52 protein-coding genes and 2 tRNA genes (1 of these 54 running past the window's edge) are annotated in these 57,671 nt (G+C 55.7%); 15 read left to right on the top strand and 39 right to left on the bottom strand.

The genetic code is table 11. The annotated features are described in order from the left end of the window. Window positions 1-1,609, top strand: partial view of an O-antigen ligase family protein gene (locus FEM03_RS14450; protein WP_138086988.1) — the 3' portion only. 845 nt of this gene lie to the left of the window's left edge; 1,609 of the gene's 2,454 nt are visible here — the last part of the coding sequence; its start codon lies beyond the left edge, outside the window; the stop codon is at window positions 1,607-1,609. A gap of 85 nt (window positions 1,610-1,694) precedes the next feature. Here FEM03_RS14450 and FEM03_RS14445 read toward each other — a convergent pair whose 3' ends face one another. The 8 genes from FEM03_RS14445 to FEM03_RS14410 form a co-directional block, all read right to left on the bottom strand. Then, window positions 1,695-3,293, bottom strand: a complete 1,599-nt coding sequence (locus tag FEM03_RS14445; RefSeq protein WP_138086987.1) for a fucose isomerase — start codon at window positions 3,291-3,293, stop codon at window positions 1,695-1,697. An 18-nt stretch (window positions 3,294-3,311) separates the two neighbouring features. Further along, window positions 3,312-4,247 carry a dihydrodipicolinate synthase family protein gene (locus FEM03_RS14440; protein WP_138087148.1) on the bottom strand — a complete coding sequence of 312 codons (936 nt, stop codon included), beginning with the start codon at window positions 4,245-4,247 and terminating at the stop codon, window positions 3,312-3,314. Between the two features lie 8 nt (window positions 4,248-4,255). Further along, entirely contained in the window at window positions 4,256-5,491 is a 1,236-nt protein-coding gene (locus tag FEM03_RS14435; protein ID WP_138086986.1) for an MFS transporter, read from the bottom strand. A 68-nt stretch (window positions 5,492-5,559) separates the two neighbouring features. Continuing rightward, window positions 5,560-6,420 (bottom strand): LamG-like jellyroll fold domain-containing protein, encoded by an 861-nt coding sequence (locus tag FEM03_RS14430; protein WP_138086985.1) that lies wholly within the window; start codon window positions 6,418-6,420, stop codon window positions 5,560-5,562. A gap of 27 nt (window positions 6,421-6,447) precedes the next feature. Then, on the bottom strand, window positions 6,448-6,933 hold the full coding sequence (locus FEM03_RS14425; protein WP_138086984.1) for a nuclear transport factor 2 family protein: 486 nt from the start codon (window positions 6,931-6,933) through the stop codon (window positions 6,448-6,450). Between the two features lie 46 nt (window positions 6,934-6,979). After that, window positions 6,980-8,089, bottom strand: coding sequence for a sialidase family protein (locus FEM03_RS14420; RefSeq protein ID WP_138086983.1), 1,110 nt, complete (start codon window positions 8,087-8,089; stop codon window positions 6,980-6,982). Between the two features lie 29 nt (window positions 8,090-8,118). After that, a complete protein-coding gene (locus tag FEM03_RS14415) occupies window positions 8,119-10,104 on the bottom strand; it encodes an FG-GAP repeat domain-containing protein (protein WP_206171014.1) in 1,986 nt (661 codons plus the stop codon). Window positions 10,105-10,121: 17 nt separating this feature from the next. Beyond that, a complete protein-coding gene (locus tag FEM03_RS14410; RefSeq protein ID WP_138086982.1) occupies window positions 10,122-10,910 on the bottom strand; it encodes a GntR family transcriptional regulator in 789 nt (262 codons plus the stop codon). A gap of 350 nt (window positions 10,911-11,260) precedes the next feature. Here FEM03_RS14410 and FEM03_RS14405 point away from each other — a divergent pair, with 350 nt between their 5' ends. Both FEM03_RS14405 and FEM03_RS14400 read left to right on the top strand, forming a co-directional pair. Continuing rightward, a complete protein-coding gene (locus FEM03_RS14405; protein ID WP_138086981.1) occupies window positions 11,261-12,517 on the top strand; it encodes a CNNM domain-containing protein in 1,257 nt (418 codons plus the stop codon). Further along, a complete protein-coding gene (locus FEM03_RS14400; RefSeq protein ID WP_138086980.1) occupies window positions 12,517-13,458 on the top strand; it encodes a CNNM domain-containing protein in 942 nt (313 codons plus the stop codon). The genes FEM03_RS14405 and FEM03_RS14400 overlap by 1 nt, the downstream gene beginning before the upstream one ends. Here the strand turns inward: FEM03_RS14400 and FEM03_RS25925 are convergent. The 5 genes from FEM03_RS25925 to FEM03_RS14375 form a co-directional block, all read right to left on the bottom strand. Further along, complete coding sequence (locus FEM03_RS25925; RefSeq protein WP_138086979.1) at window positions 13,453-14,991, bottom strand: thiamine pyrophosphate-binding protein; 1,539 nt, start codon at window positions 14,989-14,991, stop codon at window positions 13,453-13,455. The two genes, FEM03_RS14400 and FEM03_RS25925, sit on opposite strands and share 6 nt — an antisense overlap. A 1-nt stretch (window position 14,992) precedes the next feature. After that, a complete protein-coding gene (locus FEM03_RS14390; protein WP_138086978.1) occupies window positions 14,993-16,048 on the bottom strand; it encodes a chorismate-binding protein in 1,056 nt (351 codons plus the stop codon). 18 nt (window positions 16,049-16,066) lie between these two features. Beyond that, window positions 16,067-16,363, bottom strand: coding sequence for a hypothetical protein (locus FEM03_RS14385; protein ID WP_138086977.1), 297 nt, complete (start codon window positions 16,361-16,363; stop codon window positions 16,067-16,069). Between the two features lie 51 nt (window positions 16,364-16,414). After that, window positions 16,415-17,692, bottom strand: a complete 1,278-nt coding sequence (locus tag FEM03_RS14380) for an MFS transporter (RefSeq protein WP_138086976.1) — start codon at window positions 17,690-17,692, stop codon at window positions 16,415-16,417. Window positions 17,693-17,871: 179 nt separating this feature from the next. After that, window positions 17,872-18,717 carry a helix-turn-helix transcriptional regulator gene (locus FEM03_RS14375; protein ID WP_206171013.1) on the bottom strand — a complete coding sequence of 282 codons (846 nt, stop codon included), beginning with the start codon at window positions 18,715-18,717 and terminating at the stop codon, window positions 17,872-17,874. 169 nt (window positions 18,718-18,886) lie between these two features. Between FEM03_RS14375 and FEM03_RS14370 the strand changes: the two genes are divergently transcribed. From FEM03_RS14370 to FEM03_RS14360, 3 genes are all read left to right on the top strand, one after another. Next, window positions 18,887-20,329, top strand: a complete 1,443-nt coding sequence (locus FEM03_RS14370) for an FAD-dependent oxidoreductase (protein WP_138086975.1) — start codon at window positions 18,887-18,889, stop codon at window positions 20,327-20,329. A 419-nt stretch (window positions 20,330-20,748) separates the two neighbouring features. Further along, a complete protein-coding gene (gene tnpA / locus FEM03_RS14365; protein WP_138086974.1) occupies window positions 20,749-21,201 on the top strand; it encodes an IS200/IS605 family transposase in 453 nt (150 codons plus the stop codon). Window positions 21,202-21,390: 189 nt separating this feature from the next. Then, window positions 21,391-22,845 (top strand): FAD-dependent oxidoreductase, encoded by a 1,455-nt coding sequence (locus tag FEM03_RS14360; protein ID WP_138086973.1) that lies wholly within the window; start codon window positions 21,391-21,393, stop codon window positions 22,843-22,845. A 90-nt stretch (window positions 22,846-22,935) separates the two neighbouring features. Here FEM03_RS14360 and FEM03_RS14355 read toward each other — a convergent pair whose 3' ends face one another. After that, entirely contained in the window at window positions 22,936-23,901 is a 966-nt protein-coding gene (locus tag FEM03_RS14355; RefSeq protein WP_138086972.1) for a Tle-like phospholipase domain-containing protein, read from the bottom strand. Window positions 23,902-24,046: 145 nt separating this feature from the next. On the opposite strand from FEM03_RS14355, the gene FEM03_RS14350 reads away from it, so the two are divergent. Then, window positions 24,047-25,474, top strand: a complete 1,428-nt coding sequence (locus tag FEM03_RS14350) for an FAD-dependent oxidoreductase (RefSeq protein ID WP_138086971.1) — start codon at window positions 24,047-24,049, stop codon at window positions 25,472-25,474. A 27-nt stretch (window positions 25,475-25,501) separates the two neighbouring features. On the opposite strand, the gene FEM03_RS14345 is transcribed toward FEM03_RS14350, so the two are convergent. After that, window positions 25,502-26,302: a hypothetical protein gene (locus tag FEM03_RS14345; RefSeq protein ID WP_138086970.1), complete on the bottom strand. Its 801-nt coding sequence runs from the start codon at window positions 26,300-26,302 to the stop codon at window positions 25,502-25,504. 176 nt (window positions 26,303-26,478) lie between these two features. On the opposite strand from FEM03_RS14345, the gene FEM03_RS14340 reads away from it, so the two are divergent. Genes FEM03_RS14340 through FEM03_RS14330 form a run of 3 tightly spaced genes read left to right on the top strand, consistent with a single transcriptional unit; the run spans window position 26,479 to window position 29,354 of the window. Further along, entirely contained in the window at window positions 26,479-27,375 is an 897-nt protein-coding gene (locus FEM03_RS14340) for a glycerophosphodiester phosphodiesterase (RefSeq protein ID WP_138086969.1), read from the top strand. 9 nt (window positions 27,376-27,384) lie between these two features. Continuing rightward, window positions 27,385-28,071, top strand: a complete 687-nt coding sequence (locus FEM03_RS14335; RefSeq protein WP_138086968.1) for a bifunctional 4-hydroxy-2-oxoglutarate aldolase/2-dehydro-3-deoxy-phosphogluconate aldolase — start codon at window positions 27,385-27,387, stop codon at window positions 28,069-28,071. Next, window positions 28,062-29,354: a hypothetical protein gene (locus tag FEM03_RS14330; protein ID WP_138086967.1), complete on the top strand. Its 1,293-nt coding sequence runs from the start codon at window positions 28,062-28,064 to the stop codon at window positions 29,352-29,354. The genes FEM03_RS14335 and FEM03_RS14330 overlap by 10 nt, the downstream gene beginning before the upstream one ends. Before the next feature lie 3 nt (window positions 29,355-29,357). On the opposite strand, the gene FEM03_RS14325 is transcribed toward FEM03_RS14330, so the two are convergent. Beyond that, entirely contained in the window at window positions 29,358-29,885 is a 528-nt protein-coding gene (locus tag FEM03_RS14325; RefSeq protein WP_206171012.1) for a C40 family peptidase, read from the bottom strand. Window positions 29,886-30,039: 154 nt separating this feature from the next. On the opposite strand from FEM03_RS14325, the gene FEM03_RS14320 reads away from it, so the two are divergent. Both FEM03_RS14320 and FEM03_RS14315 read left to right on the top strand, forming a co-directional pair. Beyond that, the gene (locus FEM03_RS14320; RefSeq protein WP_138086966.1) at window positions 30,040-31,260 is read left to right on the top strand and encodes an aspartate kinase; all 1,221 of its coding nucleotides are present in this window, start codon (window positions 30,040-30,042) and stop codon (window positions 31,258-31,260) included. Between the two features lie 174 nt (window positions 31,261-31,434). After that, window positions 31,435-32,388, top strand: a complete 954-nt coding sequence (locus FEM03_RS14315; RefSeq protein WP_138086965.1) for a ThuA domain-containing protein — start codon at window positions 31,435-31,437, stop codon at window positions 32,386-32,388. Between the two features lie 106 nt (window positions 32,389-32,494). On the opposite strand, the gene FEM03_RS14310 is transcribed toward FEM03_RS14315, so the two are convergent. Continuing rightward, a complete protein-coding gene (locus tag FEM03_RS14310; protein ID WP_166442866.1) occupies window positions 32,495-33,961 on the bottom strand; it encodes a PEP-CTERM sorting domain-containing protein in 1,467 nt (488 codons plus the stop codon). 85 nt (window positions 33,962-34,046) lie between these two features. On the opposite strand from FEM03_RS14310, the gene FEM03_RS24455 reads away from it, so the two are divergent. Beyond that, a complete protein-coding gene (locus FEM03_RS24455; protein WP_166442865.1) occupies window positions 34,047-34,436 on the top strand; it encodes a hypothetical protein in 390 nt (129 codons plus the stop codon). 72 nt (window positions 34,437-34,508) lie between these two features. Here the strand turns inward: FEM03_RS24455 and FEM03_RS14305 are convergent, their stop codons facing one another. The 18 genes from FEM03_RS14305 to FEM03_RS24445 all read right to left on the bottom strand — a co-directional run bounded on the left by FEM03_RS14305 (window position 34,509) and on the right by FEM03_RS24445 (window position 52,863). Beyond that, window positions 34,509-36,014: a sulfatase gene (locus FEM03_RS14305; protein WP_240772788.1), complete on the bottom strand. Its 1,506-nt coding sequence runs from the start codon at window positions 36,012-36,014 to the stop codon at window positions 34,509-34,511. A 37-nt stretch (window positions 36,015-36,051) separates the two neighbouring features. After that, window positions 36,052-38,070, bottom strand: coding sequence for an alginate lyase family protein (locus FEM03_RS14300; protein WP_138086962.1), 2,019 nt, complete (start codon window positions 38,068-38,070; stop codon window positions 36,052-36,054). A gap of 126 nt (window positions 38,071-38,196) precedes the next feature. After that, window positions 38,197-39,645, bottom strand: coding sequence for a FecR domain-containing protein (locus FEM03_RS14295; protein ID WP_138086961.1), 1,449 nt, complete (start codon window positions 39,643-39,645; stop codon window positions 38,197-38,199). After that, a complete protein-coding gene (locus FEM03_RS14290; protein ID WP_240772787.1) occupies window positions 39,642-40,202 on the bottom strand; it encodes a sigma-70 family RNA polymerase sigma factor in 561 nt (186 codons plus the stop codon). The genes FEM03_RS14295 and FEM03_RS14290 overlap by 4 nt, the downstream gene beginning before the upstream one ends. Before the next feature lie 187 nt (window positions 40,203-40,389). Further along, window positions 40,390-42,069, bottom strand: coding sequence for an ABC1 kinase family protein (locus FEM03_RS14285; protein WP_138086959.1), 1,680 nt, complete (start codon window positions 42,067-42,069; stop codon window positions 40,390-40,392). Window positions 42,070-42,093: 24 nt separating this feature from the next. Next, the gene (locus FEM03_RS14280) at window positions 42,094-42,513 is read right to left on the bottom strand and encodes a phasin family protein (protein ID WP_138086958.1); all 420 of its coding nucleotides are present in this window, start codon (window positions 42,511-42,513) and stop codon (window positions 42,094-42,096) included. A gap of 119 nt (window positions 42,514-42,632) precedes the next feature. Beyond that, window positions 42,633-42,708 (bottom strand) — tRNA-Ala (locus FEM03_RS14275). Window positions 42,709-42,808: 100 nt separating this feature from the next. Further along, window positions 42,809-44,110: a sulfatase family protein gene (locus FEM03_RS14270; RefSeq protein WP_166442864.1), complete on the bottom strand. Its 1,302-nt coding sequence runs from the start codon at window positions 44,108-44,110 to the stop codon at window positions 42,809-42,811. Window positions 44,111-44,301: 191 nt separating this feature from the next. Continuing rightward, a complete protein-coding gene (locus tag FEM03_RS14265) occupies window positions 44,302-44,787 on the bottom strand; it encodes an RNA methyltransferase (protein ID WP_206171011.1) in 486 nt (161 codons plus the stop codon). Beyond that, the gene (locus tag FEM03_RS14260; RefSeq protein WP_138086955.1) at window positions 44,774-46,099 is read right to left on the bottom strand and encodes a (Fe-S)-binding protein; all 1,326 of its coding nucleotides are present in this window, start codon (window positions 46,097-46,099) and stop codon (window positions 44,774-44,776) included. The genes FEM03_RS14265 and FEM03_RS14260 overlap by 14 nt, the downstream gene beginning before the upstream one ends. 9 nt (window positions 46,100-46,108) lie before the next feature. After that, the gene (locus FEM03_RS14255; protein ID WP_138086954.1) at window positions 46,109-47,485 is read right to left on the bottom strand and encodes an FAD-binding oxidoreductase; all 1,377 of its coding nucleotides are present in this window, start codon (window positions 47,483-47,485) and stop codon (window positions 46,109-46,111) included. Further along, window positions 47,478-48,494 carry a carbohydrate kinase family protein gene (locus FEM03_RS14250; RefSeq protein WP_138086953.1) on the bottom strand — a complete coding sequence of 339 codons (1,017 nt, stop codon included), beginning with the start codon at window positions 48,492-48,494 and terminating at the stop codon, window positions 47,478-47,480. Before FEM03_RS14250 ends, FEM03_RS14255 begins: the two co-directional genes overlap by 8 nt. 130 nt (window positions 48,495-48,624) lie before the next feature. Beyond that, entirely contained in the window at window positions 48,625-49,437 is an 813-nt protein-coding gene (locus FEM03_RS25620; protein WP_138087145.1) for an ABC transporter ATP-binding protein, read from the bottom strand. Then, window positions 49,437-50,564, bottom strand: a complete 1,128-nt coding sequence (locus FEM03_RS14240) for a Gfo/Idh/MocA family protein (RefSeq protein WP_138086952.1) — start codon at window positions 50,562-50,564, stop codon at window positions 49,437-49,439. The genes FEM03_RS25620 and FEM03_RS14240 overlap by 1 nt, the downstream gene beginning before the upstream one ends. Window positions 50,565-50,590: 26 nt before the next feature. Further along, window positions 50,591-51,421 carry a class I fructose-bisphosphate aldolase gene (locus FEM03_RS14235; RefSeq protein WP_138086951.1) on the bottom strand — a complete coding sequence of 277 codons (831 nt, stop codon included), beginning with the start codon at window positions 51,419-51,421 and terminating at the stop codon, window positions 50,591-50,593. A 48-nt stretch (window positions 51,422-51,469) separates the two neighbouring features. After that, window positions 51,470-52,513 carry a TIM barrel protein gene (locus FEM03_RS14230; RefSeq protein WP_166442863.1) on the bottom strand — a complete coding sequence of 348 codons (1,044 nt, stop codon included), beginning with the start codon at window positions 52,511-52,513 and terminating at the stop codon, window positions 51,470-51,472. Continuing rightward, window positions 52,510-52,683: a hypothetical protein gene (locus FEM03_RS24450; RefSeq protein ID WP_166442862.1), complete on the bottom strand. Its 174-nt coding sequence runs from the start codon at window positions 52,681-52,683 to the stop codon at window positions 52,510-52,512. Before FEM03_RS24450 ends, FEM03_RS14230 begins: the two co-directional genes overlap by 4 nt. A 30-nt stretch (window positions 52,684-52,713) precedes the next feature. Next, entirely contained in the window at window positions 52,714-52,863 is a 150-nt protein-coding gene (locus tag FEM03_RS24445; RefSeq protein ID WP_166442861.1) for a hypothetical protein, read from the bottom strand. A gap of 12 nt (window positions 52,864-52,875) precedes the next feature. Between FEM03_RS24445 and FEM03_RS14225 the strand changes: the two genes are divergently transcribed. Together FEM03_RS14225 and FEM03_RS14220 are read left to right on the top strand one after the other, a co-directional pair. After that, complete coding sequence (locus FEM03_RS14225; RefSeq protein WP_138086949.1) at window positions 52,876-53,619, top strand: AraC family transcriptional regulator; 744 nt, start codon at window positions 52,876-52,878, stop codon at window positions 53,617-53,619. Window positions 53,620-53,803: 184 nt separating this feature from the next. Further along, window positions 53,804-54,220 carry a hypothetical protein gene (locus tag FEM03_RS14220; protein WP_138086948.1) on the top strand — a complete coding sequence of 139 codons (417 nt, stop codon included), beginning with the start codon at window positions 53,804-53,806 and terminating at the stop codon, window positions 54,218-54,220. Window positions 54,221-54,286: 66 nt separating this feature from the next. Here the strand turns inward: FEM03_RS14220 and FEM03_RS14215 are convergent, their stop codons facing one another. The 4 genes from FEM03_RS14215 to FEM03_RS14200 form a co-directional block, all read right to left on the bottom strand. Next, window positions 54,287-54,775 (bottom strand): OsmC family protein, encoded by a 489-nt coding sequence (locus FEM03_RS14215; protein ID WP_138086947.1) that lies wholly within the window; start codon window positions 54,773-54,775, stop codon window positions 54,287-54,289. A 12-nt stretch (window positions 54,776-54,787) separates the two neighbouring features. After that, complete coding sequence (locus tag FEM03_RS14210) at window positions 54,788-56,371, bottom strand: S10 family peptidase (protein WP_138086946.1); 1,584 nt, start codon at window positions 56,369-56,371, stop codon at window positions 54,788-54,790. 372 nt (window positions 56,372-56,743) lie between these two features. Then, a complete protein-coding gene (locus FEM03_RS14205) occupies window positions 56,744-57,031 on the bottom strand; it encodes a hypothetical protein (protein ID WP_138086945.1) in 288 nt (95 codons plus the stop codon). Window positions 57,032-57,301: 270 nt separating this feature from the next. Next, window positions 57,302-57,387, bottom strand: a tRNA-Tyr gene (locus FEM03_RS14200). Window positions 57,388-57,671: the final 284 nt, after the last annotated feature.

Genomic DNA, 57,671 nt, shown 5'->3' with positions numbered 1-57,671 from the left:
CAAGATGGCCCTTTTTTCCTCGTTGTTCCTGATCGGCACCACTTTTCTTCTGATCTTTGGCCAGCGAATCATTCAACGATTTATCGGAGAAGGTGATGTCGTGGCTACCCTTGCCTCAGACGGACGCCTTTCTCTGTTTGGAAGAGTGCTCAAACTCATTCCCGAGGCACCCTGGATGGGTTGGGGGATTGGAAACTTTGATCCCATCTTCAACATGCTTGATGGTGCCCCCAATACCATCTATCGCGCCTCCCACCCTGAGAACGACCTGCTGTGGTTCGCCGCTGAAAGTGGAGTTCCAGCCGCACTCTGCATGGTGCTTGGGATCATCGTCCTTGCCATTCAATTCGGCCCATGGCGGCCTAGAAATGAAAAACACAACCGCCGTGATCGTCGACTGCGCAACGCCGCTGCCATCTCGGCATTGGCAATCGTTGCCCAGAGTCTCGTCGACATTCCGCTACACATGCTCGGATTGGCCGTGCTCTTTGCCACTCTGGCCGGGCTGGGATACAACCCGCACTCGTTGTTACCCCAGCCTTCAAGCCGACGATGGCTTCATGTCCCGGCGGCTTTGTTTTGTTTTGCCGCAGCCATCCTATGGATCAGTGTCGCCCGCCTAACACCACTCATGCCGACAGATACTTATGCCAGGCAGTTGTATCGCGGTTCAACTCAAATGATGATTGAGAATCGTAACGCCGAAGCGTTGGAGCTCATCAACGGCGCTGCGATCATCCGCCCGTTGCATTGGGAAATCTATTTTCAAAGGGCCTCAATCAAACTTGCCCTCGGTTACTCTCCACAAGAGGCATTGCCCGACTTTGCCCGGAGCCGGGCCTTGGAAAAATATTTGACCCGCTTTGTCGCAGCGGAAGCCCAGATTTGGGCAATTCATCATCCTCCCTTTGCCATGGCCGCTTATGGCGAAGCGATTCGCCGCGACAGGTCATCATCCCAAAACTACTTCTACTCCGCGATGGAGATTGCCAGGCTCCATCCTGAACTTCGATCGGATGCGCGTGCCATGGCGCTGAAAGATCCCAAGTTGCATCTCATCTTCACGCTCCTCTCTGATGGAGAAGAGTTCTCCCGCGAGCTGCAGGCCTTGCTGACCGAACATCCAGAACTGGCCATTTACAACAAGGCAGAACGACTTAGTCTGTTTCAGGCCTGGCATGCCAAGGCGGATCGATCTAAGCTGGTTCGTGCTCTGCAGGACAAACCCGCATGGCTCGCCGATGGATGGAGCGTGCTCGCCACGGATCATGCATTGCAAGGCGACTTCCAGTCGGCCTGCAAGATTGCCTTCGACCATCTGGATCCGCCATTTGCCACCTCCCCGCCCGGTAACTTGAGTGTGGATGAATTGAACCGTCTCTATCTGGGGAATCCAACCGACATCGCTCGCGGACTGCAGCTCTATGAAACCCTCAAGCTCCATGATCGAATTGATGAGGCCCTCCAAGTTCTTGAAGAGTTGGCCCTGCTTCCCTCGGTTCCCAACAAGGTCATTTATGAAAAGGCTCTGATTCTGAATCAGAAGAAGGAATATGCAAAATCTTGGGAGACGCTGCAGACCTACATGAACAAAATCAGCGCGTCCTAGCCGCCACACCAGGGAAATCATCAAGGCAATGACCGCCATCAGGGCTGTCATTGCTTTTTTTGTGCCAATTTCCGACCGACGGTAATTACCCGAGATCACCGCACACATTCACCTTCATCCCCAACGCCTGGGCAAAAGACGCCTTGGTGTAAAGGCAATGATTCGCCGCGTTTGCATCCGTCGCATAGGCCACCTGAATATGATTGGCCTGATGCTTTGCCATCAACTGATCCCTGCTCACACCGTTCAGCACCGCGTGCATGATCGGCCATTGTGGTGTCGTCATCTGCCAGCGACGCTCGGTCTCCTCGTTTGGCAACTCCACGACGTGTCCACGTCCAATGTCCAAATGCAAGCCTTCGTCCTGCACATACACCCTCGACCAGACGATCTCGCCCGGTTTTGAAACTCCGCGCAAGGTGCTGCCGCCGTTGGGGAAATACATCGCAGGTTGTCGATGCCCATCCGCCCCTTTCCAGCCATCCACAAAATGGGCTGGTGGTGCCGCACCACTAATCAACAACACCCACACATACTCATCCCCATAAACCTCACCCCAGCGAATGTCATGCAACGTGGACTCCACAGGTTGACCCAACGCACGATGCACCCGCAAGGTCATCAATCCATCCAATCCAGCGCACTCATCCACTTCATTAAAATGCACCAGTGGCTCCCCTTTGAACAACACCCGCTTGCCATCGCGACTCCTTACCGGAGGACGATCCGCATTGTTCAGCATGCCCTCCACCAAGTCACTGGCCGGCAAAAGATCCTTCAATCCTTGCTGATATTGAATGCCAATGGTGTCGCATCCAAAATCATCCGCCAGTCGCAATGCCGCCACATACATCTTGCACTGCAAAAGCACCTGAGCCCGCGTCAACAGCGTCGTATGATCGTCTCCAAAATGGAACTTCATCCCCTTCTTCATCAACCATGACAACACCACTTCCGCCTCTTCATGACGGGTCTGCGTGACTTCATGATACAGCGATGACTGGCTCATCCTCTCCTTGAACACCCCAGTCGAATGCAAAACCTGATCTGGAATGATCGCGTTAAACATGCCCATGCAACCCTCATCAAACACACCCATGATCGCCTTGTCCTCGCGCAACTGCTTCGCCAGCGATCTGCCCAGAGAACGCGCCCTGATTGGGGCGGTGCATTCGTTCAAGGCTCGCACATGACTCAAATCATGCTGCACCCTGCCCTCCTTCAACCATGCCTTAAGTTTCCTCTTGAAAAAGTCGTCAGTGAAATCCTCACTCCACAAAGTCGAATACTTCACCCCGGCCTTGGTCAATGAACCATTTAGATTCAACATGCCCACCAACCCCGGCCATTGGCCACTCCAGTTGGCCACCGTCAGAATGGGACCTCTGTGGGTCGTTAAGCCCGCAAGAACATGATGGGAGTATTGCCACACTGCCTCGGCCACGATCAAGGGCGCTTTCGGATCTAGCCTCCGAAAGACTTCCATCCCTTCCCGCTGACTTGCAATAAACCCGTGCTTCAACTTCTTGTCATAGGCATGGCCGCGAACCACTTGATAACCTTCTGACTCAACCGCTTCGACCAATAGCGCCTCCATTGCCTCCTGGGCAGCCCAACAGGTTTGATTGGCAGAAAGCCGCAGGTCACCGCTGGCGATTAGTTGGATGGTCTTCTTTGATTTCATGACGTTCCCCCTCGAAAATTAAACCGGTCCCGACGTCGCTCTGATTAAATTGATATCCAATTCATCGAGCACCTTCGCCACCCTCTGACGATGTTCGCCATCAAACTTCTCAAATGGACCCGCCATCGCGTCTTCACAAAGACCCAACAGGCTCATCGCACACTTCAAACTTTTCACGAAACTGGATCCGTAAGAGCCCGTCCTATACAGCGTTGACGCCAGATTCATCACCACCTGCTGCAACCGCTTCACTTCGGCTACATCACCGCGCTCAGCCGCTTCATACAAGTTCACGAACAAACGTGGAAACAGATTCGCTCCTCCGCACACCCCACCCTGGGCACCCATCAACACCGCCTCGCCAACCAGTTCCTCCGGGCCCATCAATAACGACCACGCGTTGCTTTCGTTTTGCAACTGCAGCAGTTGCTGGAAATACCCCATGTTCCCTGAGCTGTCTTTGAATCCCACCACATTCGGCAGCTCAAGAGCCCTGCGTGCCGTGTCAATCTCGATGCTCACTTTGGTGCAGGCGGGAATGTTATACAGATAGACCGGCAAAGGCAGTTGCGGAACCATCTTCTCGAAATATTCCAGCAGTTCCACCTGACTCAATGCAAAGTAATAGGGCGTTGATAGCACCAGTGCATGTGCTCCCTGATCCGCAGCATATCTCGCAAGCTTTAAGCTGTCTGCTGGAGAGGTGTGGGTGATCCCCACCAGAACTGTAACTCTTCCTTTAATTTCGCGGCATACATGCGTGACCACATCCCGCTTCATCTCCTCGCTCAAGCTGGCAAACTCTCCCGTCGTGCCCAACGCAAACACCCCATGCACACCACCCGACAAGAGATGTTCAATGACCTTCTCCAGTCCCCCCACATCCAGCTCGTCACGCGATTTTAACGGCGTAATGACCGGCGGAACAATGCCCTTCAGTAATGATGTTTGCATAGACATCCTTAATTTAGATTGGCCTTCGGTTTGATCAGCAACACCAGCACCGCCGACAAGACACACACACTGGCGAACGCACCGAAGATCACATTGAGAGCCACCCCGCCATCACGCATCACGCCAAAGCCCCAGTCCGCGAACCCTCCACAACTGATGCTCACCAGGTTCATGATGCCATATCCCGTCGCCCTCAACTCTGGCCGCACGATCTGACAGAGAATCGGCATGTTGTTGCAGTCAAAAAATCCCCAGCCCAGGCCAAACAATGCCAGGAAACAAATCGCGACCAACAAGGTGTTGGCATTGCCGACGCCGAACAAGGCCGGCACGAGAAAGCACATCCCGATGGCGCTGATATATATCCGACCGCGAATCGTCTTTTTCATCCACCGATCCGCTAGTATCCCACCAATTACAGCACCCGCGAGCGAGGCAATGTTGACATACAAGGTCGCCGAAACCCCCGCCTTCCCCTGACCGATATTGAACTGACTTTTCAAAATCGCGGGCATCCAATCTTTGATCACCCATCCAGCCAGCGCCGGCAGAGTAAAATAAAGCACCAGCATGATGAAATACTTGTTGGTCAGCAACTCCGTCACCGCACTACCCACCGAAGGTTTCGCCGTGGTCTCTCCAGCGACCAATGGTTTGTCCTTCAAAAGAAAGAAGAGTGGAATCGCATAAACCACTCCAACGAATCCGACCGCATCAAACGCCCAGCGCCACCCGAGACTCGGTGCATCCGCCGCGTAGCCACTAAAGCCTCCAATCATCACTCCCACATAAATCGCCATCTGATGAATCCCAATGGCCCTCGATCGCGTCGGTCCCACATGATAGTCAGCAATCAACGCCAGCGCCGCCGGGATATAACATGCCTCGCTCACCCCCATGATTGCCCGGCTCCAAATCAACTGGTCATAAGTGACCGCGTGCCCCGTCGCCCAGGTGATCGCTGACCACACAAACAAACTCACGGTAATCACCACTTTCTTGCTGAAACGGTCCGCCAGGTATCCGCCAAACGGACTCAACCCCGCATAAACCCATTTAAACACAGCTGGCAACAATCCCCATTTTGCTTCGGAGTCCAGCCCGGCGATGTCCCCCATCAATGATTCCTTCATCGCCGCCATCATCTGACGATCCATGTAGTTCAACAACGCCACCGGCCAGAGCAGAGCCAGAACGAACCAGGCATAGCGTGAAACAGAAATCGGCGGTTGGATCAGAGTCATGGGAATGAGAAGACAGGAAAGTCGGTAAATTGGAAAGACCGGCCCGCTGGTCATCCCTGCTCACCAGATCATTTTTCTTTTTGAATCGATTGCAGGGTTTTCTCGGAAATTTGCAGCAACTCCTCCGCACTCAATGCCCGGTTAAACACTGCCACGCCTGCCATCTTGCCATCAAAAAAATTTCCCCACTCCCCACCCCGGTGCACCGCGCCCACGGTAAAATCCGCTCCATCATCTCCTCCATCAAACAGGCCGTCCTCGTATGCGAACGGGTTGCGCTGCTCCCATGTGTCCAATTTGCCATTCACATAAACCCTGGATGCTTTGCCATCGTAAGTCATCGCCACGCAATACCAGTCTTCAAAACCAATCTCCGTAGCTCCACTTGAGTAAGTAATACAAAACTTCTCTCCTGGGGTTGGACCGCCTACCGCCGATACATGCCCATGAATGCGGTCCTTCACTGGATATCGTTTCATTTCATCCGCCCTGGTCGCCGTGGTTCCATACAAAAACAGACAATACTGCCGCTTTTTTCGTGTCTCGTCCCAGACTCCTGCCAGCGCCTGCCATGCCTGCTTGTCCCCGCGCTTGATCCAGGCAACCACGGTCACCTGTGCCTCCTTGCCGTGAATGTCCAACTCCCCAAGCTCTGCTCGTGGCACCATCAACCATTGCCCACGACGGATCTTCGCAGAGAACTCGCCAAACAATCCGCCTTCCACACGATCCACCTTTCCTCTTTGCTCCTTCAACCCATAAGATTGTGCCCCCCCTTTGGACACGCGCGCCTTGCCTCCCTCCTCCTGGAAATCCCAGAATGCCACCAGATTGGGCGTATCCAGCACGACAGCTCCTGGATTGCTTGAATGGACTGGAGTCACCAGCCAACCGGCCAGCAGCACGACAAAATATTGAACGCTTTTCATAATTGATCAGGGGACGCTTAAATGAAACTATGGCTTTGCTTCTAGCCCAGGCAACTTGCATGACTGCCACGCTAAAAATCGCCACTGTCCATTCTCAAGCCTCCAAACAGCAAGGTAACTCAATGTCATGTCATTAAGGCCCTTGGCATTCTTGACTTTTAGATCCACCTGTCCCGTCATCAATGCGATGCCTGGAGCGGGATAACTAAAATTCTGCGTCCTGTAGGCATAGGTTACATATTGACTCTTCTTGGATGCCAATGCTTCAACAAAGACTTTCTTGTCGTCCACCACGCCGGATGAATGGGCATAATGCAAATCGTCAGAAAGGATCGCATTCAATCGAGCTTCATCAGCCGTCAACGTCGCATCCACTCTCTCCTTGTCAGCTGTCAGCAAAGCACTGGTTAATTCGTCGACAATCGGTTCGGACTCTGCATGCAGCGTTACCAAGCCAAACCAACAAATCAAACTCAACAGAGGTGCGGTGTAAATAAATGAGTTCAGTTTCATGGACATTCAGTTTTATCAATGGTTTGTAGAAGAATCACGCCGAAATTCAGTTTGCAGTTGGCCAGTTGCCATCCACAAAATCTCGTCCGACCAATGTTGCCGGATCGACCACCACATGCTTCACCTTCTGACGTTTCCAAGTGTAGGTGATGTGGATCATTCCGTCTGATGTTTGAATCACTGTGGGATAGCTGTATTCACCCGGCTCATCCTCCAGCACCAATGCAGCCTGCCAGACTTTGCCGTCCTTGGAAACCGCCACATTGAGCGGAGTCCGTTTGCCGCCCCATTTGCCCGGAGTTCCACCAATGTGATTGTAGACAATCACATGCCGCCCATCCTTCAAGGTGGTCGCGTCCGTGCCGGAATTGTTGTTTGGCAATGAACCCAAGCCCATTTCTCCCCAAGTTTTGCCGTTGTCGTTGGATTGGACTTCGAACACCCGGTCCTGACGCGAGCGCCCGATGGCGAGCAACTTCCCGCCGCCCAGAACAAGAATGCTCGGCTGAATGGCCTGTATGGCAATCCCATCGTGCAGCGGACCAATTTTCTCCCAAGTCTTTCCCAAATCGGTCGTGCGTTCGAAATGCACATTCCATTTGGTCACCTTCTCGGCCGATTCATTGCTGGTCGGGCAAAGAATATCTCCGTTGGCTAGTTGAATCGGACGGTTCTTAATCGGTCCGAGAATGCCCTCTGGAAGACGTTGCGGATGCGACCAATTCTTTCCACCGTCGGCCGACGTGGTCAACATGCCCCACCAGGCATCCGGATTGGGTCCGGCCTTGTAGAACAACATCAATGGCCCTTCTTTTGGTTGGAACAACACCGGGTTCCAGGTCGGATGCCGGTGCACCGTTCCATCTGCATTTCGATGCTGCACCCCGTTGGCCACTTCCACACTCTCGGTCCATTTGCCATCCACCAGACGGGACACCCAGATGCCCACATCAGGATTCTTCTCATGCGTCCCGCCAAACCATGCCGCCACTAAACCATGGGGCGTTTCCTCAATGGTCGACGCGTGAATTTGCGGATAGAGGCCTGGTTCGTAGATGAACTCACTTTGGAGAATGGCAGGTTGGTCAGGGATCGATTTCAGCACTGGAGTTAATGCCAACGATGCCAGACTCACGGCAAGAAAAATTCGTTTCATGGTAGGCGCAAGATATTGAAGCGAGTCTCTTATTTGGCGCTCGGGTTACGGAGATAATAAAGATAGCCATCTTCAGCTCCTCCAAGAAAGTCTGGAACTCCGTCGCCATTAAAGTCCACCACCGTCGGACTCACATCGTGCCCCTCAATATTGGTCGGAGAAACCAATCCCATGTCCTTGAAGAACCACTTGCCATCGGCACTGCGAGTTTGTCGAACAAAGCTGGCGTTGGCGGCATTCACCAACAAATCCATCTGGCCATCCTGATCCCAATCCACTGCACACAGCTTGCGCCGACCGCTGCCTCCTGCGATTTTCTTATTCATCCAAAGTGGCTCGCCAGCTGCGGCCTGAAAGTATTTGGTGGGAGGATCCCCCTCCACGGTTGCGTCTGCCACGAAGACCCTCTGCGGATGTTTCAACTTCAGAGTCCCCTTCCCATCTTTGAACCGTTCAAAGAATGCGAGATAGCCTTGCTGGTCGAGCATCACCAAATCCACCAGACCGTCCTTGTTCCAATCCACCGCAACCGGCGTGGTGCGCCATTGAGTTAGCAGCGCCTTTCCTTCCGGCCGCAACCAGCCATAAGCCAGCACGGGCTGCTCACCATCCCACTCCACTTCAACGGACTGAGCTGCAGCCAGCTTCGGTTCCGTGCGGGTGCCGATGTTCTGATACCAATGCACTTTCCCCAGAATGGAGTTGACCATCAAATCGGGTAATCCATCGCCATCCCAGTCCGCCACCGACTGCGTGGTGTATCCCCACTTCGCTTCACACGGCCCCTGGATTGATCCATTTGCCCCCGCCATCGGGCGAATCACTTTTCCATCCGCCTCAAGAAGTTTGGGTGCCGCCCACTTCGGTGATTCCACTTTCGCACTGCTCAAGTTCTCGATGAAGGCGATATGCCCGGCGGTGTTGCCACAAATGATGTCCATGTCCCCGTCACCATCCCAATCATAACCCACCGGCGTTGCCAGTGCCCCAAATTTCACCTCGTCGGCCTCCTGCTTGAAATACACCGGCTCCTTGAACAGCGGCGCTCCATCCTTAAACTCGCCCGTGTTCTCGACAAACGCTACACGTCCATCCTCATCCCCGACAATCAGGTCCACCTTGCCATCCTTGTTCCAGTCGATGGCGGTTGGGGTGATCATTTGCAAGTCCATGGTCAGATAAGTCCCATCCGCAGCTTTGAGTCGCTTGCCCAGGGCATACTTCGGCTTGTTCCGCGTTCCGGTATTCTGGAAGTAAGTAAACCCATCAACAAACTCTCCGCAAAGAAGGTCAAGATCTCCGTCTCCATCAAAATCGATGAAATTGGGCGATGGCCATCCAAACACCTCCACCGGACGATCACCGGACATCACCTTGACGGGCTTTGCATACTCAGGCTTCTCGTTGCTGGCGGTGTTGCGAAGCCAATAAACATAACCTCGAATGGGACCATTCATCCAACGGCCATTCTCATCATACGCATTGTCCCACCCATACTCGGTCCAGTCGCCGACTCCCACAATGATATCGTTGTTTCCATCACCATCATAGTCCACCATCCTCCACATGTTGGCCCGCACCTTGTTGGGGTGGATGTTGTTCGGCAGTTCTATCTTCTGGCCTTTATCAATGCCAGTGCTCAGAAAATCGGGATAAGTCATGGCCGGGCTCATCACCACGGGTTTTCCATCGACATAACTCACCTGAACATTCTGCATGCCTTTGCTGATGCGTCGGCCTGGCTTGAACACCGGCATTGCATTCTTCGCGGTATCTCCAGTGACATTCTCAAAAAAATACACCCCATTGTAAGGCTTGTCGGGACAATTCACCACCAGGTCAAGGTCACCATCCCCATCAAAATCCATGGGCAACGGCCACGCCCAAAGTCCCACTCCAAGATCCACTTCAAGACCGGGATGGTTGTATTTGAGACGTTGCAACTCGGCACTTTCGGCGTGGGTGCCGAGAGCAAGGAGCAGCAGTGAGGCAAGCAGTGTGCGTGTTTTCATCATGATAAGTGGCAAAGTCACTAAGTTCGTGTTTTGGGTGGTCTTAAAGTCTTGTCCAGCACCTCGAGCTCGGTAGTAAACGCCTCCGGCAACCCCACCGACATGGCCTCCCGTTGAGCCAAGGCTTGTTGACGATCAAAATGCTCCAATGCCTCCCCCATGCTGGCCCGAATGTGTTGCGACATCAATCGACGTGCCGCCTCGCCATCTCCGGCCACCACCGCTTCCACAATCTCCAGGTGATAGCGCAGCGTTTGTTCGATCACCTCCAAATCATGCTCCTGTCTTGAAGTGGAAAAAATTCGAGCCAGCACTCTCCCCTCGGCCACGATCTTCATCAAACGACCGTTGCCTGCGGCACGAATCAACAAATGGTGAAAGGCCATGTCCGCTGACATCAAGCGTTTCATCATTTCGGCATCCGGCTTCGTATGGCCCTTTCGTCGCAACTCCTTCGCCACATTCTTCAATTCATCGCACAGACGACCCAACGTCTTGACATCCTCATCTTCCAACTTGCCGGCCACCTGCGCCACTGCATACGGTTCCAACGCATCGCGCAGTTCGTAGAGCTCAACCAGATCACGCCGGTCCAGTGCCTTCACCCGCGTGCCGAATCGCGGCACCTGTTCCAACACCCCCTCCTGTTCCAAATGACGAATGGCCTCGCGCACCGGCGTTCGACTGATGCCCATCTCTTGGGCCACACTTTGCTCGGAAATCACGTCACCCGCATTCCACGCCCCGGACAACAGCTTGCGCTGAATGTGCTGGTAAGCTTGGGAGCTGAGACTATTGGCAAACGACATGGAACTGAAGCGAAATTCTTGCTGGTATACCAGTGGGATTCCATCATAAACGTTTCCGCCTTTTCCTGCCTATCAGATTCTTTGAAAAAAATGATCGCGAGCTGGAATTGATCCGGTAGACACCTGTTCAAAACTACCGGTGTATCAGTTGCAGCACCCCACAGGCACAAACCATCGCGTTCATCTACTTGCGTTGACCGAAAGACTTGGCTAGAGAACAACGTCGACTCTCCCATGCCCATGTTTCGCTGCAGATCCAGGAATCTGAACCCCACCTCTGAAGTTCATCAAGAAGCACCAACCGCTCTCTCCGAAGCGGACCTCAACGACTCGTTGTCACACCCCCCAGTATGACACTGCCGTTGCTTCTGCTTATCCTCCTGCTTTTCACAGGACTCTTGATCTTTGCCGCCAACTTTTCGGCCCTTGAGACCGCCCTCTTCGTGCTGCGGGAAAAGGACCTTCTACACGACGATGTGCTCCCACGCAGTGAGAAGAGCAAAAAGCTTCTCCTCAACACCTCGACCACGTTGCAAGAGGCCATGTTGCTTGGCAGCATCAGCAACCTCACCCTCACCGCCACTGCGCTTTACCTCATTCTCCATCCCCTCACTGAAGCCGGCTTTCAACCCTGGATCAGCACCCTGGTCATCCTCAGTGCCAGTCTGATCATCGTCGAAATTCTGCCACGCACCTGCGCCCTGCGCGCACCTTCCACCGTCGCACGCTTCACCCTTCCCCTGCTCGGCATCAGCCAGCGATTTTTTCTCCCGGCCATCCGACCACTGCTCGGTTTCAGCCGCAGCATCGCCGCACGACTTACCCCACCCCGATCGCGTCCGCCGAATTTGCTCAGCACCGACGAGCTCGTCACCTTCATCGACATGAAGGAGGAACAGGGCAGCATCGACAAACAAGAAGCCGGACTGCTTCACCACGTCACCAACCTTCACCGCCTCGCCGCCCACGATCTCATGACGCCGCGGGTCGATCTCCCGCTGATGACGCATGATGCCGAGGACCAGGAGGCCGCCGCCACTCTCGAAAGTGCCCGCCATCCATTCGTCGCGGTGTATGACCGCAAACAGGACGGCGTGTCTGACCTCATCAACATTCAGCAATGGAAGCTGAAGGGCCGACCCCAGTGGCGCAGCGTCAGTCAGCCCCCCATCTTCGTTCCCGAATCTATTCCGCTCATCCGGGTGTGGACCGACTGCCTTCAATCAGATCCCGCCGCCGTGGCCGTGATCGTCGATGAATTCGGTAGTTTTCAGGGCCTCCTCACTCATAAAAACGTCGTCAATTACATCCTTTCAAAAACCGCTCCCACCTCCGACACGCAGCCCAACATCCAATCCATCGGTGCCAACCGCTACCTCATCAACGGCCAGGCCCGATTGGATGAGATCGAACACGAACTTGACGTCAATTTTGACGAAGACGACCTCGACACCATCGGCGGCCTTGCCACCAGTCTCTTCGGCGGACCTCCAAAGCCCGGTCAACAAATCACTTACAAAGGCATTGAGATAAAGATCAAACGCACCAACCGCTCACGCGTGCAACAAGTCGAACTTCAACTCCCACCCGCACCCGACCACCGCTGATGATCTGGCTGCTGCTCATCTTCTGCATCCCTCTCTGTTTCATGCTCGCCGGCACCGAAAGCGCCCTGCTTGTAGTTAGCCGCGTCCGTGTCCGCCATGCCGCCGAGGAAGGCGACAAAAAAGCCGCCAAGCTCAGCCAGTTGCTCCAACGTCGCGACGAGTTGCTGCATGTTGTTGCAGCCACCAATCACATCTGCGGACTGCTCGCCTTCGCCGCTGCCGCCCTGCTCACCGTGCGTGCCGTCGGCCCCTGGGGCTGGGCCATCAACCTCCTCATCACCCTCCCCCTGTTCCTCATCATCCTCGAACAAATCCCCAAACACCTTTTTGCACAAAAACCTTTCCGATCGCTTCGCGCCTGCACCGGCCTTCTCACGTTGATGCAGCATCTCGCCCTCCCCTGGCTCGCTCTTTCTTCCCGACTCAAATCCCGCGCCCTCGACCTGCTGCCGGTCGAAGTCTCCGACAACACCGGCCTGGACGACCTCACCAAGTCCATCAAGACCAACCAGCTTCTCCCCCCACCCTGCCTGCAACTGATCGACCATTACGCCGATTTCCAAAAGTCGCCCGTCAGCCGCTTCATGCTTCCCTTGCGCCAGTTAACCGCCATTCCCCCAGAACTCCCCCTCGCGCAATTCATCAGCGCGAACAAACAACAACTCCGTCCCTGGCACATCGTCCTCGCCGAGAACGGCAATCTTCTCGGCTGGCTCGACACCACCGCACTCCCCACCAATCCCCAGCCCGATCGCATGGTCCGCCAGTATCTGCGCCCCCTTAACCACGTTCGATCCACCGACACCGCCCTCCACTGCCTGCAATACCTGCGGAAACGCGGCGAACCTCTCACCGCCGTCCATGATGAAAATCGACACGTCGTCGGCGTCATCACCCAGCAATCCCTGCTCGCCGCCATCTTCCACCGGCCCGCCTCATGACCACGCACGCCAGAACGCTGCGCTTTCATCCGCGTCCGGCCTGATCTCCCAGATCACCGTCCCGGAGCCATCGCCATCATCGCTCAAATCCCGCCAGTCAGAAAAACAGCGGTAGCCCACTCCCCACATCGACGCCCAGGATTCAAACCCAAGCCCGTGCGCATTGGTCATCACCTTGCGAGCCGGGGGGGCCAGATCCGACAACCACCGCACCTGCGAAAAGATCTGCCCGCCTGAGTTGTTGATCACCACCAAGCGTCGTTTTCCCTCCCTCAACTGCGGCAAAATCCACAACGCATTCATGTCATAGAGCGCACTCAAATCCCCCACCACCAACCACGACTCATCCGCCCCATCCCCCACCCCCAGCCACGTCGACACCAGACCATCGATCCCATTCGCCCCGCGATTCGCAAAAACTTCCAGCCCGGCTTCACTGCGCCGAGCTGCTGCCAGATTCCACTCTCGAATCGGCAGGCTATTCCCCAGGAACAATCGCGCGTCCGCCCCCACGACGTTAGACAAATGCCGCATCCAGGCCACCTCGGAATTCGGAAATTGCTCAATCAATCCCCCCAACCCGCCATCATCATTTTCCACCGCCAATCGGGCCTCCACCGCCCCCACATCGCGAGTCAAAGCTGACCAAGGCGAACACACGACCCGCTCCTTTCGAGCCAACCCGCGAAACGACGTTTTTGAGATGCTCAACACCATCACGTCTTCCCGATCCTCCAGATCCCTCCACCAGCGCCACGAAGGCACCGCCCCAATTCGCAACACACGCCCCACTTCAAGCGACCGCAACAACTTCTCATCACCGCGAATTATCAGCTCCTGCAACTCCGGCACCCTATCAAGATTCGCCGTTGCCTCCGCCACCACTGTCGCCCCCAGCTTCGCCAAAAACGCCGACACCATTTTCACATCGTCTGGATGCAGACCTGCCACCAAAACCACCAGAGGCGCATCGCTCGACCAAAAATCTTCCCAAATTCCCGTATCCGTCAGTTCAGGACCACCATCAAACGTCACTTCCCCCGCGATCACACACCGTTCCAGTGCCCCCCCATCGAGTGCCTCCTCCTCAAGCCGCACATTGAAATGCAGCGGACCGCCCATCGTCCCGTTCGCATAGACTCCAAAAATCCCCTCCTGCTCCACCGCCTGCGGAGCCCCGCTGCCAGCATAGTGCGCCGGACGGTCCGCCGTCACCGCAACCAGTGGCAACGCCTGGTAATGCGCTTCCATCATCGCCGGCAACAATTCCGCCACCGCCGTCCCGGAAGTTGTCAAAACCGCCACTGGCTTGCGCGTCACCATCACCCGACCCAAAGCAAAAAAACCCGCCGACCGCTCGTCAAAAAAATGGCGGACCACAAAACGCTCATCCCTTTCCGCCCGTGCCGTCACCACCGCGATCAAAGCCGCATTTCGTGCCCCCGCACACACCACATATTCCCGCACTCCAAGACCATCAAGCCGGTCAAACAACGACCGAATCTCCCGCTCATTGTCCGTGCCATTTTTCATGCTAGACCCCCAGCATCCTCGACACCGTTTCCCGCTTCTGCCTCAGCTCACGCCACTCGTGATCAAACACACTTCCTCCAACGATCCCACATCCGCTCGGCATCGATACCTCATCGCCCCTCCACCCCAATCCACGAATCGCCACCACCGCATAAAAACCATCCGGCGTTTTCAAACCAAACGGTGCCCCAAAAAATCCCGGCGCATGCAACTGCTTCCGATACTCCATCAACTGCGTCAGATTCCCTTCATCACGCGGCAAACACCCCACGGCCGGCGTCGGATGCAACAACCTCACCAACGCGCCCAAATCCGGCCTCTCCTCCAATGTCACCCGCAATTGCGTTCGAAAATGGGTAAGCCCCGATGCATCACTCACCTCCCGCGGCCCACGCTCCACCACTCCCAAACCCAGTCCGCTCAAAGCCGACTCAATAAATCCCGCCACCAGTTCGTGCTCCTCGATCTCCTTCGTGTCCGAAACAAATCCCCCGCCATCCACCGGACTCGCCGTGCCCGCCAGCGCCATTGTCTCGAGTTGCCCACCCTCCACCTTTAACAACAACTCCGGTGTCGCTCCCGCAAACCCCTCATCTCCCTGCACCCTGCCGTAAGCCCACAATCCCTCAGGCGCACGCAGCGCACGCCCCAGTAGATCACTCATCCGCCCCGACTGCCGAACCCCCAATTCCGTCAATACTGGAACCATCTTCTTCAATCGCCTCGCCACCACCTCTTTGCGAATGCGCCGGAAAACCATCTCAAACCACTCCGGCTCCAGCGCCCGCCAAACCACGTTCAGTTCCTCCTCCGACTGCACCAAAAATTCATCGCCCTTCTCCAGCACCTCCATCCTCGCCGGAATCTTCCATGGCCGCCCGTCGCCAAGCTCAAAATCATTCACGTAAAACGCGGGTCCATCAGGGGCATCCGCCACTTCCGTAAACGGCCCGTATCCCACCCACACCTTGCCATCCGGCAGTCTCAAACACGCAATGTCCACCTCTTCCAATACGTCAGCGGAGACTCGCGGGACAACATGATTCAACTCAGACATGAATGCATCAAAAAAACCTCAAGCCCCCAGCACCTCAGCCGCAATCACCCGCCACTCCGATTCAATGTCCGCCGGTTTGCGCACCGGCTTCTGCGCTTTGTGAAACCAGTAGTTCGCATTGCCCTGATCGCCTTCGATCAAATGCAGCAACGCATGAATCCAAGAGCCCATTCTCGAATGAATATCCTGCGCAATCTCATGCGACTCATCCCAGTTGCCCTTCTTCGCATGCCAGAGCGCCCGCGCCTCAGCGCTCACGTCATCCGGCGGCGCATCATCGCGCAACACCGATTCAAGCAATTCTTCTACAGTCATCAGATCACTCTCCAATCAAACCATGCAACCTTCCACCTCAAAATCTCATTCTTAATCTTCAGGCATTGGACGCCCCTTGGTTTCCGGAAGAAACATCAGCGCCACCAAACCGATCAAGAAGATCACGCTCATGTAGCTCGCCGCATCACGGAACGAATCAATCTTCTCCGTCGCCGTCACCGCCCCCGTGCTCGCCCAGGTCTTGATCGACGCCGTCTGCAGAATGCCCAAAGCCGCCACAAACCGGCCCACATTGTAGCAAAAACTCGTGCCCGTGCTGCGCAAACGCGTCGGGAACAACTCCGGCAGATAAATCGCAAACCCCGCAAAAATCGCCAACTGGCAACCGCCCATCACCGCGCTCATCCAGATGTCACCGGGACCATTAAAGAATTGGAAGAAACCCACCGTCGCCAGCAAAGCCGCCACAAACGCCACTGCAAACGCCTTTTTCCGACCGATCACCTGCGCCAGTTTCGTCATCAACAACATCCCGATGAACGCACCGACATTCTGCACAATCGAATTCAGCCCAATGTAGTGGGCCTTCGCCCCGGCAATTTCCGACGCCGGCAAATTCTGCGCCTTCAACGACTCCTCAATCACCGGTCCCACCAGCTCAGGCGAGAAAAACCCGATTCCCCACAGCCCGATCACCCCGGCCACCGAAAGCATCATCCCAAACAACGCCGGTCCCCTCCAGCGCTTGTCTCCAAACAACGAAGCATACGAACCAAACTTTGCCCCACTGATCCTGCCCGCCTCACGCGCCTTCACCCACTTCTCCGGTTCCTTCAAACGCATCTGAATAAACACGCACAAAAACGCAGGAGCCGCCCCCACGATAAACATCAACTTCCACGACCAGTCCGCCGAAATCTCTCCCCTCGAAACCATGCCCCCGACCCACATGCTGATCAATCCCGCCGTCACGTTGCCCACTGCCGAGAGCGCCTGTAAAGTCCCCAATGCTCCCGCACGAGCCGAATCTGGCAGCGCATCCGCCGTCAGCGCCACCGCCAGCCCAAACACCCCACCGACTCCAAGACCGGTCAAAAAGCGATAAACTGCAAAATCCACCCACCCTTTCGACAACGCCGACAATCCGGTGAACACCGAATACATCAACACCGTGATCGTCAGCGTCTTCGCCCGACCGATCCGATCTCCCACCGATCCGAAAATCAATCCGCCCGTCGCCCACCCTGCCACAAAAATTGCCGTCGCATACGTGCCATAGGCATTCGCGTCCATGTCAGGAGGCAACAAACTCTTCATCGCCGCACCACGCGCCAGAATGAAAAGCTGCTGATCAAGGCAGTCAAACATCCATGCCAGCGAGGCCACAATAAAGACAAACCAGTGATATTTCGAGAGCTGTGTCCACCAAGGTCCCGTGGATGAGGAAGGCGCTGAGCTGGAATGCATGGGAGCGCGACTTTGGCCGCAGTTCCCTCAAGCGCAATCGAATAAGTAGACGCAATATCAAAAGGCTGGACCACGAAGTTTCACTTCACTTCAATCACCCGCCCCCGCCCCCTCCCCGGCGTCACCCCAAACACCTTGCGGTAACAACGAATAAAATAATTCGCCTCCGCAAACCCGCACGCCCGCGCCACCTGACCCACATTCATCGACGGATCCCGCAACAACCCCTGCGCCCGCTGCAACCTGGCCTTCAGCAAATACGCATTGAACGATCCGCCGCTAAACTCCGAAAACAACCGCGACACATGATTCGGATGCAGCCGCAAAAATGCCGCCACATCCGCCCGTCCAATTCCCTGCGCCAGATGCTCCTGCACATAATGACAGGCGGCACGCCAGGTGAAATGCGCCCGCCTCACGCCCGTCCCCGCCGCCGGCTCCTGATCCATCAACTCCCGTGCCTTGATCAAAACCAACTGCAGCAACCGGCACAAATAGCGGTCATCCACGTTCCGACTCCCACCCCGCTCAAGCGCCTCAAAAAAGAAACGCAACTCCTCATCCATCGTTGCCCGACTATGATGCGCCAGCAAAAACCGATGCGCCACCTTCCCCTCGCCCCGCTTCTTCCGCGCTAATAAAAACCTCGTCAACTCACCGGAGAACACCACGCCCAAAGCCAGATAATTGCCATCCGCATGCGGCTCCATCACGCAATTCGGCGCCACCACAATCGCCTCCCCGCGCCTCAACGTTACCACCGATAGCACCCCATCACGCATCACCTGATACTTCGCCTCCCCCGCCAGACACAGACTAAATCTCGGACAATCCAGAATTCCCATAATTTCACCCTCTTCCGGCACCGCCCGCTCCGACACCAGATACACCGCGCCCGGAAATCCCCGCTCGATCACCGAATCCATGATCCCAGCGAGTCTACGGACGCCGTTAGCATTCTGCATACGTTTCTTTTGTGCTACTTTTGTTAGCTTTTTCTTCTATTTTACTCAGTAACACCTCTCTAAAGTCGTTCCCGACAAGTTGCAAATATTCCATTCTTCTCATTTTCGCCACTCACTTCTACACGCCACCATGAACCATCCAAGCCACCCATTTTCCCGCCGGGACTTCCTTCAATCCGCCATCGCTGGCTCCCTTCTCGCCCCCATTTCCACCCGCGCCACCGAGCCCCCAAAATTATCCTCTGCAAACTCCCCCGCCTTCCACGAACCCGCTCGCGACCTCGCCCTCATCAATGACACCGACGTCATCGTTTGCGGTGCCGGCCCCGCCGGAGTCTCCGCCGCCATCGCCGCCGCCCGCACCGGAGCCAACGTCCGACTCTTCGATACCCACGGCTGCCTTGGCGGCGTGTGGACCGCCGGACTGCTCACCTGGATCTTCGACTTCGACAAACCGGGCCTCACCAATGAAATCCGCCAACACCTCGACGCCCGCGACGCCCGCCGCGGCACCAGCCCCAAAGTCTTCGTCTACGAACCCGACGAAATGAAACTCCTTCTCGAGGACCTCTGCACCGAATCCGGCGTCAAATTCCGTCTCCAAACCCGCGTCGTCGCTGCCTATCGTGACGGACGCCAGCTCACCACCATCATCACCGAATCACGCAGCGGCCGCGAAGCCTGGCGCGCGCCCGTCTTTATCGACTGCACCGGCGATGGCATCCTCGGTGCCCTCGCCGGTTGCGCATGGGACCTCGGCGACATGGGCAACGATGCCGCCCGCGAATGTCTCTGCCAGCCCCTCACCATGAACGCCCTCGCCGCAGTCAAGGACGTCACCCAGATGCAACCCTACATCTCCTTTTACCAAGGCGACCTTAACTGGCACGTCAAGGCCACTGAAAACTTCAAAGCCGAAATCCGCCGCGCCGGCATCGACCCCTCCTACGGCATGCCCACCATCTTCCACGTTCGCGACAACATCGTCCTCATCATGGCCAACCACGAATACGGCATCCGTCCCGATGACGCCGACGCCATGACCGCCGCCACCGTCCGCGCCCGCAAAGAAATCCACACCATCACCCGCGCCCTTCGCAAACTCGGCGGCGTCTGGGAAGGATTACAAATTGTCGCCACCGCCGAACAAATCGGCATCCGCGACGGGAAACGCATCCATGGCCGCTACATGGTCACCAAACAAGACCTCAGCACCCACGCCCGACACGACGACGCCGTCGCCCGCGTCACCTTCCCCGTCGACATCCACGCCAAAACCAAAACCGACAACGACAAACTCACCATCGAACGCGGCGGCGTCACCAAATTCACCCCCTACGACATCCCCCTCCGCGCCCTCATCGCCAAAGACGTCGACGGACTCATGATGGCCGGACGCTGCATCAGCGGCGACTTCATCTCCCACGCCAGTTACCGCGTCACCGGCAACTCCGTCGCCACCGGCGAAGCCGCCGGAGTTACTGCCGCCCTCGCCGCCCAAAGCAAACGCCAACCGCACCAAGTCAATTGGGCCGAAGCCAAAGAACTGCTCGCAAAAATCACCCGCGTGTAGCCCCAAAGCGACCACTCCATTTCCTTCACCCAGCACCTCGCGCATCGAAATCGGCGCGCTGAGTCACTCCATCGGGATATTCATTTCACTATCCCGCCGAAAAATCATCCCCAGCAGAGTTTTTCGACACCAAATCATTTGCACGCGCAGGTTGCCATTGAACATTATTGTATCTAACCACCTTTAACCGACCTCAATCGACCTCAACCGACCTCAATCGACCTCAATCGACCTCAATCGACCTCAATCGACCTCAACCGACCTCAACCGACCTCAACCGACCTCAAGCACCCCCCCTAAATCAAAACCATCGATCCGTCAATGAATCCAGCCCCAACGGGGCGACCTACGACAGCCCAGGGCAACGCCTTGGGACCTATCCCCCACCAAACCCCCGAGCCCTGAAAGGGCGCCCCAAAATGCCCCAATCCCTCGCCCGTCTCCACATCCACCTCATTTTCAGCACCAAAAACCGCGAACCTCTCCTCCACGATGGCGTCCGCCCGGCGCTCCACGCCTACATGGCCACCGTGTTACAAAACCTCGGTTGCCACCCCGTGCTCATCAATTCAGTCAACGACCACATTCACCTTCTCTTTGAACTCGCCCGCACCGTGACGATCAGCAGTGTGGTTGAAGACATCAAAAAACATTCATCCAAGTGGATCAAAACGCAGGGACCTGAATTATCCCTTTTCGCCTGGCAGGCCGGATATGGCGCATTTGCCGTGAGCCAATCCAATGTCGCCGCCGTCCGAAATTACATCGCCAACCAGAAGGAGCACCACCGAACAAAAACGTTTCAAGAGGAATATCACGCGTTTCTGAACAAGCATCGGGTGGCCTATGATGAACGATATGTGTGGGATTGAAGACTTCAGGTCGCCCCGTTGGGGCTCGAATAATTTCTGGACGCCCTCCCCAGGGCGTTGCCCCGGGCTGTCGTAGGTCGCCCCTTTGGGGCTTAAATTCGTTGTCAATCATGCGGCGGAACGCGGAGTTATGCACAGCGACACCCCGCTCCTCTGCAAGAAAACCTATCTCTACTGTTTATTGTCCCCATGCCTTCCTCCCCTTCCGCATCCAACCGCCGCCGCTTTTTGGGCAGCGCCATCGTAGGCCTTGCCACCGCCCCTCTCCTCAAAACCCATTCCGCAGAACCCTCCCGCACCTCCACGCCATCCGACGGCTTCACCATCCCCTCTGAAAACGTCCCGCTCACCAACGACGCCGATGTCATCGTCTGCGGCGCCGGTCCCGCAGGGATCGCCGCCGCCATCACCGCCGCCCGTGCCGGTGCCAAAGTCCGCCTCTTCGAATGGCGCGGCTGCCTCGGCGGCATCTGGACCGCCGGACTGCTAGGTTATTTTCTCGACTTCGACAAACCCGGCCTGTCAAAAGAACTACGCACCAAACTCGACCAACGCGGGGCCTACACCGGCCATCGTCCCGGTTCGTTCAGCTACGATCCCGAAGCACTCAAGCTGCTCCTCGAAGAACTCTGCGTGGAAGCTGGCATACAATTTCAATACCACACCCGTGTCGCCGCCGCCTTTAAAGAAGGCCGCCAGCTCACCACCATCATCACCGATTCCAAAGCCGGACGTGAAGCCTGGCGCGCCAGCGTTTTCATCGATACCACCGGCGACGGCGACCTCGCTGCCCAGGCAGGTTGCTCCTTCGATCTCGGCGATCCCGCTTACGGCGATGGCAACAGCACTGTCACCTGCCCCTGCCAGCCCATGTCGCTCAATGCCCTGCTCACGGTTCGCAACCCCGAAGCCCTTCGCGAATTCATCCGCTTCGGCAATCCGCTGGAAGGCGAAAACACCAACGACCAGAAGAAAAACCGCATCCGCGAAATCATCGAGACCACCGGTCACTTCCCCTCCTACAGCAAACCCACCCTCTGGCACGTCAAAGAAAACCTTGTGTTCGCCATGCTCAACCACGAATACGGCGTCAAACCCTTCGATGCCGCCGCTGTCACGCAAGCCACCGTCAACGCCCGCAAGGAAATGAACAAGATGGTCGACGGACTGCGCCAGCTCGGCGGACCTTGGGAGGGCATTCAACTCGTCGCCACCGCCGAACAAATCGGTGTGCGCGATGGACGTCGCATCGCAGGACGCTACACCGTCACCAAAGATGACGTCATCAATGGTTCACGTTATGACGACGGCGTTACCCGCGCCACTTTCAGCGTCGACATTCACGCCACCACCGCCGAGCACAACCAAAAATCCGCCACCCACGCCACCGGCATCAAGGTCAAACCTTACGACATCCCCCTGCGCGCCCTCATCGCCCGCGACGTCGACGGACTTATGATGGCCGGACGCTGCATCTCTGGCGACTTCATCTCACACTCCAGCTATCGCGTCACGGGCAATGCCGTGGCCATGGGCGAGGCCGCCGGTGCCACCGCCGCCATCGCCGCCAAAACCAAACGCCAGCCCCACGAAGTCCCCTGGAGCGAAGGCAAAGAGCAGCTCACCAAAATCGCAGCAGGTTAACCGAAGAATCGCGCTCTGCCGGTTCACCTCTGCCTCTCGCCCTCACCATGAACTAAAAATTCAAAGTGAGTCCCGCCTCACAGCCTGTTTTTAACGAGGAACAAGAAAGAAGCGAAACCTCTTCGACTTGGCCGGTCCACCAGATTGGTTTTCCTCTTCAATCTCTTCTTTGGCAGCAAGTTCGGTTTCAAAAATCTTGCTCACCAGCCTGGCCATGCCGTGTTTGATCAGCGCCCCACCACGGGTATGCGATTTGAATTCCACCGCACGGATGACACTGTCCTGAGGGAAGAATTTTTGGGTAAAATCGCGCAAATACTCAAGCAATTCGCCATCTTCGTGAACACGCAGCACCCGGTAGGTCGGGAACTCATCACGATACACCTCGCGAAGAAACTTGCCGCGCTGTTCTTTGCTAAGATCCTGGTAGCCCGTCACCGGCGTCGTATCAAAAACCACGGCACGATCCATGTGCGGCAATGCCGAATAATAAAAATGCTGGGCCAAACCACCTCCCAATGAGTGACCAGTGGCCGTGAAACGCGCCTTCCCTCCGGTTTGCGCCCAAAGCTTCCGGTGAAGCTCCAAGCCCACTTTGTTGACGGCGTCATATTGATCCCCCCGATCACCACGCGCCCGCCACAGTCTGAACCAGCGCATGTTTGTCCTCATGTCCGCAAAGCTGTCGGTCCCTTCAAAAGCAAACACAATCTCCTTGATCTCACCACCAACCCTCTTCTCCCACACCTCGAAATACAATTCCTCAGCCGCACGCGTGCCTTCCTCCTCCTCATCGAAAGCGTAAATTCGACGCCAGCCGTCTTTTGCCAGCCTCACCCTGCTCTCGGTCACAAACCCGCTGCGGTCGTCTGGCAGCTCCGACAGCTTCGTGCTGACCCTGCCGCCTTTCATGCTGGCAATGTTCCCATTGCCCGGCCCTTCGTAAGCAAGCAACGACAACATCGCATAGGGTGCAACCGCTTGTGACCATTGGACCTGTCGGCTCAATTCCTCCCGGTGAACCCTGATTTCGGTCGAACAAGCGGAAAACAGCATGGCAACACCACAGGCGACCGGCAGGAGAACTTGGGACTTCATCTCTTTTTTCTATCCATTGACGAATTAGAGCGCAATCTATTTTTTGATCAACTATCAATTTTCTCATCTGCAAGAATCAACCATCGATTGCGGTTATCCTTTCATGCCAATTCAGTCACCTTCATCGGCCTCCCCCAACCGCCGCCACTTCCTCGGCAGCGCCCTCGCAGGCATCACCGGCACCCCTTTGCTACTCTCTAACGCGACGGCATCCACGACGCCAATCAACTCCGGCCTGAACGAACCCACGCGCAATCTCCCCATCACGGACGACGTCGATGTCATCGTCTGCGGTTCAGGTCCTGCTGGCATCGGAGCCGCCATCACCGCCGCCCGCAGTGGAGCCAAAGTCCGCCTCTTCGAAGTTCACGGATGCCTCGGCGGCGTGTGGACCGCGGGTCTGCTCAGCTACGTGCTCGATGCCAAAAACACCGGACTCAATCAGGAAATCGTCAACGAACTCACCGCACGCTCCGGCTTTAAGGCAAACACGAAGAGCGCCTACTTCTACGATCCCGAGGAAATGAAACTCCTCCTCGAAGAAATGTGTGTCGCCGCCGGAGTTAAGATCCAGCTTTTCAGCCGCGTTGTCGCTGCTTATAAAGACGACAACAAGCGTCTCAGCACCATCGTCACCGAATCCAAATCCGGACGTCAGGCATGGAAGGCCCGTGTCTTCATCGACACCACCGGTGACGGCGACCTCGGTCACCTTGCCGGATGCGAATGGGAACTAGGCGAAAATCAGGCCTGTCCCTGCCAGCCCATGACCATGATGGCCATGGTCACCGTTCCCAACCCCGAAGCCTTGCAGCCCTTCGCCTCCCACTACGGTAGCCCCTCCTGGCGCAAGGAACCGGTCGAAAATCTCCGCGCCGAAATGGCCCGCTTTGGCCACAATCCCACTTACGGCACGCCTTCATTGTTCCACGTTCGCGACGGCCTGTTCAACCTGATGATCAATCACGAATACGCCGTGCGCGCCGATGATGCCGATGCCATCACCGCCGCCACTTTGCGTGCCCGGGCGGAGATCCACACCATCACCCGAGGCCTGCGCAAACTTGGCGGGCCATGGGATGGACTGCTGCTTGTCGCCACCGCCGAGCAAATCGGGGTTCGCGATGGACGCCGCATCAAAGGCCGCTACTTCATGACCAAGGAAGACCTCATCGAAGGCCGCCAACAGGACGACGGCGTCGTCACCGTCACCTTCAACGTCGACATTCACGCCGTCACCAAAAAGGACAACGAAACCAAGCCCTATCACAACGCCGGGGTCAAAACCAAACCGTATCACATCCCCCTCCGCGCCCTCATCGCCAAAGACGTCGACGGCCTCATGATGGCCGGACGTTGCATCAGCGGCGACTTCATCTCGCACGCCAGTTATCGCGTTACCGGGAACGCCGTTGCCATGGGCGAAGCCGCAGGAGTCACCTCCGCCATTGCCGCGCAAAGCAAACGTCAACCCCATGAAGTCGACTGGTCCGAATCTAAGGGCCAGCTCGCCAAAATCGCGCAAGCGTAATCCTCCGGCCATCCAACCCCTCCCCCCTCAAACATCCCGGCGCCTGATCCCCACCGCCAGCACCAACGCCACCATCGAAAAAACCGCTCTTGAAGGCTCAGGCACCGACGCGATCCCATCCAAGGTCGCGCTGTTCCCAGCAGAAATCGAGGTGTTGAGCCTCGTGGTGCTGAACACGAACCGGTCAAGCGTCACCCCACCTTCCCGGTTGCCAATGGAAAAGGTTACATCCACCGGCGTTGTTGCACTCGCTCCCGTAATCGTAAAGGTCAGCGGATTGGTCGAAGTGCCCGACAGCTGCGCCTCATCCCAGTAAAAAAACCGCCCATCGTTGGGATTGGGAGTTGGCGAATCCGCCGGTAAATGCCCCTGAGGAGAAAGATGCTGGGCATACCAGTCCACATCTGCTCCTCCACCGATCGCCGGAGCCAATCCAAGATCGCGTGCGATATGAAACGAATCTTCATTACCATAACCAGGAGGCGAAGGAGCGCCGGATACGATGTCATACATCGAATAGCGGGAATAGACGTAGTAAGTTCCATCAGCAATGAACTGCAGACTGTAAGTCGCAAACGAACTTGGCGATCCACCATTCCTCGAATACAAAGCATCTCCCACCGCATTCGATCCGCCTGGCAACGTCTTGGTGCCGGTGGTGGTAGTGATTCTCTCCCAACCAGTGCCGGTCAGAGTTGTGTATGACTCCGCTTCGAAAGCGAACTGACCAGAAGTCTGCTGAACCAGCACCACCGCATGAACCGATGGCATCTGCACCGCGCCCCACACGAGAGTTAGAATCCAGATCAAACCGAAACGCCTCATCATCAACATGATCAATGATGTCCCACCCCTCAGCCTCAGGTCAATCAAAAACTCCCATCGCCTCAACGTGGGCCCTGCTCACCACATTCAGTGACTCGAATCCATTCGTTGCAATCCCGCCAATTGCCCCAACACTGAGCCTGCAACACCGTCACCACCCCCAACCCTCCTGACCCCTCGTGATCACCCGACTTCTCTGTTGTCTGCTGCTGACCTCGGCGCATGCCACCGAGCCCGTCCCTTTCATCGTCCAAAGCCATCGCGGCGCCGGAGTGCTCGCCCCGGAAAATAGCGTAAAAGCCTTCGAGCTTGGCTGGGAACTCGGCGCCATTCCCGAAGCCGACATCCGCACCACTTCTGACGGACACATCGTCGTGTTTCACGACAAGAACTTCGCCCGCGTCGTTCATGATCCCTCGCCGGAATTGAAAAAACAGGGCGTGCGCGACCTCCCGCTCAGCGCCATCCGCAAACTCAAGATCGGAGCCGAAACCGGCGATCCCAACCGCACAGAACACATCCATACCCTCGACGAGATCTTCGACTTCATGCGCGGAGAACCGCACCGGCGTCTCTATCTCGACATCAAGGAAGTCGACCTCAAAGATCTCGCCAATCTGGTGAAGAAACAACAGGTCGGGAGTCAGGTCATTTTTGCTTCCACCATCATTGACGAAATCCGCGCATGGAAAGCCCTCCTGCCCGATGCCCAAACCTTGCACTGGATGGGTGGCAAAGAGGAGAAACTCCGGACCCGCATCGATCAGCTCAAAACCGAAAACTTCGGCGGCATCACTCAACTCCAGATTCATATCCGCGAACCCAAAGACGCCAACGGCATGCGCACTCTTCAACCCTCCGAGGCTTTCATTCGCGAACTCGCCGCCGAACTCAAGCCACGGGGCATCCTTTTCCAAGCCCTTCCCTGGGCCGCCTCAGAACCCGCCATCTACGAACGATTACTCAATCTCGGAGTCCAATCGTTCGCCACCGATCACCCCGATGTCGTCATCCCCATCATGCGCCGTCACCAAACCACTACCACTACCACCACAACAACATCCCCGTCCCCCTAACCCCGCTCGATGCCAACTTTCCCTGAACCCGCCTTTAGCAAACTTCGTCAATCCCGCATCATTGCCGTTGTTGTCCTCGATCATCTTCCCGATGCCGTCCCTCTTGCCACTGCCCTGCTCGAAGGCGGCATCAACTGCATCGAACTTACCTTGCGAACCCCCGGCGCACTGAAAGCTATTGAACTGATCAACGCCTACCTGCCCGACATGACCATCGGAGCTGGAACCGTCCTTACTCCATCCCAAGTCGAAGATGTTCATCGCGCTGGAGCCGACTTCGCCGTCGCCCCTGGCACCAACCCACGAACCATCGCTGCCGCGCGCGATCTCGGCCTTCCTTTTGCGCCCGGCATCTGCACCCCCACCGACATCGAAATCGCCCTCGAATCCGACTGCCAGTTGATGAAGTTTTTCCCCTGCGAAGCCAGCGGCGGACTCCCCTATCTCCGCCAAATCGCCGCCCCCTTTTCCCACCTCGGGGTGAAATTCCTCCCGCTCGGCGGCATCAACCCTACCAACGCTGAAACCTTCCTTCGCGAACCGCTCATCCACGCCATCGGCGGCTCCTGGCTTGCCCCGCGTGCCTTGGTCGCCGAACAAGACTGGTCGGGCATCACCAAACTCGCCCGCGAGGCGGGGCAGCTCATCCAAAAATCGCGGCGGCAACCTGAACCCGAATTCACTTCATGCGGTTGATCTTCCTCCTGACGATCCTCTTCAACGCGCTCGCGCTCAACCTCAGCGCCCAGGTCAGCACCTATCAACCTTGGGCGCATTCGAATGATGCCGTCGCCAAACTCTGGCAGCGCATCAGCCAGGGCCAGGTCACACTCGATTCCAGCAGCGAAAAAGCCTTCCTGCGCAGTCTCCTCGCCGCCCTGGAAGTTCCCATCGAATCGCAGACCCTTGTCTTCTCAAAAACCAGTCTGCAAAACAACCTCATTCACCCCCAACGCCCCCGCGCTCTTTACTTCAACGATCACCTCTACATCGGCTGGGTGCAGGGCGGTGTCATTGAAATCATCGCCATCGATCCCGGTCAGGAACCTCAATTCTACTCCCTCGACATTCCCGTCAACTCCCGTCAACCCCCCAATCTCGCCCCCAGCGAGCAGTGCTTCTCCTGTCACGAAACCACCCGCACCCAACGCGTCAAAGGCCTGCTCGTGCGCTCCGTCTTCACCGCCGATTCCGGCCAACCATTGCTCCGTCACGGCAGCTTTCTCACCACTCCCGACAGTCCGATTTCCGAACGCTGGGGCGGATGGTATGTCACCGGCAAACACGGCAGTGAACTCCACATGGGCAACGTCACCGCCAGCGAAAACCCTGCGGGTGACAGCGTCCATCTTCCTCGCAACAAAGGTGCCAATCTCGAATCCATCGCCCACCTCTTCGACACCGACCCCTATCTCACCACCACCAGTGACATCGTTGCCCTCATGGTGCTCGAACACCAATGCGCCATTCAAAACCTCTTCACCGCCGCCACCCGATTTACGTTGGAAGCCCTTGAACGTCAACGCGCCATGCAAGACGCCTTTGGTGATCCCATCTCCGACGAACCCCAAGGCTCCGCCCTCAGCCTCATTCAGCATCACGCCCAATCCATCGTCAAATCCCTCCTGTTCGCCGACGAACATCCCCTCCCCGAAGGCGGAATCGAAGGCAATCCGGCCTTTCAGGACGCCTTCCGCAAAAACCGCAAGGAAACCAGCGATGGCCGTTCCTTAAAAGACTTCCAGCTCCACACCCGCCTATTCAAACACCGCTGCAGCTACATGATCCACAGCGAATCATTTCTCGCTCTTCCACCTGCCCTCAAACAAGCCATTTACCAGCAACTCGAATCCGCCCTCGATCCCACACCATCCGAAGGCGGCATGCATCTCTCCGCTTCCGAACGCGAACATCTTCGCAACATCCTCACCGAGACCCATCCCGAAATCGCCAAAGCCTGGAAGATTCAAACTCCCTAAACATCACAACCCCGGCGGATGCCGCATCTGGTAACCCGACGCCAGCTTGCGCGATTTTGGCCTCCATCTCGGCCCCTCACCTCGTCCTGCTCCCCAATCGCTCGTGTCAAAACGCAGTCCGCAGATCGACATGAATACATGTCCATCCGTCACAAACAGCGTGATGAACTTCCCTGGCCCCGGACGCCCGTAGTCCTTAAACGCCTTGCTGTGCATCGGTCCACGCAGCAGGCCCGCGTGATACAGCACATAAGAAACTGATCCCGAACAATCATACCCCCGGTCATACAACTTCCGATGACCGCCCCCAAACACGTAAGGTTTTCCCTGCAAACTGTTCGCCGCCTTCACCGCATGATGCACTGCTGGCGGCACCCCGACCGGAGCCTTCGCCACTTTCCCATTGTAACTCAGAAAAGGATAAGCTCCCGACGCCTGCGCCTTGGTCAGCCACAAGCTTTGCAAAAGAAACCACACCACCACACTCGCCAAAATCCAGCGAATCGGAGAACTTGAAGACGACCGTTTCATAAAGCTTAATTATACAATAATACACATTATCCATAATTTCCATACAAAGCCAATCTTTTTGTAAAAATTCGTTTGGCCGAGCCTTCATCGTTTCCTCCTTGCACCCACTGCGAACCGTGCCAACTTCCGCCCCCCTTTCCCGCACTCCTCTTCCATGTCATTGATCGTCCAAAAATACGGTGGCACCTCGGTCGGCAATCCCGAACGTATCTGCAACGTCGCCCGCCGCATCCTCGAAAGCCAGCAAGCCGGCAACCAGATCATCGCCGTCGTCTCCGCCATGTCCGGGGTGACCGACAACCTCCTCAAACTCGCCAACGCCGTTTCCCCAGCTCCTACCGAGCGTGAACTCGACGTCCTCCTTTCCACCGGCGAACAACAAACCATCGCGCTCACCGCCATGGCCATCAACGCCCTCGGCGGCAAGGCCGTTTCCCTCACCGGCGCGCAGGCCGGCATTGAAACCGACGGCGTCCACACCAAGGCCCGCATCGCCAACATCACGCCCACCGAAGTCCACGAAATGCTTGATGAAGGCAACATCGTCATCCTCGCCGGATTCCAGGGCAAAACCAGCGACGGCCTTATCACCACCCTCGGCCGCGGGGGTTCCGACCTCACCGCGATCGCCATGGCCGCCGCCGTGAAGGCCGACCTCTGCCAGATCTTTACCGACGTCGACGGCGTCTACACTTGCGACCCGCGGGTCGTTAAGAAAGCTCAAAAAATCGAAACCATCAGTTACGACGAAATGCTGGAAATGGCCAGCAGCGGCAGCAAGGTGATGCAAAGCCGCAGCGTCGAATTCGCCAAAAAATTCGGAGTCCGATTCGAAGTCCGCAACAGCATGAACACCAACCCCGGCACCCTTGTGAAAGAAGAAACTCCAGGCATGGAATCCGTCGTCGTCCGCGGCATCAGCATCGAACGCAATCAGGCAAAAATCACCATCGATGACGTCCCCGACCAGCCCGGTGTCGCCGCCCTGATTTTCGGTGCCATCGCCAAAGCCAACATCGTCATCGACATCATCGTGCAGAACGTCAGTTATGACGGCGAAACGGATGTCAGCTTCACTCTCAGCGCCGCCGATCTCCCTAGAGCCGAAGCCGAAGTCCGCAAAGTCCTCGCCGACATCGGCCCCAACACCGATGTCCGCAGCGAAAGCGGCATCGCCAAACTCAGCATCGTCGGCATCGGCATGCGCAGCCACAGTGGCGTCGCCGCTCGTATGTTCGCCGCACTTTCCGCCGCCGAGGTCAACATTCAGATGATCTCCACCAGTGAGATCAAAACCGCCGTGACCGTCAGCGAAGCCGACATCGAAAAAGCCGCCCAAGCCGTCCACACCGCCTTTGGACTAGACGCCGAATAATAGTCATCTTCCAAAGTAGAAGGTCCGTCCCGGGCCTTTCATCTCTTCTTCGTAAAAAAGCACCGCACTCCGGTGCTTTTTTCATACCCATTCCCAACCACGCCAACTTTCCCGCCAAAACACAATTCCAGGAAAGACATCAACGCACCCATCGCGTAATGTAACCTTCTTCTTATGCGAATCCTTCGTCTTCCCACCTTCATCCTCGCGGGCATCTTTGCCTTCACCACCTTCGCCGAAGCCGCCCCCAAAAAGCTGCTCGTTGTCTCCATCACCACAGGCTTCCGCCACTCCTCCATCGAGACCGGCGAAAAAGTCCTCGCCGAATTGGCCACCAAAAGCGGAGCCTTCACCGTCGACTTCGTTCAACAGCCCGAACCCGCACCAAAAAACCCCAACAAACCCAAACGCGAAGCCAAAGATACCGACGAAACCTTCAAGGCCAAAGAAGAAGCCTACGCCGCCGCCATGGCCGAATTTCTTCCCCTCCGCAAAGCTTGGGAAGACAAAATCACTGCCTACGCCCACGGCAAGCTGGCGACTGAAAACATTCAGCAATACGACGGCTTCGTCTTCTGCAACACCACCGGCGAACTCCCCTTCCCCGACCCCCAGGCTTTCATTGACCTGATCAAAGGCGGCAAAGCTTTCATCGCGATGCACTCCGGTTCCGACACCTTCCACAAATTCCGTCCCTATGTTGACATGCTCGGCGGCGAATTCCAAACCCACAAAGCCCAAGTGGAAGTCGAGCCCATCATCCACGACAAAGCCCATCCCGCCACCCAACCCTTCCCCGGCGGCTACAAAGTCTTCGACGAAATCTACATCTTCAAATCCTACGACCCCGCGACCGTCCATGGTCTCCTCGGCCTGAATGCCCATCCAAACGACGGCACCCCTGGCTATTACCCCATCAGCTGGAACAAGGAATTCGGCAAAGGCAAAGTCTTCTACACCAGCCTCGGCCACCGCGAAGACGTTTGGGATCCCACTTGGAAAGCCGGCACCAACGAGCGCAAAAACGCCCCTGAAATCGCCCAGGTCTATCAAGACCACATCCTCGGCGGGATTCTTTGGGCCCTCGGCCTCAAAGAAGGCGACGCCACCCTGGGCAATGTGAAGTAACTCACAAAGCTCGATCGAGACCTTTTCAATGGCTGGTTGATTCGTCAACCAGCCATTCTTTTTGCCCCAACACCGACGCCCAGCGACCCCACAATCGACGGACACCTCAACTCAACTCCGTCCCCATCCGGCGTTTGCGTCTAAACATCATCGCTGCCAATCCAACCGCGCCCAACCACAATGCGGAAGGCTCCGGCACCAGCAAAGCAGTCGCAATCGTCCCGTTGGTCTGAAACTGGCCAATATCCCATCCATAACCCGATCCCGAAATATCCGGCAAATCAAAACCCAAGTTATCATCGCCGTTGCCAAGCAGCAGCCCCGCATAAGAAGCCGCATTGTAACGGCTGTTAAACGTGACGGTATCGACATTGATCCAATCAAGCAGGTTAAAAACCTGCACTGATGTCGGCACAAAACCTGCCGCCGACACCAGCAGGTCCCCATCAAACACTAACGTGCCAGCAGACAAACCATCGAAACTAAGCAAATCACCTGAGCCGCTGGGATTGAGGCCCAAACTGACACTGCTGCCGCTTTGAAAATCAAAAATGCCGCTGCCCGAAGCCGGAGTGAACTTCAGCGTTCCAAAACTTGTCGCTGCGCCATCGTCCCCCGCTTGGATCACCGCTCCCAGTTGCGCCGCAAACAGACTGCTGCGAATCGTTCCCGTGCCGCGCAATGTTCCACCATTCTGAATGGTAACTCCACCGGTTCCGGTAGACCCAACGCCTCCACTGCCTACCTGCAAAACCCCACCACTTACCGTCGTTGTGCCGGTGTAAGTGTTGTTGTTGGTCAACGCCAAAACTCCATTACCTTCCTGAACAAGACGTCCTCCTCCAGAAATAACACCCGCAAAGTTTTGCACCCCCGCCGTGGCCGACTGTGCAAAAGAGGAGTTGAACTTCAACACCGCATTGACCGAGTTTATTGAAAAATTATTGCCCATGGTTCCTGTCGCAGACCCAGTAGACGACATCACTCCACTTCCAGTCAGTTCCAGCGTTGTTGTATCCGTGCCGGCACCAACGACAAACGTGTTGATGGCACTATTCGACGCGACTCCGCCAACCTTCAAAACCCCTCCACCAGCCGTCGTCAACGACGCTGCACTACCCGAGTTGGCATTCAAATAGTTGCCCGAAGCTTCAACCGTCATCCCTGACACCACATCAATGCGGCGCGAACCACCAAAGGTGGAAAGGTTGCCGCTGATGAACAGTGAACCGGTGTTTGTGCTGCTCCCAAAAATTGCTGAGGTGCTTGCTCCCTGGCCAAAACCGATCCGCACATTGGCGTAAATATTCCTTCCCGCGGTAGAAGTGGACGACAGCATGGTGCCCCCAAAAAGATCAATGTTGCCCCCACTCGTGCCACTGGTATTGATGTCGCCGCCAAGCCTCACATCAAGCGACCGCTCATTGCCAGACACATTGGCTTGATCTCCACCAAACAACACCACGCCACCAGACGCAATCGTTCCACCATTGGTGAGAGTAAGCACATGATCATTGGCGGCAGCGTCCGACTGAATTCTCACAGTCCCACCAGTGATGTTCAAAGAGTTCATCGTGACAGGGCCACTTACCGCCACGGCCGAATTACCTGCAATCGATGCATCATTTCCATCAGCCCATATTTGATAGCCACTACCCGTGCCCCTGTCCCAACTTGCACCACCCAACCAATTGCCCGGGGCAACGCTCGTGCCTCCTCCATTGGAAACTCCATTGGCAGTCGCTGGCGTAAAATCCCAGAACAAAGTGGCCGCACCTAGTGGAGTTTGCATTGCGGCCATGGTCAACAAGCACCCCCCACACAAAAAAATGGACCTCGTAGTTTTTTGGAAACGCGGGATAGGCACATCAGGATATTCCATAGAAGATGAGATTTTGGAGATTACGGGAACGAGGGTTTCCTTCGAATCCCGCGAAGTGCGGCTGAAGGAATTCAGAGGGCGGATGTTCGACCGCCAACTTCGGTTGCAAAAAAACCAAATATTTCTCTACTGCGAAATCCAATTCGTTCCCTCACTGGTCACATGATCACGTAGCGACAATCAAAATCACAAGTTCACTCTGAAGCATGATCTGCCTATAATTTAGGATCAAGTGACACTACTGCTCCCGAATGTCGAGCAGTTCACTTTCAAGCCTGTGACGCATTTCTGTCAAGATGGAACGGTGTTGCGCTACGTTAACAAGGTTGTGCCATTCATGCGGATCAGCATGAACATGGTAAAGCTCCTCCTCCCCATTTTCATAACGAAGATAACGCCATTCCCGGGTAGACAAGGCATGATTACCCGGATCAAAAGCCGTCACAACTGCACGTCCATTGTCCTGCTCCGGATTCTTCAACAATGGCATCAAAGACCTGCCAGCCACCTCTTTCTTTTCTGCCAAACCACACACTTCAATCAGCGTCGGATACAAGTCCATTAGACTCACCGGTTCAGCACAAACCTTCCCTCGCGGCAATTGTAAATTGGCAGGTGGAACAATGATCAAAGGCATACGTGACGATGTCCTCCAACCTGTCCACTTGCCCCAATGCTGCTTTTCCCCCAACTGCCAGCCATGATCGCTAAACAAAATGATCCACGTATTCCCCGCGTGCTCGCTGTCATCCAGCTTGGTAATCAACCTCCCGATCTGACGATCCACATAACCAATGCACGCCAGATAGGCCCGCACCGCCTGTTTCCATTGCGCGTGATCAGTCACCAACTGATGGGTGCCTGCCGTAATTGGATCTAGTGCAAACCGTCTGCCTGCCTCCCCTAAGTCGTCCAAATCATCAGGGATGCATAACGGCAGTTGAATCGCCTCCACCGGCGGCAGGACATCAAAATCTTGTTGCGGCGCAAAAAGCGGAATGTGTGGCCGGTAATATCCTACTCCGAGAAAAAACGGTTTGGTCCTTTGCCCACCCAGTTTTTCCATCGCCCAGTTAGTGATGCGCGTGTCTCCCATCTCAACATCCGCAACATCGACAGCCCCCCAATCAAACGACTCCCCTTCTTTACCATCAGCATTGCGTTCACTGGGTAGTCCGTTTAGGGGCAAAATCCAGTCTTTCCCACCGGGGCCATCAACCACCAAATGCTCCGGCGAGTCACTCCCTTTACTCGGCAATTCCGCTTCCGTATATTGCGCCTGCTCTTGAGTGAATGGACTCCAGCGCTGCTCGGTATCGAAATAGTCATCAAAAAATTGCGGCGAGGCTGCGTGATAAAGTTTGCCAGCACCAAGTGTCTCATATCCCGTTGCTGAAAAGTGAAGCGGCATCTGCAATGACTTTGCAGGCATCTTTCCACGCGTCTTCCCCCAGTTACTAAAAACACCTGTCTGATCAGGATATCGACCACAAAAGATTGCCGTGCGCGAAGCCAGACAAACCGGTGCAGCACAATAAGCATTGGTGAACAACACCCCGCGTGCTGCAAGCTTGTCCATGTGCGGTGTCCTCGCCTGTGGATGCCCCTTCATGCACCCGATCCAATCGTTGAGATCGTCCACCGCGATCAACAAAACATTCGGATGATTTCGTCGATCTTCAGCTTGAACCAGGCCAGTAAAAAGCAAGCTCCACCCTATCAAAATCATCATGTTGAATGTCATAACTTGAAAACCCTGGTAGGAACGCATCGCGTAGTCATTACTTTGAGGCGTTGCCGATGAAGTCTTCCAATCGTGCCCGTTCACTACCGACTTTCACATCACTGACGAACACCGTCTTTATCTTGGATTCCGCCACTTCGGTCCTAAAATTTTCCAACTTGCGCTCAGTATTGACATGCCACTCAGGCCGGTAGATTCCAGTCTTGAAGTAAGGGGTATATTCCACGCCGATGGTGCCATACACATTTGGCCCGGCTTGATTAAACACCAATTTACCGTCCTTCCAAATCTGCAACAATCCCTCGGCACCAGGATGCCACTTGGCATGAATGATCCAAGAGACCCATTGCCCCCTCTGCACAGACTCTTCAAGCCGTTCACTGTTTCGAGACACCCCCTCTTGTGGCGAACCAAAACTCTGCCGTATATACCATCGGTCATTGCTGATGGAGATAGCCAGGTTGGGATGCGTAGGTTTCCAATTGCCAGGTATGCCATGCCACTGCAAAACGATATCCTGCGCCTTTAATGGATCAAATACCCAATCTTCAGGAATGAAAATTTTGGCCGCATACCATCGCTCCTGAAACCCCTCTTCATGAGGCAGTGAAATTTCCGACCTAAATGAGTTGGGTGCCCTTCTCACCACAAACTTCACGGCCTTGCCATCTTCACATGGTCCCGGCGCATCCACCACCTGAATGCGTTCCGAACTAGCAACCGGAAGTGAATATCGATCATCTTCCGAAATGTTCCACCTTTCAAAAGGCAAACCCTTGAAAATGTCTGCGAACATGATCCTTTGGTTTGGCTCAAAAACATCCTTGGCACGCAGTTTCTTTGGCGCAGCGGTCGCGGTCGAATGATCAAACAGCGCAGTCCACAAAAAAGGCTGCGTGATGGCGTTATTTCGCCGAATTTCGAATGCTTCTGGATCGGCATTCAAACTGCGCCACAACCGCAAATATTTGTCCTCGTGAAAGGCGATGCCTCCAAACAACAACGCCGATTGACGAACTGGCCATCCCTCCCAAGCATGAACATCGGGTTTCAAAGGCCAGGAGGATTTATCGGCAAGAAAAGGATACAAAAAGGCCATGGCTCTTCGCATGCATTTGCCGTCGCTCGTCGTAAACGTCCAAAGATTGTCCGACGAACTGGATAACAGCTGGCAAAGCGCCGTCATGTTATCCAGTTGGAAAATCGAATAGGCATACGGTTTTGTTCGCCCCAACTCCAATGGAAAGCCACCATCCACAGCCATCTGCACACCGATGAAAACCTCCTTAAATTGACGTCGGCATTCGACCAACAACGCTTCATTTTCCGTAAGCGTCGCGAATGACGCCACTTGAAGCCAGTAGGCCACGGCGTGATTGTTTATCGCTTTCGCCTCATTCTTCCCCTTGGAACTGCTAACAAGCCAGGAAGTGTAATCGGCGAACCACTGCCGCAAGCCATCAAAAACTTCCACCTTCATCGCCTTGGAATTACGCAGCGTCAGCACCGACAACGGCACTTCCACCAAATGCAAGGTATCAATCAGTCCGGTCCCCCGGTCCGGCGTCGGCTTGCCTATGATTGCCTGAGCATGATCCAGACTGGGATGCATTCGAGTCCCCTCATCAAGAAAAAACACCTTCAGCATCTCCACTGCCTTGGCGGCATAACGTTCATCTTTTGTCAGCCAATACGCTGCCGCCAAAACAGACGTGGCATCCCGCATCGCCATCAGGGTTTCCCGGTGTTGATTAAAATTCCCCGGGTTCGACTGACCATCCCTCATGATGTATGGTTTGCCGTCCGCCTTGGCAGGATCAGGCCAGTAATGATCGCTCATCGAGAAGAACTCGTCCGGCCCACCTTCGCTTAGGGGAGATCGGTCAAAAGTAATGCTGAATGGCATCTTGGCGAGCACCGCTTCAGCCGCAGTTAAGATGCGCTCACGATCCTGTTGCACCACCATTTTTGCCCCAGAAGCTGCTTCCTGACCATTCACCCCTATTGGCAAAAAAACCAGATGCAGACAGACGAGTAAAGCAGATTGGCGAACCATGAAATTGAGTCGAGTAGAATGAACACGCGGGCCCTTCAATGCGCCCGCCAATCTCCAAATGTTTCCTTCCGCCATTCGGTTGCCAAAAAAATCACGGAATCTATCCAGCGCGGATAAAAAACGCCCTCATTGGCCCTTCGTCTCCTTCACCACCGACACCTCAATATCCTCAAAAGAGAAATCCCCGCCTTCACCATTGGCGATTCTCACTCCGTCAAATCGCAAGCCAGCATCCGTCGTTCCGCGAATCAACGGCAAACCCTGTGCCCCCCATCCGCGAAACACTTCAAAAGCACCGGTGCGCTGACGGTATCGCAGCGTAAAGGTTTCCGCACTGCCTTGAATCGCAAGATCATAAGCCCTCCGTTTCTCCGCCGGACCCCGATAATTTTTACCAAAAGTCAACAGTTCCCAAGAGTAAGAATCTTCCCCTTTGTCGCCAAAAAACATCAGTTCCCCATCCCGGTCAAACAAACTGATGCCGGCAAATCCTTCGGAGTGAAACAGCGACATCGGAGACACCGATTTGAAGCTCACCATAACTACCGCATTTTCCGAAGGCTCAATGGGACGGGAAAACCGGCCCATCAAATGCGTGAAGTTCGACCTGGCCACAAACCGCCCATGACTGATCTGCGGAATACCTTCCAAAACAGTCCAACTACCCTTCAACGGTATCCGTTCCGAAAATGGCTGGTCCGACACACCCGTTAACGACTCTCGGAATACGACCTCTGCGTCATCCTTCAAGGAATCCGGGTCAACCAAAGACGCTCCCGATACCAGTTGAACCGTCTCGTGGTTGGCGCGCCGCACCAGCATCTCCCCCGCCTTTAACCGCTGGGTTCCAAGTCCGACCGTCCGTTGCCTCACCTCAACCAACCCTTGCTCGACTTGCACCTGATGTTCGAGCTCATCCACCCGCACCGTAAACACTGTGCCTAAATCAATGACCTCCATCTCCGGCAAATCCACCGCAAACCCCTTGGCCTCCGGAGGCACTCGAAACCATCCCGATCCCTGATCCAACTTCAAGCGGTTCGCACCCGTGATCGAAAACCGCGAAGGGCTTTTCAACAACGCCTCGACCCCACTTGGCAGTCGAATCGACACCGAACCGTCCTGCATCACCACGCCATCACCGAAAGGCAACGCTCCATCATCTGACGTCTTGGACGACACCCCTTCAAAAACCGATGCCGCCGAAAATTGCACACTTGGCAACCTTTCGCCAGAAACGAGTCCCGCCCCGGCATCCTGCCTCGGTTTCATCCACAACGTCAACACCAGCAACAATGCCAAACATGCCGCCGCAGCCAGCATCACCAACCGTCGTCGATCCACCCTCCGCAACTTGATCGGTGCCGTGAAAACCTCAGGCTCCTTCCGAATCCACACATGATCCTTCAACAAAGACTCCATGGACATCTTCTCGAGATACAGATTGAGCACCTTCGCATCCGCCTTCATCCATTCCTGAACTTCCAAAAGCTCCTCAGCCGACAAACTGCCATCGATCAAATGATCGAGCGCACGATTGATTTTAGCGGAGTCTTCTGGAGGAATGGGATTCATGAATGTCCTAGTCGGCGGTCGATGCAGTCCCGCAAAGCGTCTCTCAAACGGAACAACCTTGCCTTGAGGGTGCCCGACCGGGTGCCCTCCTGCTCAGCATATGTCTCCAGCGAAATAGCGGTTGCATAACGGGCGTGCAAAAGATTTTGATCCTCTGGTTTTAGCAAATTCAAACACGCCTTCAAAGCTCGATGATGCTCATCTGTCAGGCTCTCTTCCTTCTCCATCCAACGCTGGTCAATCTTCTCGATCAATTCGTCATCCAACATCACCACCGGCGAGCGCGACAATTTCCGGCGTTGATTCATCACCATAAATTTGCCGACTTGAAACGCCCAAGCCTTAAAGTTCGTCCCCTCTTCAAACGAATCGCGCTTTTCCCAAAGCTTGATCAACGTCTCTTGCGCCAAATCATCCGCCCCCTCATAACCCGGCATCAACGACCGGACATAAAGGCGGATCGAAGAAGAATGCTCCGCCAACAGACGATCAAAACCCCCAAACGACCGTGCAGTCGCTCCGAGCTCTCCCGGCGGATTGGATCGATCATTGCCCATGCACGCCGCCTCATTCATAGAGGATAATCAAATTATCAACCATGGCTTTAATCCTCCCCTGAGAAATTTCTTCATCTGACCGGCTCCGCTCGACTCATCTGGACATCATATCGTTGGACTTCACATCCCTACGCCGTGAAGCCTTTAGCCGTTAGCCGTTAGCCGTTAGCCGTTAGCCTTTAGCCTTTCAACCTCTCCCCTCCTCGTCATCGGACCCAATATCCCCCGACCTCCGGATCGCCCTGAACAACTTCCAACCAAGATACACCGCCATCGCATAACCCGCCGCTCCGAAAATCGACACCCCACCCAGCACCGGCGGTGCCTTCATGCTCCACAACAACGACGATCCCAAAAACAGTGACGCCACCACAATGCCCAACACCAGCCGGTTGATCACCGGATCAAGATGACGGTGATCCAGGTGCACCTGAAATTTGCCTGTTCGCACCCGCTGCACCATCTCGCTCAAATCATTCGGCAACGTTTGCAATAACGCATCCCAGTCGCCGACCGTGCGCTGGAAACGATTGATCCAACGACTCGGCGTCAACCTCCGACGAATTGCCCTTCGATAAAACGGCCGGATCACCGCCGCCAGACTGAACTGCGGACTCAACAACTGCGACGTCCCCTCCAGCAACACCAGTGTCCTCAACAACAACGACACGGATGGCGGCAACATCAGATGATGCCGCCGTATAATTCCCGTCAAACTCTGCAACGCCGGACTCAACTCCAGCTCGCCAATCGGCCGCGCGGTGTGATCCGCCACAAACTCCGAAAGCTCCGCCACCAATTGCTCGCGATCTCCTTCCGGCGGATGCACCGCCAGCCTGACCACCGCCCCCGCCAATGCCAAGGGATCCGACTGGCCGACGGCCATCACCAGATTCTCAATCTCCGTTCTCACCCGCTCATCCAGCCGCCCCGTCATTCCGCAATCCAACACCCCCACCACGCCGCCCGGCAACAGCATCAAGTTCCCCGGATGAGGATCCGCATGATAAAACGAATCCCTGAAAATCATCTCCAGATACATGTTGGCCCCCCGCAATGCGAAGGTGTTTAAGTCCGATCCCGACGCCTGCAGCTGCGCGTGATCATTGCCAAACACCCCCTCAAATCGCTCCATCGTCAGCACCCGCTTGCTCGAATAAGCCGCCCATGCTTTCGGGAACCTCACCGTCGGATCATTCCGAAACCGATGCGCAAACTCCTCCATGTTGCGCCGTTCATGATCAAAATCCAACTCATGTTTCAGCGAACGCTCAAACTGCCGCACCACCTCCAACGGCTGATAAACCCGCAACTGCGGCGAATGTTTTTCCGCCTGCTCCGCCAGCCAGGCCAGGATCGACAAATCCGCCTCGATCTTCTTGCGAATCCCCGGCTTCTGCACCTTCAGCACCACCGCCTCCCCACTCATTAACCGTGCCCCATGCACTTGCGCAATCGACGCCGAAGCGAAAGCCACCGGATCAAACTCCGCAAACAGCAACTCCGGTTCCGCCCCCAAATCCTCAAAGATGATCTGCCGAATTTCCTCCACCGAATCTGCCGGGGCACTCGACTGCAATTTCGCCAGTTCAAACGCTACCTCCGCACCAACCAGATCCGGTCGCGTGCTCAACAACTGACCCAACTTGGTAAACGTCGGCCCCAGTTCCGCCATCACCATCCGTAACCGCACCACCATCGGCGCATCCGCAATCTTGTCGCCCTCCCTGCTCCTGAAAAATTCCTGAATCCACGAGAACGGCAACGGCCTCATCCAGTCCGCCAACCCGTAGCGCACCAACGATTTCACAATCTCAGTCAGCCGACCGAGATCACGCTGCTGCCGTGCCAGCGGATTGAACTGCATAGGGTATTGTTAAGACCTCAGACCTCAACCCACCTGCTCGACCACCGTCGGCACACTGACCTTGCTCTCCAGCAACTCAATGCGCTGCAACAAGGATGCGATGTCCTCTTTCCTCGCCACACCCAGTCGCTCCAGCGCCGCATCCACCCGTTTGTCGACAAACTGCTGGAACGTATCTGACGTCCGGTCAGCCACCCTTTTTACCCCTGCCTTCACCAACCCCACCTGCACCAACGCCTGGTCGATGCGCTGATCGATCTGTTCGCCCAACTGCTCCTTGGACTCCTCCGCCTTCACCTCCAGTTCCTCGCGCAAACGACGCCCCTCTTCCTCCGACAACTGCGCCTCACGGCTCATGTCCGCTGCGAACTTGGCGATCTTGTCCTTGGTCAAACTGGCGAGACCAAGTCCGGTATAAACACTTTTTTTGACGATCTCAAACATGGTATTGATGAGTTAAATTCTCCGCCCTGTTGCGGCCTTCCACTAATACTTCGACCGAAAACTCCATTCCGCGCTCAACTCTTTCTGTCAAAATTGTTGATTAACCTCTCATCTCTAAATGGTGGAGCCAAGGGGAGTCGAACCCCTGACCTCGTCATTGCGAACGACGCGCTCTACCAACTGAGCTATGACCCCAAAATATTGTCCGACTCGCGACCTGGAGAAACTCAAATTGAAAATCCCCCCCGCCCATCGAACACCCATAATTATGCGGCAACGAAACTGGTTGGCAAGTTCATTTCACCTCGGGTCCTGGCCCCTTTTCTACTCGTTGATCTCCCTGCGCCGTCATCCAGGTCTCCAGTTCCGACCGCAGTTCCCGCACGCGGTCGAATTGCGCGGGATCGGCGGCAAGATTGCTCATCTCATGAGGATCGTTGACCAAATCGTAAAGCTCCATTTCAGGGCGATGACGATAACGCTGCACCTTCGCCGCGATGTCCGGACTGGACTCCGCCATTCTGACCCAGGACTCCCAGAAACCTCCCCAATAACCCGGCAACTTGCCGTGGGGAACCAGATCAATGTGTGTGGTGAACTTCGCTTCTGGAGTGAGATTCACGATCAACTTCCAATCCTTCGTCCGCACGCTCCGCATCGGGTAAACATTGATCTTCCCATCAGCGCTGTGCGTGGTGAAGATGCGTTCGCGGTGCTCCTGCTTCTGCCTCCTCAGAACCGGAGCAAATGATTGTCCGTCGATTTTCGCCGCAACCTTCCCTCCACCCATTTCCGCCAAAGTCGGCAGGATGTCCACCCAACTCACCATCGCTTCGCTGCGAGTCCCCGCCTCCACCACTCCCGGCCACGACACCATCAATGGAACCCGAATCCCCGCATCATAACAGTTCCATTTGGCGAAGGGAAACTGCGCCCCATGATCGCTCGTCATCATCAACGCCACATTGGTGCCCAACGTCTCATTCACCGCTGCCATCACCTTTCCCAGTTCATCATCCATCCGTGTCACGGCAGTCGCGTAGGCCGCGCGGGCATCCCGCGTTTCTGGGGTGTCCGCCTGCGAAGGTGGCAGCCGCATTGCTGACGGTTCAGCCCATGAAGCCCGCTCGGGCCACGGCACATGGGGCCAGTTCGATCCGATGAAGATGCACAACGGCTTGGAACTCTTCCGCTCCCTCAACCACTTCAACGCCGCCGGAACCCCGTCATGATCATGAAACTTGTCATGTGCAAAATGATCAAAGCCATAGTCGCCCGTATGCCGGTAATGCGCCACCTTGCCAAACGCCACCACCTCGTATCCCAGCTCCTGCAAATACGCAGGCAGCTTCTTGATTTCCGCCCGTGGTTTGCTGTGATTCACCTCCGCGCCATTGCGAGCCGGCATCAATCCCGTCAACAGCGCCGCCCGGCTCGGCGCACAACTCGGTGAAGCCACAAACGCATGCGTAAAAGTCATCCCCGCTGCCGCCAGCTTCGACAGGTTCGGCGTGCGCATGTCTGCCGCCCCCTCCACCTTCGAATCCAGGAAACTGTAATCATCCGCAAGAAACACCACCAGATGCGGAGGCGCCATCACCGGATTCGCGCCAAACATCCAGGTTATCGATGCGCTCCAACAAATCAGCGCAAAAATCAGTCCCCGGCACCGGCAAAATCCCTCGATCTGTGACCGCTCCACCAACTTCACTTTTCGACACTTCAACATCCACCTATTTCAAGGCAAACACCGCCTCCAAACAAGACGTTTCTCAAACACCAGCGTCCCTATCTTCGTTTGGGCAATCGCCCGCCCTTTCCTGCCACCCGATCATACGCCACCAGGCTGCCCGCCACCGCCACATTTAAACTGAAACTCCCCGGCAACGACACCACAAACTGACACGCCGACAACACACTCTCCGGCAGTCCCCGACTCTCACAGCCCAACACATAAACCGCCCGCGGCGGATGATCGAACTCCTGAATCGGAATCGCCCCCTCCGCCATTTCCACCCCCACCATCACCGTTGCAAACGGCAACTGAGCCCGAAATTCATCGAACGTTTCATAATGATAAAGAGGGATCTTGCTCCAAGCCTTCGTCACATCGCTCGACTCCTTTTTATACTTCCGTCCAATCGTAAAAATAAACGCCGCCCCCAACACATAGGCACTCCGCCACAGCGTCCCTATGTTCGTTTCATTCTCCGCGTAGTGCACGCCGATCCCGTAAAACCCCTCCGCCTCATACTGTTGCTTAAGCTTCGCCATTGACCACACCTCCGCTCCTCTCATTCCGATAAGCCTGCGCCAACAAGGTCACCGGCTGCGTCACCGACTTGCACTTATTTCCCAAGTCCGCCTTCAACTCGGCCGCAATCTGCAAATGACACCCCGGATTCGAAGTCGCCACCACAGGCACACCCGTCTCCGCAATCTTCTCCACCTTCCTCTTCAACAACTTCGCCGACTGCTCCGGCTGCGTGATGTTGTAAATCCCCGCACTCCCGCAGCACCAGTTGCTCTCCGGCAACTCCACCACCTTCAATCCCGGAATCGACCCCAGCACCAGCCTCGGAGCCGCCACCACCTTCTGTCCATGCGTCAAATGACACGACTCATGATACGTCACCTCCTCCACCCCACACCCTGCACTTGGCACCCGAAAACCGATCTCCGCCAGCCACTCATGCACATCGCGCACCTTCGAATCCCACAATCTCGCCCGCTCCGCATACCGCGCATCCTCCTTCAACAGCGGCCCATAATGTTTCAAATGAGACCCACATCCCCCCGCGTTGCTGATGATCGCATCCAACGATTCCACCTCAAACAAATCCAACTGCCGCCGAGCCAGTTCCATCGCCAGTTCCGGTGCTCCATTGTGACCATGCAACGACCCACAACAAGGCTGCACCGATGGCGTCACCACCTCACAACCATTCGCCAAAAGCACATCCGCCGTATCCCGGTTCACCTCCGCAAAAGCCAGATCCTGCACACACCCCGTCAACAACGCCACCCGATATTTCCTCACCCCCACCGGCTCTTCCACCTCCTCAATCAATCCGTTCGAAAACACCGCGGACATCACCGGCGTCTGCGGCTCCAACCTCCTCAACCCTTCCGGCAACAACCTCAACAAACCCGAGCCCCTCACCACCTTCTCCACCCCACTCCGTTGATACCACCTCAACCCCATCCCCACCGCCCGCAACAACCTCGGCCGCATGAACAGCACCTCAAGCGTCAACCAACGCCAAAACCCGCGCTGCGGGGTGTGCAAAACCCCCTTGCGCTCCACATCCGCCCGCGCCGTCTCAAACAACTCCACATAATTCACTCCCGCCGGACACGCCGTCACACAAGCCAGACAGCCAAGACAATAATACATCTCCTCGCCAAACGACTTCGTCACCTGCGTCTCCCCATCCGCAATCGACCGCATCAACGCAATCCTCCCCCGCGGACTGTTCCGCTCCCGCTTCGTCTCCACATAAGTCGGACACGTCGGCAAACACATCCCGCAATGCATGCACTGCTGCAGCACCGAATAATCCAACTGTTTTAAGGTCGTCGCCATCAGTCAGTCTCAGTCAAAAATCTTCCCCGGATTCAACAAGCCACGCGGATCCAAGGCCCGCTTCACCTCACGCATCAACTCATAACTCGCCTCCGAAAACTGCCTTTTCAAAAACACCTTCTTCGCCAGCCCCACCCCATGCTCGCCCGTCACCGTTCCCCCCACCGCCAGCGTCTCCTCCACGATCTCCTCCAACGCCAGCTCCACCCGGTGCATCTCCTCAATGTCCCGCTCATCCGTCAAAAACGTCGGATGCAAATTCCCATCCCCCATGTGCCCAAATGTGCCAATCAACAACCGATGCCGCTCCGCCGTCAGCCGGATGAACTTCACCATCCGCGCCAGTTCACTCCTCGGCACCGTCACATCCTCCAAAATCGTCGTCGGTTTCACCCGCGCCAGCGCCGAAAACGCCTGCCGCCGCGCCGAAGCCAGCCTCGCCCCCTCCGCCTCATCCACCGCCACCTTTACCTCACGCGCCCCAAACTTCAACGCAATGTCCCGCATCCGCACCGTCTCATCCTCCACCGCCACCGGATGCCCGTCGGTCTCAATCAACAACAACGCCTCCACATCCGTCGGCAACCCGATCTTCGCATAATCCTCCACACATCCCACCGTCATCCGATCGAGAAACTCCAGCGTGCAAGGAATGATCTTCGCCGCAATGATCGCACTCACCGTCTCCGCCGCCGCCTCCATCGAATCATACAACGCCAGCATCGTCCGTCGCGCCTGCGGTTTCGGCAGCAACTTCAACAACACCTCTGTAATGATTCCCAGCGTCCCTTCACTCCCGATAAACAAATCCTTCATCGAATACCCCGCCACATCCTTCACACACTTGTTGCCCAACTCCACCAGCCGCCCATCCGGCAACACCACCGTCAACCCCATCACATAATCCCGCGTCACCCCATACTTCAATCCCCTCAAACCCCCGCTGTTCTCCGCCACATTGCCACCAATCGTCGAGATCTTCATCGACCCCGGATCCGGCGGATAAAACAACCCAAACCTCCCCGCCGCATCATCCACCTCCTTGGTGATCACCCCGCACTGCGCCCGCAACGTCAGATTCCGCTCATCCACCTCAAGGATCTTGTCCAGCCTCGTCAACACCAACACCATCGACTTCTCCACCGGCACACTCCCCCCACTCAACCCCGTCCCGCTCCCCCGCGCCACCACCGGCACCGCATGCAACGCCGCCAGCTTCACACACCCCGAAACTTGCAAACTGTCCGCCGGAAACACCACACACAAGGGCCGCTGCTTCAACACCGCCGTCCCATCAAAACCATACGGCACCAAATCCTCATCCCCGGTCAGCACCTGATCAGCGCCCACCACCCCCGCAATCGAACTCAAAAAATCTTCATACATCAGCGCCATACAATTCCCCCAGTTTCAAACATTCCGCCACCGAACACAATCCTGCCGACGGCGTCGGATCCGACAAACAAGCCGCCGCCGCACAAACCGCCAACTGCAACGACCGTGCCACATCCCATCCCTCATGCCAGCCATGCAGATACCCCGCTGCAAACGCATCCCCCCCCCCCGTCGCCCCCGCCACAAACCCCTCCGGCAACTTCAACGACTTCACCCTCTCCACCGACCCCTTGTCATCCACCACCACCGCCCCTTGTGGCAAATGAATCACCACCTGCCGCCGCACTCCACACCCCATCAACTCCCGCGCCGCCTCCACACAATCATCCAAGGTCCCCCCCTGCAAATTCCGACCCGTCACCTTCCCCGCTTCCACCTCATTGATTACCAGCACATCCGTAAACGGCAACGCACTCAACGCGATCTCCCGAAACCGCCCATGCTCCGTGCTCACCATATCCACCGAAGTCGTCAACCCCGCCTCCAACGCCCTCTCCAACAAAATCGAAGCCCGCGTCCGCCCTTCCTCCTCCTCCACAAACTCATCCATCGCATCCAGCAACATCAGATACCCCAGGTGCAAATGCTTCGCCTCAGTCCGCGCAAAATCCACATGCTTCTCCGTCAGCAACGCATTCGCCCCGCGCTGATGAAAAAACGTCCTCCGCCCCGTCGCCATCACCGTCATCGCATCGGTATACGAGGTCGGAGCCTCCTCCGTGATATGCAACTGCTCCACCCCAACCCCCGCCCCAACACAATCGCGTAAAATCCACTCCCCCCGCGCATCCCCTCCAATCAACCCCGCCGCCTGCAACGGATACCCCGCCCCCATTGCCGCCAAGTCCTTCAGCACATTATAAGGCCCCCCACCATTGCTCGACCTCTCCGACCGAATCGAAGCCAGCATGTCCTGCTCCGGCCACGCATCGATCAACTTCACATCATCGACAATAAAATTGCCGACCGCCAAAATCCCATTGCGTGTCATTTCACTCATAATCTCCTCCCGTGACACAGGCTTTCAGCCTGTGGGTGAGACAGGCATTTTGCCTGTCCCGAACGTCTCCAACTCGTCGCATCATTGCAGGTCCACCCTTCATAATTCAGTATCTCAGTATCTCAGCCATTCACCTCAAAACCTCCAAAATCCTCAATCCATATCTCCCCGCAATTTCATCCACCCCCACCTCCACCCTCGCCCCATAAGCCTCCCCCAACCACTCATCCCTCAACACCTCACTCTTCCCGCCCATCGCCAGCACCTTCCCCTCCTTCAACAAAAGCACCTTCGAAAAACACGGCAAAATCTCCTCCACATGATGCGTCACAATCACCAGTGAAGGTGCCCCCTCCCTCTCCGCCATCTCACCAAGCCACCCCAAAAAATGCTCCCGCGCCACCGGATCCAATCCCGCACAAGGTTCATCCAAAATCAGCACCTCAAACTCCGCCATAAACGCCCGGCAAATCAAGATCTTCTGCCTCTCCCCCTGCGACAATACCCCCCAGCGCGACCCCACCAAATGCCCGCACCCCATCCGCTCCAGCAACCCCCGCGCCTCAACCTCCAACGCCGCATCCCTCTCCCCCACCAAATTCAGAATCGCCTCCCGACCACTCACCACCGCGTCCAACACCGGCTCATACGGCTCAAGATAAGACACCAGCGTGCTCGTCACCAGTCCCACATGCTTGCGCACCTCCCGCCAGTCCGCAAAACCAAACTGCGCCTCCCCCACCTGGATCGACCCCGCCGTCGCCATCTCATAGCCTGTCAGGCAATTGATCAACGACGTCTTCCCACACCCATTCGGCCCCAGCACCACCCAATGCTCCCCCGCCCGCACCGACCAGTCGATCCCATCAAGAATCGCCCGATCATCGCGAACATACCGCAGCCCCGAAACTCGCAGCACATCACTCATCTCGTTCAATAACATCACGCCGGGATCACCACCACCTTCTTCTCCTTCTGCGACTCCAGCGCCGCTGCAAAAATCTCCTGCGTCGCCACCGCCTCCGCCACCGTCGCACACCCAAACCGATCCCCCAGCAACCCCTCACGCTCCATCAAAAACGCCGCCCACATTTGCTGAATCACATCAGGGAACCCCGGTTCAAAAATTCCCCCCGTCACCGCTTTGAACGGCATCCCAAACCCCAAGTCCGTCTTCTTCCAAAACTGTTCCTTGCCCCCCTCAAAAACCCACAACGTCTTCGGCTCCTTCGTCGAATAGCGCACCCCGCCCTCCGTCCCCAGCACCTCAACAAACCACGAATTTGTCTCCCCCGGTGCCAGCCTTTTCATCTCCAAACGCATCGGCACCTCATGCCCTTCAATCGAAGTCCACGCATGCAACATCGCATTGTCCCAAGTATCACACTCCGCCATCCCACCGCGACCATCCGGCCGCTGCGGATACCCCTTTTGCAACTGCGCATAAACCGAACTCGGCCGCCACCCAAACCGCAACGGCAAATGACACGCATGCATCCCCAAATCCCCCAACACCCCAATCTCCCCACACGTCCGGCTAAACCGTTTCCAGTTCGCCGCCTTCGTCGCATCCAGGTCACTGCTATGGTGAAAACCCGACACCACCTCCAGCACCCGACCCAGCCTGCCTGACTTCACATAATCCACCACCCGCTGCGCCCCTGGAAAAAACGGAAACTCCGAACTGCATCGCGTAAACCTTCCCGACTTCTCCACCGCCGCCGCAATGTTTCTGGCCGATGATAAATCCATCCCAAAAGGCTTCTCCGCAAACAAATCCTTCCCCGCCTCCAGCACATCCACATAAAGCTTTTCGTGCAAGTTATGTGGCACCGCCACATACACCACCTCCACCTCCGGATTCGCCAAAAGTTCCTTGTAATCCGCCGTCAACTGCCGACACGAAGGGATCACCTTAAACCAATCGCGCACTCCCTCCACCAAATCCGCCACCGCCACCAATTCCGGCTTCACCTCCACATCCGTCAACGCGCACCAACGCGCAAAAGCCGAAGCCATCTCACGTCCCATCAACCCACCCCCAATAATGCCAACACCAATCGTTTTCATAGGTCAAAAAGTCATCCCATCAGCCATCAACCAATCATCGCCAGCGCTTCATCCACACTCACCCCATCATGCACCATCGCCATCAACGCCCGCGTGATCCCCTTCGGATTCGGATGCTGAATGATGTTCCTTCCATACACAATCCCACTCGCCCCCTGTTCCAGCAGCCCCTGCGTCCTCACCAAAATCTCCCGGTCACTCACCCGACCGCCACCACGCACCAACACCGGAATGCCACCCGCCACTTCCACCACCTGATGATACAACGATACATCATCCGTCGGATCCCCCTTGATGATGTCCGCGCCCAACTCCACCGCCTGCCTTACCAGATGGGAAATCTTCACCACATCCCCATCCACCATGTATCCGCCCGCCTTCTCGTTCGGCTGAAACACCAGCGGCTCAATCATCATCGGCATGCCGTAATAATCCGCCTGCGGTTTCAATTTCAAAATGTTCTCCACACACTGCTCATGCACCTCTGGAGCGCCCGGAATCTGAAACAAATTCACACACACACAAGCCGCATCCACGCGCACCGCCTGCAACATCGTCTCCTCAATCATCAAACTGAACCGCGCCGACGGCAGTTCCTTGCCATAAATGTTCGCCACATCCGTGCGCAACACCAATGAAGGTTTTTCCCGACCCGGCAAACTCTGCAAATGCCGCGCCTGACCCAGCGTCAACTGAATCGCATCCGGCGCCGCCTCCACCAAGGTCGCAATCACCTTCGGCATCGACTCAATCCCCTGCAAAAACCCCGGCTGGTTAAAAAAACCATGATCCACCGCCACATCAAAACACCGACCCGACTTCGCATTGAACAACCGCTTAATTCTAAAATCTTTCATAAAGGCAATCTCAAATCGTAAATCTCAAATCGTAAATCAAAAATCCATTTAACCCACCCCCATCAAATGCTTCAACACATATAGTTCCAGCGCCTCATAATCCCGCGCCTCCACACACTGACGCTCGATCTCCCGATCATAAGTCCGCACCTTTTCCACCAGATGCAAAAACAACTCCCGACTGCTCGTCAAATGCGCCGTCACCGGCGATCCCTGCTGCGTCCGCATCGCCTTCACATCAAGCCCAATGAACTCCCCTTTGCTACCATAACCACTCTCCTCCAGCACCCGAACCTGATTAAACGCCGCCCGCAAATTCGCTGACCCAAAATTTTTGTCCTGATCATACTTCAACCCGTTCTGATCATTCAAATGCACACTGCCCAGCTTGTCATGAGCCAGCGCAAACGCCATTTCATCCGACGCATCCAGTCCCGCCAGCATCGCATGCGCCGACTCAATCAACCCCTTCACCCGCTTCGGATCGCTTGACGCATACGCCAGCGCAATCGCATGACCAATCGTCGGCACATAAGCCTGATCCGTCGGCTCATTCGGCTTCGGCTCAATCCAAATTTCAATCGCCTTGTCGTAATCCAGCACCTTGTTGATCGTCTCCAAAATCCGCTCATACGCCAGCTTCGCATTCTTGCTCTCGCGGATATACGACCCCTCCCGCGCCAGCCACAGCACCACCGCCGGAGCCCCCACCTCACGTGCAATGTCCACCGTCTTCAAAGTCCGATCCAACGCATACTGACGATCACTCGCACTGTTCGAAGTATACCCGCCATCCACCGTCTGCGGCGCAAACCACAACCTCGGTGCCACAAACTCTGCAAACAGACCCTGATTCCCCAACATCCCCTTCACCTCACCTGCCTTGCGCGAGATCTGCTCCGGCGAAAGATCATCCATCCCGGGCACCACATCATCATCATGAAACTGCACCCCATCAAATCCCATTGGTTTGAACAGCGCATACTTCGCCTCATGATCATAAGCCGACCTCACCTCCGGCCCAAACGGATCTCCACCCTCTGAAATGTTCCAAGGCCCAAACGAAAAACGGTAAATGGTAGAAGTGCTCATGCGATCAATAGATTATTAAATGCTTCACCCACCATAACACCCCCACCCCCTTCAAATTCATCTGGTAAAATCTCATAAACCAATGAAATAATCTCATTCATCATCATTAAGCCCGTATCCCCCTGAGAAAATCCCACCCCTGGGAGCACCAGGCTCCAGCCTGGCTGCATCACCCAAGTCAGTTTTTCATCCTTCAGCCCTCATCCTTTATCCTTTCCCGAGAGTCCATCCACCTCGACGCCCAGCAGTCGTTCCGTCTTCTCCACTGGCAGGACAATCTGCGCGAAGTCGACTCCCTCATCTCCGCCACCCAACGCCAGCGTGTCACCGGCACTGGCGACCGCTGGCATCACCACCCCGAGATGGAACTCACCCTCGTCCAACGCGGCAGCGGCACCCGTTTTGTTGGCGACCACATCGCTCCCTTCGAATCCCTCGATGTCGTCCTCATCGGTGCCAACGTCCCCCACTACTGGCGCGGCCTGCATCACTCCACCGGTTACGCCCTGCAATGGCGTTTCGAAGCCAATCATCCCTTCTGGCAGTTCCCCGAATCCCAATCTCTAAAACCCCTCTGGCCTCAAACCGCCCACGGCATTCGTTTCACCGGCAAAACCGCCACCACCATCGTCACCCTCATCGAAAACATCGCCCATTCCAGTTCCCTCGAACGCCTCAGCCATTTCATCCAACTCCTCCATCATCTCGCCAAATCCCCCAAACGCGACCAGCAACGCCTCTCCACCCGACCCTTCGACCTCGCCTCCGTCCAGATCCATCAACCCGCCATCGAACGCGTCATCCGCCATGTCTTAAAAAACTTCCGTGACCCCATCCCCCTTAAACAAGTCCTCAAACTCGCCAACATGAGCCGCGCCACCTTCGCCCGTCAATTCCCCAAACACGCCGGTAAAACCTTCTCCGCCTTCGTCAACCAAGTCCGACTCGAATCCGTCTGCCGCGACCTCACCACCACCACCGAAACCATCACCAACATCGCCTTCTCCAACGGTTTTAACAATCTCTCCTCCTTCAACCGCATGTTCCGAAAAGTTTTAAAGTGCAGTCCCAAGGATTATCGACTCAACATCGCCGCAAAAGATTGAGCTTGTGAGGAAACTCCAACTCATGATTTATTAGATTCAAGAAACATTCGTGCTCATGAACAGCAAAATCATATTCGCCGTAGGCGGTCTTCTCTCTCTTCTGTTTCTAATATCTCTCTTCGTTCCGGTCGGCACAGGCCGCATCTCGAAGATTGAGCACCAAAAATTGCGAAATCGAAATTCAATGAAAGCCCTGGAAATCGCCATCAACGGCTACCAGGTCGAATACAACCTTCCCCCCGGAGCACTGCAATCCCCCTCCAGCGAAACCACTCCAGCTCGCAGTCAAGGTCCGCTGATACAGTCACTAATGGCCCAAAACAAAATCGACAACCCAAGAAACATCATATTCTTCGAACCCAACATCCGCAAAGGTAACTCATCAGGTCTCATACCCGATCACCAACCAGCATCATTCGTCGATTCATGGGGACAACCCTACTACATCCTTGTGGACTCCGACGCCGATCAACAGATCCCAAATCCCGACCCTTCACCCAAAAAATCATCGCCTGTCCTAAACTCAAAGACCATCATCTACTCCTCCGGCCCCGACCAGGACCCCCTCACTTGGGACGACAACATCACAAGCTGGGAATAAGCTCCCAAAAAAGTAGAAGGTTCGTCCCGAGCCTTTCAATCGAAACCAAGGGCCGGGACGGCCCTTCTACTTTTCTTCATCAAACGTCCCACCGCCCCATGGCTCCACCACCACTTCGGTCTTGATCGAGTTGGCGATAAAACACTCTTTATGCGCACGGTGATGAAGCGCATGCACCTCACCCGCATCAGGCACCCTTGGCCCACCCCAGACAATCTTGGGTCTCAAGACAATCCGAGATATCCACAACTTGCCATTTGCATCCTTCACCATGGTCCCAATCGCCGCATCTTCATAACTCGTCACCAACCATCCCGCATCAACGGCCACGTGCAAAAACCATAACATGTGACAACTCGCCACCGAAGCCACAAAGGCTTCTTCAGGGTCCACATTTTCCGCGTTCGACCACGGCGCAGGCACCACCAACGGCGAAGGCGAAGCCGCCACCACTGCTCCCCCATCAAAATGCCACGTGTGCTCCCGAGAATACAGCCGCCTCAAAAAATCGGGTCCTTCATTGACCCATTTGATGCTAACGCGATGCTGCGCCATACCGATCAGCTATTACTTTGCCGGAACCTCAACCGCGCCACGAATGAACTCTGCCAGGTCCGCCTTCTGCTTGATCAGATCCGCCTTGTTCAGAAACATCATGTGCCCCGCCGCATAATAATCGACCACCAGATTTTTGCGCAATTCCGGCGCAATCTTCAAATGGTTCAGCGTATGCACCGCCGCAAAATAAGGCGTCGCCAAATCCGAATATCCCGCCGAGACATGCACCTTCAAATACGGATTGCGCATCATCGTCCCTGCCAGTTCATCCGCAACGTTGAGATACTCGTTCTCTGCATTCCAATTCCACAGTCCCAACCTCGCCAACACCTCATACGGCTCATCTTCCTCCACCTTCAACTCTTCACGGACATACTGGTTAAAGGTCGCCGCAAACACCGGAAAAATCGCATCAGCACTAGGATCCCGCTCATAAGTTTCCGTCAACCGGTCCTGCACGAACCCGGTATACCGACCATCAAACCTCCCAATCTGCAAATGCTTGTCGCGCAACAGTTCCACACTGAACCTTGCCAGCGTCGGACGAAGATTGGCTGCTTCCACATAGTCCGCTTTTAATCCCGTCAACCGCGCCATTTCGGTGACCACCTTCGCTCTGAATTCAGGTGCAACCGATGTCCCTTGAAACAAAGCCAACTGGTAGTCACCCGCTGCAAATTTTTCCGATTCCGCCAGCACATCGACCAGAGGCAGCTTTTGCAATCCCGCATCAAGCCGCCCATGATGCCACGCCGCTGCCGTGAAGCTCGGCAAAAACAACACGTGCGCCAGATCATTGTTGCCGCCAGCCGCAATCGTCTGAAAATCCAACACCGTGCTCACCAGCATGATCCCGTTCAAATTCATCCGATGCCGGTTCATCAACTCAGTGCTCAACGCCGCCGCACGCGTCGTCCCATAACTCTCCCCAATCAAAAACTTCGGCGATGGCCATCTCAAATTCTGCGTCACATACAAGCGGATGAACTCGCCTACACTGCGCGCATCCTCCTGCACTCCATGGAACTTCTTCGCTTCCTCCGGCTTCGTTGCGCGACTGTATCCCGTGCCCACCGGATCAATGAACACCAGGTCCGTCTCATCAAGCAATGAGTGCTCATTGTCCTCCAATTGATAAGGCGGTGGAGGTGCGCTGCCATCATCCTCCAGCTTCACACGTCGCGGACCCAACAACCCCAGATGCATCCACACCGACGAAGCCCCCGGACCACCATTGAACGAAAAGGTTACTGGACGACTGGCCTTGTCCCCCACTCCATCCTTCGTGTAGGCCATGTAAAATATCTCTGCGGTGGATTTGCCTTCTGCATCTTTGATCGGCATCTTGCCCGCTTTGACGGTGTAACTGACCGGCTGACCATTGATCGTCACCGAGTGCTTGGTCTCCACCGGCTTCGACTTTGATCCCGACTTCTCTTCGGGCGCATCCTCCACCGATTTCGCTTCGGCCTTGGCTTCCGCTTCGGCCTTGGCTTCAGCCGCCACCTCATTCGGAACTGGTTTGGGAGCCTCTGCCAGGACGGTGGCATCCCCAATCACAAAAATCACTGCTGACAAAATCCATGCGCGCATCCCCAACGCTGACTGCACTCATTCAGCTTTGCAATGCAAAATCCCTCATCGACCTCCAATCCGAAAACTTCACAAACGCATTGCTTATGCCGGCATCGCATCCACCGTCTCCCTTCACCAGACGTGCTCGTTTGGATCCTTCAGGACTGAACTTGGTCGATCCGAGTGAGCATTGAAGCTGGTGAAAACTCATAGAAAGACGTCAGCCAATTTTTTGGCACTGATGTCGCAAGGAACCTTGTCCAATTCATCGCCGTTAATCCGGCGATCATGATGCGTCCAAAAAACGCCTGAGCTTGAAACATCAATTCGAGCTTTGCCATTTGAAGGCGCCATCCCCGAGACAATCAAGCGGCGATGGCGTTTTTTGGGTCATTCGTCCTTCGCCATCACCCCTGGCAGTTCCATAGGCTCAACGGGAATCCCAAAGAAATTCAACTCAACACCAGAATTGTGTGTCCGAAAGACCTCGATCTCCTGCGGTCCCATGAAAAGACTCCCTGGCCGCCTGCCATTCTTGTCGTAGAAACGATTGATCGTCACGATGGCGCATGCGTTAACTTCGTCGATCCCCATGACAACAATGCTACCAAAAAACCGCGCCCCTGACAATGGACATGGCAACTCAAGCAAACCCCCGAAAGCTTGAATCACCGCCACGATCAGAGGCGCTTATAGAGATTTACGCAATGATAAGGATTACGCAACTAAATCCATTGATGAATTTTTTGCATCCCCTCATGCATGTCCAAAAGAACATCACCAAATTCCTGTTTAACACCTTCGATCAGGAACCCAAAATGGACCATAGACAAAACATTGAACCGATCCCGCCAGGTTATTCATTTGTCCCGGCCAGGCCTGTGAAAATCCGTAGTCTGACTTTCTCAGCCTGCCGTTTAAGCTCGTGTCTGAACCAACGTGATGAAATGGTGGGCAGGGCTGGATTCGAACCAGCGTAAGCGTAAGCTAGCAGATTTACAGTCTGCCCCCTTTAGCCACTCGGGCACCTACCCATTGCTCGCTTGCGCGATGCGGACCGTTAATTAGGAGGGACCATCAACAAATGCAAGAGGAAATTCATTTTATCCATTCAACACGGCTTGGTTTTTTTAATTCCGAGCATCTGGCCTGCGGTTTTTGCTCTATGAATTCACCCCTCTTCCATTCCCACTTGTTGCCTCAAAAGTAAATGACACCGGGGAGGTGTAGGAAAGAGGGTGTCGTTGACTCATTAGGTGTGACACCGTGGTTAGGGGGTCATCATTGCTTCGGCGGGCTCGGAATGCAAGGAGCCCGT

The sequence above is a fragment of the Phragmitibacter flavus genome (assembly GCF_005780165.1).
Classification (GTDB): domain Bacteria; phylum Verrucomicrobiota; class Verrucomicrobiia; order Verrucomicrobiales; family Verrucomicrobiaceae; genus Phragmitibacter; species Phragmitibacter flavus.
Note: the sequence above shows the minus strand (reverse complement) of the source record. Positions and strands in the feature narration are given on the sequence as shown.

Bases quoted from the DNA above. Each gene is read 5' to 3' on its own strand.
- FEM03_RS14220 (WP_138086948.1), top strand. From the start codon at position 53,804: ATGAAAGCCCTGGAAATCGCCATCAACGGCTACCAGGTCGAATACAAC.
- FEM03_RS14425 (WP_138086984.1), bottom strand. From the start codon at position 6,933: ATGAAACTGAACTCATTTATTTACACCGCACCTCTGTTGAGTTTGATT.
- FEM03_RS14375 (WP_206171013.1), bottom strand. From the start codon at position 18,717: ATGGATTCGGTGATCGAGCGGGGATTTCCGGGCGCGGTGTATCTGGTG.
- FEM03_RS24450 (WP_166442862.1), bottom strand. From the start codon at position 52,683: ATGCAGCCAGGCTGGAGCCTGGTGCTCCCAGGGGTGGGATTTTCTCAG.
- FEM03_RS25925 (WP_138086979.1), bottom strand. From the start codon at position 14,991: ATGAAAAATGGCACGGACAATGAGCGGGAGATTCGGTCGTTGTTTGAC.
- FEM03_RS14430 (WP_138086985.1), bottom strand. From the start codon at position 6,420: ATGAAAAGCGTTCAATATTTTGTCGTGCTGCTGGCCGGTTGGCTGGTG.
- FEM03_RS14320 (WP_138086966.1), top strand. From the start codon at position 30,040: ATGTCATTGATCGTCCAAAAATACGGTGGCACCTCGGTCGGCAATCCC.
- FEM03_RS14335 (WP_138086968.1), top strand. From the start codon at position 27,385: ATGCCAACTTTCCCTGAACCCGCCTTTAGCAAACTTCGTCAATCCCGC.
- FEM03_RS14300 (WP_138086962.1), bottom strand. From the start codon at position 38,070: ATGGTTCGCCAATCTGCTTTACTCGTCTGTCTGCATCTGGTTTTTTTG.
- FEM03_RS14345 (WP_138086970.1), bottom strand. From the start codon at position 26,302: ATGATGAGGCGTTTCGGTTTGATCTGGATTCTAACTCTCGTGTGGGGC.
- FEM03_RS14260 (WP_138086955.1), bottom strand. From the start codon at position 46,099: ATGGCGACGACCTTAAAACAGTTGGATTATTCGGTGCTGCAGCAGTGC.
- FEM03_RS14290 (WP_240772787.1), bottom strand. From the start codon at position 40,202: ATGGGCAATGATCGATCCAATCCGCCGGGAGAGCTCGGAGCGACTGCA.
- FEM03_RS14305 (WP_240772788.1), bottom strand. From the start codon at position 36,014: ATGACATTCAACATGATGATTTTGATAGGGTGGAGCTTGCTTTTTACT.
- FEM03_RS14310 (WP_166442866.1), bottom strand. From the start codon at position 33,961: ATGAACTCTTTGAACATCACTGGTGGGACTGTGAGAATTCAGTCGGAC.
- FEM03_RS14225 (WP_138086949.1), top strand. From the start codon at position 52,876: ATGGAACTCACCCTCGTCCAACGCGGCAGCGGCACCCGTTTTGTTGGC.
- tnpA (WP_138086974.1), top strand. From the start codon at position 20,749: ATGCCCCAATCCCTCGCCCGTCTCCACATCCACCTCATTTTCAGCACC.
- FEM03_RS14380 (WP_138086976.1), bottom strand. From the start codon at position 17,692: ATGTTTGACTGCCTTGATCAGCAGCTTTTCATTCTGGCGCGTGGTGCG.
- FEM03_RS14235 (WP_138086951.1), bottom strand. From the start codon at position 51,421: ATGAAAGATTTTAGAATTAAGCGGTTGTTCAATGCGAAGTCGGGTCGG.
- FEM03_RS24445 (WP_166442861.1), bottom strand. From the start codon at position 52,863: ATGCCAGCGGTCGCCAGTGCCGGTGACACGCTGGCGTTGGGTGGCGGA.
- FEM03_RS14355 (WP_138086972.1), bottom strand. From the start codon at position 23,901: ATGCTGTTTTCCGCTTGTTCGACCGAAATCAGGGTTCACCGGGAGGAA.
- FEM03_RS14250 (WP_138086953.1), bottom strand. From the start codon at position 48,494: ATGAGTGAAATGACACGCAATGGGATTTTGGCGGTCGGCAATTTTATT.
- FEM03_RS14415 (WP_206171014.1), bottom strand. From the start codon at position 10,104: ATGATGAAAACACGCACACTGCTTGCCTCACTGCTGCTCCTTGCTCTC.
- FEM03_RS14210 (WP_138086946.1), bottom strand. From the start codon at position 56,371: ATGCGCGCATGGATTTTGTCAGCAGTGATTTTTGTGATTGGGGATGCC.
- FEM03_RS14420 (WP_138086983.1), bottom strand. From the start codon at position 8,089: ATGAAACGAATTTTTCTTGCCGTGAGTCTGGCATCGTTGGCATTAACT.
- FEM03_RS14325 (WP_206171012.1), bottom strand. From the start codon at position 29,885: ATGAAACGGTCGTCTTCAAGTTCTCCGATTCGCTGGATTTTGGCGAGT.
- FEM03_RS14400 (WP_138086980.1), top strand. From the start codon at position 12,517: ATGATCTGGCTGCTGCTCATCTTCTGCATCCCTCTCTGTTTCATGCTC.
- FEM03_RS14240 (WP_138086952.1), bottom strand. From the start codon at position 50,564: ATGAAAACGATTGGTGTTGGCATTATTGGGGGTGGGTTGATGGGACGT.
- FEM03_RS14440 (WP_138087148.1), bottom strand. From the start codon at position 4,247: ATGCAAACATCATTACTGAAGGGCATTGTTCCGCCGGTCATTACGCCG.
- FEM03_RS14270 (WP_166442864.1), bottom strand. From the start codon at position 44,110: ATGGCGCCTCCGCATCTGGTGGTGTTTCTTGCGGATGATTACAGTTTC.
- FEM03_RS14315 (WP_138086965.1), top strand. From the start codon at position 31,435: ATGCGAATCCTTCGTCTTCCCACCTTCATCCTCGCGGGCATCTTTGCC.
- FEM03_RS14445 (WP_138086987.1), bottom strand. From the start codon at position 3,293: ATGAAATCAAAGAAGACCATCCAACTAATCGCCAGCGGTGACCTGCGG.
- FEM03_RS14265 (WP_206171011.1), bottom strand. From the start codon at position 44,787: ATGGCGAAGCTTAAGCAACAGTATGAGGCGGAGGGGTTTTACGGGATC.
- FEM03_RS14410 (WP_138086982.1), bottom strand. From the start codon at position 10,910: ATGTCGTTTGCCAATAGTCTCAGCTCCCAAGCTTACCAGCACATTCAG.
- FEM03_RS14295 (WP_138086961.1), bottom strand. From the start codon at position 39,645: ATGAATCCCATTCCTCCAGAAGACTCCGCTAAAATCAATCGTGCGCTC.
- FEM03_RS25620 (WP_138087145.1), bottom strand. From the start codon at position 49,437: ATGTTATTGAACGAGATGAGTGATGTGCTGCGAGTTTCGGGGCTGCGG.
- FEM03_RS14370 (WP_138086975.1), top strand. From the start codon at position 18,887: ATGAACCATCCAAGCCACCCATTTTCCCGCCGGGACTTCCTTCAATCC.
- FEM03_RS14285 (WP_138086959.1), bottom strand. From the start codon at position 42,069: ATGCAGTTCAATCCGCTGGCACGGCAGCAGCGTGATCTCGGTCGGCTG.
- FEM03_RS14435 (WP_138086986.1), bottom strand. From the start codon at position 5,491: ATGACTCTGATCCAACCGCCGATTTCTGTTTCACGCTATGCCTGGTTC.
- FEM03_RS14230 (WP_166442863.1), bottom strand. From the start codon at position 52,513: ATGAGCACTTCTACCATTTACCGTTTTTCGTTTGGGCCTTGGAACATT.
- FEM03_RS14390 (WP_138086978.1), bottom strand. From the start codon at position 16,048: ATGTCTGAGTTGAATCATGTTGTCCCGCGAGTCTCCGCTGACGTATTG.
- FEM03_RS14360 (WP_138086973.1), top strand. From the start codon at position 21,391: ATGCCTTCCTCCCCTTCCGCATCCAACCGCCGCCGCTTTTTGGGCAGC.
- FEM03_RS14255 (WP_138086954.1), bottom strand. From the start codon at position 47,485: ATGTATGAAGATTTTTTGAGTTCGATTGCGGGGGTGGTGGGCGCTGAT.
- FEM03_RS14330 (WP_138086967.1), top strand. From the start codon at position 28,062: ATGCGGTTGATCTTCCTCCTGACGATCCTCTTCAACGCGCTCGCGCTC.
- FEM03_RS14405 (WP_138086981.1), top strand. From the start codon at position 11,261: ATGACACTGCCGTTGCTTCTGCTTATCCTCCTGCTTTTCACAGGACTC.
- FEM03_RS14385 (WP_138086977.1), bottom strand. From the start codon at position 16,363: ATGACTGTAGAAGAATTGCTTGAATCGGTGTTGCGCGATGATGCGCCG.
- FEM03_RS14215 (WP_138086947.1), bottom strand. From the start codon at position 54,775: ATGGCGCAGCATCGCGTTAGCATCAAATGGGTCAATGAAGGACCCGAT.
- FEM03_RS14350 (WP_138086971.1), top strand. From the start codon at position 24,047: ATGCCAATTCAGTCACCTTCATCGGCCTCCCCCAACCGCCGCCACTTC.
- FEM03_RS14280 (WP_138086958.1), bottom strand. From the start codon at position 42,513: ATGTTTGAGATCGTCAAAAAAAGTGTTTATACCGGACTTGGTCTCGCC.